Source organism: Thorsellia anophelis DSM 18579, assembly GCF_900111395.1.
GTDB classification, from domain to species: domain Bacteria; phylum Pseudomonadota; class Gammaproteobacteria; order Enterobacterales; family Thorselliaceae; genus Thorsellia; species Thorsellia anophelis.
On sequence record NZ_FOHV01000011.1, the window covers coordinates 1 to 57,671 of the forward strand.

General features: G+C 34.2%; 53 protein-coding genes, 2 pseudogenes and 1 riboswitch. Of the genes and pseudogenes, 29 read left to right on the plus strand and 26 right to left on the minus strand.

Features of this window, described 5'->3' with window-relative positions; genetic code table 11:
• On the plus strand, positions 1-342 hold a 342-nt coding region (locus tag BMW37_RS08050; RefSeq protein WP_143047617.1), incomplete at its 5' end, for an integrase core domain-containing protein.
• Positions 343-647: 305 nt separating this feature from the next.
• Positions 648-1,370, plus strand: a complete 723-nt coding sequence (locus BMW37_RS08055; RefSeq protein WP_093319486.1) for a hypothetical protein — start codon at positions 648-650, stop codon at positions 1,368-1,370.
• Positions 1,371-2,160: 790 nt separating this feature from the next.
• On the opposite strand, the gene BMW37_RS08060 is transcribed toward BMW37_RS08055, so the two are convergent.
• Positions 2,161-2,484: a hypothetical protein gene (locus BMW37_RS08060; protein WP_093319490.1), complete on the minus strand. Its 324-nt coding sequence runs from the start codon at positions 2,482-2,484 to the stop codon at positions 2,161-2,163.
• Positions 2,485-2,736: 252 nt separating this feature from the next.
• On the opposite strand from BMW37_RS08060, the gene udk reads away from it, so the two are divergent.
• On the plus strand, positions 2,737-3,402 hold the full coding sequence (gene udk / locus BMW37_RS08065) for a uridine kinase (protein ID WP_093319492.1): 666 nt from the start codon (positions 2,737-2,739) through the stop codon (positions 3,400-3,402).
• 69 nt (positions 3,403-3,471) lie between these two features.
• On the opposite strand, the gene recB is transcribed toward udk, so the two are convergent.
• Positions 3,472-7,293 carry an exodeoxyribonuclease V subunit beta gene (recB, locus tag BMW37_RS08070; RefSeq protein ID WP_093319495.1) on the minus strand — a complete coding sequence of 1,274 codons (3,822 nt, stop codon included), beginning with the start codon at positions 7,291-7,293 and terminating at the stop codon, positions 3,472-3,474.
• 332 nt (positions 7,294-7,625) lie between these two features.
• Here recB and nrdA point away from each other — a divergent pair, with 332 nt between their 5' ends.
• From nrdA to BMW37_RS08110, 8 genes are all read left to right on the plus strand, one after another.
• Positions 7,626-9,938, plus strand: coding sequence for a class 1a ribonucleoside-diphosphate reductase subunit alpha (nrdA, locus tag BMW37_RS08075; protein WP_093319498.1), 2,313 nt, complete (start codon positions 7,626-7,628; stop codon positions 9,936-9,938).
• Positions 9,939-10,030: 92 nt separating this feature from the next.
• Entirely contained in the window at positions 10,031-11,161 is a 1,131-nt protein-coding gene (nrdB, locus tag BMW37_RS08080) for a class Ia ribonucleoside-diphosphate reductase subunit beta (RefSeq protein ID WP_093319500.1), read from the plus strand.
• Positions 11,136-11,441, plus strand: coding sequence for a class I ribonucleotide reductase maintenance protein YfaE (gene yfaE, locus BMW37_RS08085; RefSeq protein WP_093319503.1), 306 nt, complete (start codon positions 11,136-11,138; stop codon positions 11,439-11,441). Before nrdB ends, yfaE begins: the two co-directional genes overlap by 26 nt.
• Positions 11,442-11,612: 171 nt before the next feature.
• Positions 11,613-12,113 carry a transcription/translation regulatory transformer protein RfaH gene (gene rfaH, locus BMW37_RS08090; RefSeq protein ID WP_093319505.1) on the plus strand — a complete coding sequence of 167 codons (501 nt, stop codon included), beginning with the start codon at positions 11,613-11,615 and terminating at the stop codon, positions 12,111-12,113.
• Between the two features lie 63 nt (positions 12,114-12,176).
• A complete protein-coding gene (locus BMW37_RS08095) occupies positions 12,177-13,424 on the plus strand; it encodes a cation:dicarboxylate symporter family transporter (RefSeq protein ID WP_093319506.1) in 1,248 nt (415 codons plus the stop codon).
• A gap of 47 nt (positions 13,425-13,471) precedes the next feature.
• Positions 13,472-14,752 (plus strand): arsenic transporter, encoded by a 1,281-nt coding sequence (locus BMW37_RS08100; protein WP_093319508.1) that lies wholly within the window; start codon positions 13,472-13,474, stop codon positions 14,750-14,752.
• Positions 14,753-14,816: 64 nt separating this feature from the next.
• Positions 14,817-15,713, plus strand: a complete 897-nt coding sequence (locus BMW37_RS08105; RefSeq protein WP_093319510.1) for a DMT family transporter — start codon at positions 14,817-14,819, stop codon at positions 15,711-15,713.
• A 168-nt stretch (positions 15,714-15,881) separates the two neighbouring features.
• Positions 15,882-16,295, plus strand: coding sequence for a PTS sugar transporter subunit IIA (locus BMW37_RS08110; RefSeq protein WP_093319512.1), 414 nt, complete (start codon positions 15,882-15,884; stop codon positions 16,293-16,295).
• A gap of 73 nt (positions 16,296-16,368) precedes the next feature.
• Here BMW37_RS08110 and BMW37_RS14925 read toward each other — a convergent pair whose 3' ends face one another.
• The 4 genes from BMW37_RS14925 to bcp are packed head-to-tail and all read right to left on the minus strand — an operon-like array spanning position 16,369 to position 18,652.
• A complete protein-coding gene (locus BMW37_RS14925; RefSeq protein ID WP_143047618.1) occupies positions 16,369-16,542 on the minus strand; it encodes a YpfN family protein in 174 nt (57 codons plus the stop codon).
• Between the two features lie 3 nt (positions 16,543-16,545).
• On the minus strand, positions 16,546-17,700 hold the full coding sequence (gene dapE / locus BMW37_RS08115) for a succinyl-diaminopimelate desuccinylase (RefSeq protein WP_093319514.1): 1,155 nt from the start codon (positions 17,698-17,700) through the stop codon (positions 16,546-16,548).
• Entirely contained in the window at positions 17,701-18,135 is a 435-nt protein-coding gene (locus BMW37_RS08120) for an ArsC family reductase (protein WP_093319516.1), read from the minus strand.
• A 31-nt stretch (positions 18,136-18,166) separates the two neighbouring features.
• Positions 18,167-18,652: a thioredoxin-dependent thiol peroxidase gene (gene bcp, locus BMW37_RS08125; RefSeq protein ID WP_093319519.1), complete on the minus strand. Its 486-nt coding sequence runs from the start codon at positions 18,650-18,652 to the stop codon at positions 18,167-18,169.
• A 561-nt stretch (positions 18,653-19,213) separates the two neighbouring features.
• Here bcp and dapA point away from each other — a divergent pair.
• From dapA to BMW37_RS15745, 8 genes are all read left to right on the plus strand, one after another.
• Positions 19,214-20,113 (plus strand): 4-hydroxy-tetrahydrodipicolinate synthase, encoded by a 900-nt coding sequence (gene dapA, locus BMW37_RS08130; protein ID WP_093319521.1) that lies wholly within the window; start codon positions 19,214-19,216, stop codon positions 20,111-20,113.
• A gap of 60 nt (positions 20,114-20,173) precedes the next feature.
• On the plus strand, positions 20,174-20,854 hold the full coding sequence (bamC, locus tag BMW37_RS08135) for an outer membrane protein assembly factor BamC (protein ID WP_093319522.1): 681 nt from the start codon (positions 20,174-20,176) through the stop codon (positions 20,852-20,854).
• A 92-nt stretch (positions 20,855-20,946) separates the two neighbouring features.
• Positions 20,947-21,657 carry a phosphoribosylaminoimidazolesuccinocarboxamide synthase gene (gene purC, locus BMW37_RS08140; RefSeq protein ID WP_093319524.1) on the plus strand — a complete coding sequence of 237 codons (711 nt, stop codon included), beginning with the start codon at positions 20,947-20,949 and terminating at the stop codon, positions 21,655-21,657.
• Between the two features lie 59 nt (positions 21,658-21,716).
• Positions 21,717-22,247 carry an isochorismatase family protein gene (locus BMW37_RS08145; RefSeq protein ID WP_093319525.1) on the plus strand — a complete coding sequence of 177 codons (531 nt, stop codon included), beginning with the start codon at positions 21,717-21,719 and terminating at the stop codon, positions 22,245-22,247.
• 625 nt (positions 22,248-22,872) lie between these two features.
• Complete coding sequence (locus tag BMW37_RS08150) at positions 22,873-23,208, plus strand: helix-turn-helix domain-containing protein (protein WP_093319528.1); 336 nt, start codon at positions 22,873-22,875, stop codon at positions 23,206-23,208.
• A complete protein-coding gene (locus tag BMW37_RS15545) occupies positions 23,195-23,782 on the plus strand; it encodes a hypothetical protein (protein ID WP_245711044.1) in 588 nt (195 codons plus the stop codon). Before BMW37_RS08150 ends, BMW37_RS15545 begins: the two co-directional genes overlap by 14 nt.
• 14 nt (positions 23,783-23,796) lie before the next feature.
• The gene (locus BMW37_RS15740; RefSeq protein WP_281241268.1) at positions 23,797-24,054 is read left to right on the plus strand and encodes a HipA domain-containing protein; all 258 of its coding nucleotides are present in this window, start codon (positions 23,797-23,799) and stop codon (positions 24,052-24,054) included.
• A gap of 8 nt (positions 24,055-24,062) precedes the next feature.
• The gene (locus tag BMW37_RS15745; protein WP_281241267.1) at positions 24,063-24,467 is read left to right on the plus strand and encodes a HipA domain-containing protein; all 405 of its coding nucleotides are present in this window, start codon (positions 24,063-24,065) and stop codon (positions 24,465-24,467) included.
• A 386-nt stretch (positions 24,468-24,853) separates the two neighbouring features.
• On the opposite strand, the gene sohB is transcribed toward BMW37_RS15745, so the two are convergent.
• From sohB to BMW37_RS08190, 8 genes and pseudogenes are all read right to left on the minus strand, one after another.
• A complete protein-coding gene (gene sohB / locus BMW37_RS08160; protein WP_093319530.1) occupies positions 24,854-26,071 on the minus strand; it encodes a protease SohB in 1,218 nt (405 codons plus the stop codon).
• A gap of 108 nt (positions 26,072-26,179) precedes the next feature.
• Entirely contained in the window at positions 26,180-26,662 is a 483-nt protein-coding gene (gene ribH, locus BMW37_RS08165; RefSeq protein WP_093319533.1) for a 6,7-dimethyl-8-ribityllumazine synthase, read from the minus strand.
• 103 nt (positions 26,663-26,765) lie between these two features.
• Complete coding sequence (gene ribA / locus BMW37_RS15555; protein ID WP_245711047.1) at positions 26,766-27,326, minus strand: GTP cyclohydrolase II; 561 nt, start codon at positions 27,324-27,326, stop codon at positions 26,766-26,768.
• 72 nt (positions 27,327-27,398) lie between these two features.
• Positions 27,399-28,040 (minus strand): annotated as a pseudogene (gene ribB / locus BMW37_RS15560) (3,4-dihydroxy-2-butanone-4-phosphate synthase); the annotation flags it as partial.
• Positions 28,030-28,692 carry a riboflavin synthase gene (gene ribE, locus BMW37_RS08175; protein WP_093319535.1) on the minus strand — a complete coding sequence of 221 codons (663 nt, stop codon included), beginning with the start codon at positions 28,690-28,692 and terminating at the stop codon, positions 28,030-28,032. The pseudogene ribB and the gene ribE, both read right to left, overlap by 11 nt.
• Positions 28,677-29,900: a bifunctional diaminohydroxyphosphoribosylaminopyrimidine deaminase/5-amino-6-(5-phosphoribosylamino)uracil reductase RibD gene (gene ribD, locus BMW37_RS08180; RefSeq protein ID WP_218139490.1), complete on the minus strand. Its 1,224-nt coding sequence runs from the start codon at positions 29,898-29,900 to the stop codon at positions 28,677-28,679. Before ribD ends, ribE begins: the two co-directional genes overlap by 16 nt.
• Before the next feature lie 402 nt (positions 29,901-30,302).
• Positions 30,303-30,451, minus strand: a riboswitch (FMN riboswitch).
• Positions 30,452-31,206: 755 nt separating this feature from the next.
• A complete protein-coding gene (locus BMW37_RS15565) occupies positions 31,207-31,458 on the minus strand; it encodes a PIN domain-containing protein (protein WP_245711045.1) in 252 nt (83 codons plus the stop codon).
• The gene (locus tag BMW37_RS08190; RefSeq protein WP_093319538.1) at positions 31,459-32,511 is read right to left on the minus strand and encodes a helix-turn-helix domain-containing protein; all 1,053 of its coding nucleotides are present in this window, start codon (positions 32,509-32,511) and stop codon (positions 31,459-31,461) included.
• A gap of 670 nt (positions 32,512-33,181) precedes the next feature.
• Between BMW37_RS08190 and BMW37_RS08195 the strand changes: the two genes are divergently transcribed.
• Together BMW37_RS08195 and BMW37_RS08200 are read left to right on the plus strand one after the other, a co-directional pair.
• Entirely contained in the window at positions 33,182-33,931 is a 750-nt protein-coding gene (locus tag BMW37_RS08195; RefSeq protein ID WP_093319541.1) for an SDR family NAD(P)-dependent oxidoreductase, read from the plus strand.
• An 81-nt stretch (positions 33,932-34,012) separates the two neighbouring features.
• Complete coding sequence (locus BMW37_RS08200) at positions 34,013-34,831, plus strand: pyridoxal phosphatase (protein ID WP_177168620.1); 819 nt, start codon at positions 34,013-34,015, stop codon at positions 34,829-34,831.
• A 115-nt stretch (positions 34,832-34,946) separates the two neighbouring features.
• Here the strand turns inward: BMW37_RS08200 and BMW37_RS08205 are convergent.
• A pseudogene (locus BMW37_RS08205) lies at positions 34,947-36,809 on the minus strand (DNA topoisomerase III); the annotation flags it as partial.
• Positions 36,810-37,191: 382 nt separating this feature from the next.
• Here BMW37_RS08205 and BMW37_RS08210 point away from each other — a divergent pair.
• Both BMW37_RS08210 and BMW37_RS08215 read left to right on the plus strand, forming a co-directional pair.
• Complete coding sequence (locus BMW37_RS08210) at positions 37,192-38,472, plus strand: extracellular solute-binding protein (protein WP_093319548.1); 1,281 nt, start codon at positions 37,192-37,194, stop codon at positions 38,470-38,472.
• A gap of 136 nt (positions 38,473-38,608) precedes the next feature.
• A complete protein-coding gene (locus BMW37_RS08215; RefSeq protein ID WP_093319551.1) occupies positions 38,609-39,721 on the plus strand; it encodes an extracellular solute-binding protein in 1,113 nt (370 codons plus the stop codon).
• A gap of 1,617 nt (positions 39,722-41,338) precedes the next feature.
• Here BMW37_RS08215 and yccX read toward each other — a convergent pair.
• The 6 genes from yccX to BMW37_RS08245 all read right to left on the minus strand — a co-directional run bounded on the left by yccX (position 41,339) and on the right by BMW37_RS08245 (position 46,391).
• Positions 41,339-41,611 carry an acylphosphatase gene (yccX, locus tag BMW37_RS08220; protein WP_093319553.1) on the minus strand — a complete coding sequence of 91 codons (273 nt, stop codon included), beginning with the start codon at positions 41,609-41,611 and terminating at the stop codon, positions 41,339-41,341.
• Positions 41,612-41,680: 69 nt separating this feature from the next.
• Positions 41,681-42,892 (minus strand): beta-ketoacyl-ACP synthase I, encoded by a 1,212-nt coding sequence (fabB, locus tag BMW37_RS08225; protein ID WP_093319556.1) that lies wholly within the window; start codon positions 42,890-42,892, stop codon positions 41,681-41,683.
• Between the two features lie 201 nt (positions 42,893-43,093).
• Positions 43,094-43,897 carry a zinc ABC transporter permease subunit ZnuB gene (znuB, locus tag BMW37_RS08230; protein WP_093319559.1) on the minus strand — a complete coding sequence of 268 codons (804 nt, stop codon included), beginning with the start codon at positions 43,895-43,897 and terminating at the stop codon, positions 43,094-43,096.
• A 17-nt stretch (positions 43,898-43,914) separates the two neighbouring features.
• Positions 43,915-44,673 carry a zinc ABC transporter ATP-binding protein ZnuC gene (gene znuC / locus BMW37_RS08235; RefSeq protein ID WP_093319561.1) on the minus strand — a complete coding sequence of 253 codons (759 nt, stop codon included), beginning with the start codon at positions 44,671-44,673 and terminating at the stop codon, positions 43,915-43,917.
• Positions 44,674-44,738: 65 nt separating this feature from the next.
• On the minus strand, positions 44,739-45,707 hold the full coding sequence (gene znuA, locus BMW37_RS08240; RefSeq protein ID WP_177168621.1) for a zinc ABC transporter substrate-binding protein ZnuA: 969 nt from the start codon (positions 45,705-45,707) through the stop codon (positions 44,739-44,741).
• 189 nt (positions 45,708-45,896) lie between these two features.
• Positions 45,897-46,391, minus strand: coding sequence for a PNPOx family protein (locus tag BMW37_RS08245; RefSeq protein WP_093319566.1), 495 nt, complete (start codon positions 46,389-46,391; stop codon positions 45,897-45,899).
• Between the two features lie 143 nt (positions 46,392-46,534).
• On the opposite strand from BMW37_RS08245, the gene BMW37_RS08250 reads away from it, so the two are divergent.
• Positions 46,535-47,626, plus strand: coding sequence for a tRNA/rRNA methyltransferase (locus BMW37_RS08250; RefSeq protein ID WP_093319569.1), 1,092 nt, complete (start codon positions 46,535-46,537; stop codon positions 47,624-47,626).
• A 149-nt stretch (positions 47,627-47,775) separates the two neighbouring features.
• Positions 47,776-47,982, plus strand: coding sequence for a YjfB family protein (locus BMW37_RS08255; protein ID WP_093319571.1), 207 nt, complete (start codon positions 47,776-47,778; stop codon positions 47,980-47,982).
• A 47-nt stretch (positions 47,983-48,029) separates the two neighbouring features.
• On the opposite strand, the gene yciH is transcribed toward BMW37_RS08255, so the two are convergent.
• From yciH to BMW37_RS08270, 3 genes are all read right to left on the minus strand, one after another.
• A complete protein-coding gene (gene yciH / locus BMW37_RS08260) occupies positions 48,030-48,359 on the minus strand; it encodes a stress response translation initiation inhibitor YciH (RefSeq protein ID WP_093319573.1) in 330 nt (109 codons plus the stop codon).
• 214 nt (positions 48,360-48,573) lie between these two features.
• Entirely contained in the window at positions 48,574-49,128 is a 555-nt protein-coding gene (smrB, locus tag BMW37_RS08265; protein ID WP_093319575.1) for an endonuclease SmrB, read from the minus strand.
• A gap of 116 nt (positions 49,129-49,244) precedes the next feature.
• Positions 49,245-49,919, minus strand: a complete 675-nt coding sequence (locus tag BMW37_RS08270) for an inner membrane-spanning protein YciB (protein ID WP_093319578.1) — start codon at positions 49,917-49,919, stop codon at positions 49,245-49,247.
• Between the two features lie 591 nt (positions 49,920-50,510).
• On the opposite strand from BMW37_RS08270, the gene BMW37_RS08275 reads away from it, so the two are divergent.
• From BMW37_RS08275 to BMW37_RS08290, 4 genes are all read left to right on the plus strand, one after another.
• Positions 50,511-52,373: a SulP family inorganic anion transporter gene (locus tag BMW37_RS08275; protein ID WP_245711046.1), complete on the plus strand. Its 1,863-nt coding sequence runs from the start codon at positions 50,511-50,513 to the stop codon at positions 52,371-52,373.
• Positions 52,374-53,219, plus strand: a complete 846-nt coding sequence (gene nfo, locus BMW37_RS08280) for a deoxyribonuclease IV (protein ID WP_093319580.1) — start codon at positions 52,374-52,376, stop codon at positions 53,217-53,219. It abuts the gene before it with no gap.
• A 699-nt stretch (positions 53,220-53,918) separates the two neighbouring features.
• On the plus strand, positions 53,919-54,221 hold the full coding sequence (locus BMW37_RS08285) for a transcriptional regulator (protein WP_093319582.1): 303 nt from the start codon (positions 53,919-53,921) through the stop codon (positions 54,219-54,221).
• The gene (locus BMW37_RS08290; RefSeq protein ID WP_093319585.1) at positions 54,221-55,471 is read left to right on the plus strand and encodes a type II toxin-antitoxin system HipA family toxin; all 1,251 of its coding nucleotides are present in this window, start codon (positions 54,221-54,223) and stop codon (positions 55,469-55,471) included. The genes BMW37_RS08285 and BMW37_RS08290 overlap by 1 nt, the downstream gene beginning before the upstream one ends.
• A 462-nt stretch (positions 55,472-55,933) precedes the next feature.
• Here BMW37_RS08290 and BMW37_RS08295 read toward each other — a convergent pair whose 3' ends face one another.
• The gene (locus BMW37_RS08295) at positions 55,934-56,257 is read right to left on the minus strand and encodes a hypothetical protein (protein ID WP_093319588.1); all 324 of its coding nucleotides are present in this window, start codon (positions 56,255-56,257) and stop codon (positions 55,934-55,936) included.
• Positions 56,258-56,920: 663 nt separating this feature from the next.
• Positions 56,921-57,337: a hypothetical protein gene (locus BMW37_RS08300; protein ID WP_093319591.1), complete on the minus strand. Its 417-nt coding sequence runs from the start codon at positions 57,335-57,337 to the stop codon at positions 56,921-56,923.
• Positions 57,338-57,671 lie beyond the last annotated feature (334 nt).

Here is a 57,671-nt window from a genome sequence, read left to right on the forward strand (position 1 = left end):
GAAAGTTTATTCGGTAGTATGAAAACACGTAAACAATACCCTCGACAAGGATTTAAAGATATAGAGGAAGCAAGAGAATGGGTACTCAGTTTTGTTTATTGGTACAACAATGAACATAGACACAGTGGCATTAAATACGTGACGCCTGCTCAGCGCCACCAAGGTATTGATGGTGACATACTGGCTAAACGAAAAGAAGTCTATAGGGTTGCTAAATTAACCTTTCCAGAGCGTTGGAACACTCGGGATACAAGAGACTGGGATTATGAAGACAAAATAGTATTTAACCCAGTCAAAGACAATGATGCAAATAGCAGTAAAAAAATCGGACAGGTCGCTTGACATTTATCGGCTAAAGAAAGATGTTCTGAGTAATCTAGATACTGTGTTCAAGGCAAAAATGAGAATATGATTTTTTATAAGGATGGAAATATAGTTGTAACTCATAGAAAAGGTGGAGCTTAAGGAAATATAATCACGTGTTACGGCCACAGCAGCCTGAGTGGAGAAAGTGGTTCAGCTATCTATGGTGAAAGTCCAAATTATCTAGGCTTACCAATCACACCAGAAATGAAAATGAATGGATAAATTCCAAGGCCTACTGGTGGTTTCATTCCGCCCGCTACAAAAATAGAAGGGTTATAATTTTGCAAATTACTACAGATATATTTATGCTTGAAACAATTACACCGCAATATGACGATTTTATATTAAGGTGGAATTTTGGTGGAAATTCATCATTGATTTCTTTAAACTCAAACAAAAAAAGAGAAATGTTAATATCATCTGAACATTGGTTTGCTGATATATCCGATTTGTTTTATTTTGACAATCATAAAAAACTTATGGGCATCAATATATCAATTCCTAATATAAATTGTCGTATTAAAATTACTTCTAATTTTGCAGGGTTTTGTTCATTGAATTTATTAAATGATAAGCTATTTAATGTTTCACCAATGAAATTCAGATTTTTTGATCCAATAAAAAAAATACTTTTTCTATTCAATGAGGAAAATATACAAGGTGAGGTATCATGTTATTCTCTATATAAGGATTTTTTCATAATGGCTCAAGACAACAAATTTATAGGATATATATTGAACAATCCCATCAAATATCTGACAGACAATGAGTTTGGTTTTATGGATGATGTAACTGAACCAAGCGCCGAAGAGTATTTTATTTTTGATTGTTTTTTTGAATATATATCGGATAATAAACTTGAAGAGTTTAATGATGACATGAGTAAATTGGTTTTTTACGTAAATGAAAATCTACAAAAAAAATTGAATAGTATAAAAAGTGATTATCGCAGGAATATTTTTTTTCAAGAGTTGAATTCGCTTTTTGAATATTATTGTGGATGACTTTAATATTTTTTTAATTTTGATTAAAAATTTGTATGATGACCTAAATTGCTTTTTAAAAATAAGCTAAATTAACCTATAAAAATATATTTTTATCCATACAAAGTAAATCCGCAAATCTAATTCTTATAAACGACTCTAACGTGGAGGCGTATTGAAACGACTATCATTTGTAGGTACTTAAGATTAAATTTTAAGTTACTATTCAGCAGGTTTATCTTATTGATTAAATTGGATATGTTTTCCAGCTAAATAGCTAGATAACCTTGGTTTAGTGTTTTTTTATATGATAAGTTTGCCTCAGATAACAGTCTTCAATATTTAAATAAATGATTTTATGGTGAAATTAAATTTAAAAAACCTGCTGAATAGTAACAATTTTAAACAATGCACCCATAATGCATTGTTTAAATTAAAACTTATTTGTTCACTTATAAACCTTGTTGAACAGAAATTGGCTATTTTAATGTATAATTTCGGGATAAAACCGCTAAAATATAACAATTTGGATTTATCAGGATAATATTTAAGATATAAATCAATTGGGTATGTGATTGATATTTATGATACTATTACTTAAGTACTAACAAATGAAACGACTATAGGATAGCTTGCTACGCAGTTTAATACTGAAAAATCGTGGGCAAGAAACAAATAGAGCTTAACGAATCGACTAGTTCGAAAATTACTTTCTCATAGCCTTGATGTTTTATTGAATCGCAAAGCGGAACAGGAACCCTTTACAGCTAGAGAAGGTGATTTAATAAAAAATCTTGCATTGCATTATATATTAGTCATTTAAAGTAAACCAAATTTTTTCTTTTATCATATTTAGTTCTTCGTTAAGTTTTTTTCGCGTATCAAAATCCTCTCTCCATACATAAAAATCAGAAAAACTCCCATACCCCCCTTCCATTAATCTATACATTGATGAGACTGATTGAAAAGCTTTATAAGGATCGAGTAATTCACCATAATTTGGCGGTGTCAATTGAGAAATTATATTATTAACTCCTAATGACCAATTAGTCTCATTTTCACTTTTTAAAATGATGCTTAATGAAGTAAAAAGAAATAATAACTTTTCACACTTCACTACAAATTGCTTATTCATTTTATCCCTCAACTATCCAACACAGTAACATTTTGAATGTTACATGGTTCTTGAATAAATATCTGATTCATATTTAGTTGTGATTTTAACCTTGTAATCTCATCATGCTCACGCAATTCCCTCTTAATGTGGGTATATTTTGATCATGACTCTATAGACTAGGCAGGCAATTTTTTATGCATGATTTGATAATTCTGATATAATCACCTTTTTATAATCCAAACTTCATTTGCCCTAATAGGTTATACTCATATGCCAGATACTAATACCCAATCGTCTAATATCCCCATCACAAATCCTTGTATCATTATCGGGATTGCAGGCGCATCTGCATCTGGTAAAACTCTTCTAGCAGACACGCTTTACAAGGAATTAAAAGCAGATGTTGGAGACAATTGGATTGATATTATACCAGAAGACAGCTATTACAAGTGCCAAGATCATTTAACCTATGAAGAACGAATTAAAACAAATTACGACCATCCTAATTCAATGGATCATGATTTATTAATCAGTCAACTCAAAGCGCTAAAAACAGGTCATTCAGTCGAAATACCTCTGTATGATTATGTTAATCATACACGAAAAAAAGAAACTCGCCATTTTACCAGCAAACGAGTTATCATTTTAGAAGGCATATTACTCCTCACAGACCCTCGCATTAGAGAAGAGCTCAATTTTTCTATTTTCGTTGATACTCCACTTGATATCTGTCTGATAAGAAGAATGCAGCGCGATATGAATGAACGTGGGCGCTCAATGGAATCTGTTATTGCACAGTATCGTGCAACAGTTCGGCCTATGTATCTACAATTTATTGATCCTTCTAAACAATTTGCTGATGTCATTATTCCTAAAGGTGGCAAAAATAGACGTGCAATTGAAATGTTGAAAGCTCAAATTAAAACCTTTTTTTAAATTAAATGTCAAAAACTTAATCATATTAACATCTATCTAACAGCCCGTTAATCTAGTAAAACGATATGACTAAAAAAGTTCATCTAACTCTAAAATCAACTTATAATCAGGCTTAGTGTAAAATACCCCTGGCTGTAAATCATTTAAATATTGGGTGTCAGCTCCCTCTTCTGGCACGTCCCCTGCTGCTCTGATAAACAAATAAAAAACTCCTCCCATATGCGTATCATAGGCATAATTAGGAAGTCTTTGTTTCAGATATCGATGTAAAGCTAAAGTATAGATTTGGTACTGAAGATCATAGCGATGTTCAATCATGGCTAACTGCATATTAGCTTGTGTATAAGCATCAAACGCATACCCTAAATGATTAGATTTATAATCAATAATATAATACTTATCATCATGCATAAATACGAGATCAATAAAACCTTGTAACATACCTTGCACGGTATCGAATGTTAATAAGTCTGCTTGAGCAGATAAACTATCATATTCTTGAATGGTTTTATTTAATTGATTTGCAGTAAGTGGATTAGGCATATTTAAATGAAAATGTAATTCTCTACTCTGCATCTCATAAGGTATATTTGATAATCGGACATTTGCAAAAGGGAGCTCATGATAATAGAGCCTATAAAGCCAATCTTCTAATACTTGTTGCCATTGCCCTAATTCATTATTATCATCTGATAATGGGTTAATGTTTAAATGAATTGAAAATCGTTCCAATGCAGTTCTCCAAGCATACTCTTTTTGTATTTTATCAGCGCTCAAGTATTGTTCTGGATGTTCTAGTATGCCATGTAAAAATATCCCTGCAAATGCACCTTTTGGAAAATGGTAAATGTCTTTGATAGCGTCACCATCAACATTTTGGATATTAGTTTTTAACATCTTTGTCTGTAATAACTCTTGGATTTTATCATCGCGCTTCGCTACTTGAGGCGTACTTAAAAGTTGCTTCTGCCTTGTGGATAAATGACTATAACTTGACATAGTCCAATTATCTAATACAGTGCGAGTAAATTTCTCTGCTTCAAAGGATTTTAATTGCTCATTATTATTCGTTTTAATTAGTGAATTGTCATAAGTATCATCGGTATCAGTTAACTTCTCAACACTGATAGAATTCAGTCCATCTTTTGTTTGATTAGCAATATTTGAAATCACATTGTAAAAGTCAATGTCATTTGCAAGTTCATCTTCTTTAACTAATAAACTTCCTACACTTGTTCTGTGCGTGATGGTTGATTTAGAGTTTGATTTTTCCCTAACCGGTGAAAATCCAATAACGCAATGATATACTGCCCTAGTTAAAGCAACATAGCTTAAGCGAATATCTTCTGATAACCTTGATTTTTCAGCTTGTAGTTTTATATCGTCTTTACGGATACCCGCAATATCAAGAACGCGTTCGTTTATAGTTTCATCCATAAAATCTAATTGTGCTTTAGGAGCTTGGTACATCAAAGCAAAAGGATGTAGCACGATAGGATATTCTAGTCCCTTTGATTTATGTATGGAGACAATTTTAATGACGTGCTTATCACTTTCAAGCCTTAACTGAGCTTCTTGCGATTCAACTGTAGGCATTTCAATCTGTTCACCAAACCATTTAATTAGCTCATGCTGGCTTTCAAATTCACTTTCTGCTTTTTGCAATAATTCAGACAGATGCATAAAGTCCATTAGCATCCGTTCGCCTTGGCCAGAACTATACCATTTTTCTGATAATCTATTTTCAATCAAAACATCACGTAAAAATGCCATCACACCATATTGCTGCCATTTTTGTTGATAAACTTGAAATTGATATAATTTGTTTTCCCACAGTTGCTCATTTTCTTGCAGTTCATAAAGCTCTAGGGCTGTCATTTGAAATAAAATAGTGCCTAGTGATTCACGAATTAAACGTTCATTTTGCGGCTCATAGGCCGCTTTTAGTAGGCGTAATAAATCCAAAGCAAGATCAGTGCTAAAGACTGATTCATTTGCAGAAAGATAAACACTGTTAATGTCATATAGTTTTAATGCATCTTGTATTAAAGCAGCTTCTGATTTACTTCTTACTATGACTGTAATATCTTCAACTTGAAGTGTTTTCTTTTCTGATTTCGTCTGAAAATAAGCCAAATTATTTTGTGCTAGCATCAGCCAGTTAGCTACTTTTTTAGCCAATGCTTGAGCCATAAAATGTTTGTATTCAACTAAGCTTAAAGTTCCATCTAATTCAGGGCGCATAATATTAAGCCCAGCTTCCTGTTTACCTTCCACAATAAAACCAAGTCCTTCATTAACTTTTGCTGCATTCACACGGTAAAAGGGGATTTGTTCATACATGAAAGGGTTTTCAGAATAATCAAATAACTGATTAATTGAGGATATAACGCTCACAGAAGAGCGATAGTTTGTATCAAGTGTATAATGGCGTTTGGCTTCAGATTTAGCACGCATATAAGTATGAATATCAGCACCACGAAACCCATAAATAGCTTGTTTAGGATCGCCAATTAACAGCAGCAATGATTCATGGAGTGAATGGTAATTTGTGCGATAAAGCGTAGAAAATATTCGATACTGCGCAGGATCTGTATCTTGAAACTCATCGATAAGTGCAACAGGGAATTCATGCTGTAGTGTTTTGACTAAATGATGGTTTTCATCTGTTTTAAAAGCGTCATCAAGTCTTGAGATCAGATCATTAAACGTCAGCACACCTTTTTTATTTTTATCTTGCTGCAGTAATGTTCTCATTTCAAAAATTGCTATTTTCAAAAAATTGCTTTTTATTATTTGAAAATCAACTTCTTCTTGCAGCTTATCTACCTCTTCAAATAAATCCATTGAAGGCGTTTTATTACCTTTAGTTGTTTTCGCCTTTAAATATGATTGACTAAACAAGCTGACTTCATCTAAAAAAGTCAAATCAGGTAAAGTGGATGTCGCCCATTGTGTAATTTTATTTACAATAGGTTCAATTTTAGTAGGTTTATAAACACCTTGATGTAAACAACTTAAATCTGATAGTAATCTTGTCAAGGCTGAATTCGAATCGTTCATTGCAGCAAGCCAATCAGTTTTAAATTTTGCAATTTTAATCTGCATTTGTTCACACAGTGCTATCAAATAAGATATTTTTTGTTCAACAGTGGTTAATTTATCTAATTCACTTAGCTTAATTATGTTTGTTCTGTTTGAAATTAAATCATCAGAAAAAACTGGCAAATCCCCTTCTAAATACTGAATTATTGCATTTTTTAAATCGTGAGGAGTGGCATAAAAACTTAATATTTTTTTATGTAAGTAAAGCGGCATTTGATAACAATATTTTCGCCAAAAATCAACACTTGCCTGCTCAAGCATATGATAATTATTTTCTTTTAATTCAAAATCAAATGGACTACCTGATTCAATGGCAAGGCCGCTTAGTGCTCTTTGACAAAATCCATGGATAGTATAGATTGCAGCTTTATCCATCTCTTGTTCTGCAAGCAATAACCTTTCAATCGCAGTATTGATTAATTTATGTTGGTCAAGTAACTCAATCAAGGGAAATAATCTTGAAAATTTTACTAATTCAGGATTAGCTAAAAATCGAATACACGTCACTCTGAGTTCATGAATGTTTAAACGAATACGCTCACGTAATTCTTCTGTAGCGGCTTTAGTAAAAGTCACAACCAATATCTGTTCTACCGTTAAGGGTTCTGAAAAAACATTTTCGTTTCTAATTCCAAGTAGCAGGCGTAAATATAATAAAGAGATAGTATAGGTTTTTCCGGTACCTGCTGACGCCTCAATTAAAATTGTTCCATCTAAAGGCATTTTAAACGGTTCTAACGTGAGCATCGTAATTTGTTTTTCATCTAATCCGCTAGATTTGGTCATGATTTCCCCTCAAATTTTTTCTTTAACCTATCATACACTAGAATAGTATTTTTTAATCCACATCGAATAGAAAATCCACATACAAAAAAAATTTTTTTTCACTTGACTTTCGTGAAAGTCAAACCGCATTTATCTACACAACGAGTGCAGAAAAAATCAAGTCTTTTTTGCAAATATTTCTTACTTGAATTATTCTTCAAAACACACTATCTTGTAAAAGATAAGAAGAAAAACACCATATATAGTGCTAGTGTAACATTTAGACATAACAGCTAAATTACTTAGCAATTAACTAAATCAAGTACATAATAGAGACAATCAAGGCTAATATCATGACTCAGAACATAATGGTCACAAAACGAGATGGACGTTTAGAAAAAATTAACTTAGATAAGATTCATCGTGTGATAAAATGGGCAACTGAAGATCTTAAAAATGTTTCAGCATCACAGATAGAATTAGGTGCTCGCATTCAATTCTATGAAGGAATACGCACATCTGATATTCATGAGACACTGATTAAAGCTGCAGCTGATCTTATCTCAACTGATTCTCCTGATTATCAATATGCAGCAGCTAGACTTGCGACCTATAATTTAAGAAAAAAAGCGTTCGGAGAATTCAGTCCCCCAACACTATTCGACCATGTGACAAAGTTAGTTAATCTAGGCAAATATGATAAACATATTCTTAATGATTATACTAAAGAAGAGCTCGATACGCTTGATACAATGATTGATCACGAAAGAGATATGAAATTTTCTTACGCAGCTGTAAAGCAACTTGAAGGAAAATATTTAGTACAAAATCGTGTGACTGGTGAAATTTATGAAAGTGCACAGTTCCTCTATATTCTTGTTGCAGCTTGTCTCTTCGCTCAATATGAGAAAACTACAAGATTAAGTTATATTCAACGCTTTTATGATGCAATTTCAACGTTTAAAATTTCACTGCCTACTCCAATTATGGCAGGCGTACGCACACCGACTAGACAATTTAGCTCATGTGTATTAATTGAATGTGGTGATAGCTTAGATTCAATTAATACCACAGCTAGTTCTATTGTAAAATATGTCTCTCAACGCGCAGGTATTGGGATCAATGCGGGTCGAATTCGTGCACTAGGCAGTTCAATTCGTGGTGGTGAAGCGTTTCACACCGGATGTATTCCATTTTATAAACACTTTCAAACAGCCGTTAAATCTTGTTCCCAAGGTGGGGTAAGAGGTGGCGCAGCTACCTTATTTTATCCTATATGGCACTTGGAAGTTGAAAGTTTATTAGTACTTAAAAATAACCGCGGTGTTGAGCAAAATCGTGTTCGCCATTTAGACTATGGTGTACAGATTAATAAACTTATGTACGAGCGCCTGATTAAAAATGAAGACATCACGCTATTTAGTCCATCAGACGTACCTGGCTTGTATGATGCATTTTTTGCAGACCAAGAGCAATTTGAATTGCTTTATAATCAATATGAAAAAGATATAACTATAAGAAAACAAAAAATAAAAGCTGTTGACTTATTTTCTTTAATGCTGCAAGAAAGAGCGTCTACTGGACGTATTTACATTCAAAATGTAGATCATTGCAATACGCATAGTCCTTTTGACCCTAAAGTGGCACCGGTAAGACAATCTAATCTTTGTCTAGAGATAGCTTTACCAACTAATCCTTCTTCTGACTTGCATGATCCTGAAGGTGAAATTGCACTATGTACATTATCTGCTTTTAATTTAGGGGAAATAAGTGATCTTTCTGAGCTTGAAAACTTAGCAGATCTTGCAGTGCGTGCACTTGATGCATTACTAGATTACCAGGATTATCCGCTATTTGCAGCTAGAAGAGGATCTGAAGGGCGTAGAACCTTAGGCGTAGGTGTGATTAACTTTGCTTACTATCTTGCTAAAAATGGTGTTCGCTATTCGGATGGGAGTGCAAATAACCTGACTCATAAAACATTTGAGGCGATACAGTACTATTTACTCAAAGCGTCTAATAATTTAGCAATAGAGCAAGGCCCTTGCCCATGGTTTGATCAAACTACTTATTCACAAGGTATTTTACCAATAGATACCTATAAAAAAGATGTTGATAGCTATTGCCAAGAGCCGTTGCATTTAGATTGGGAAGCATTGCGTGCTTCAATCCAAAAACATGGTTTAAGAAACTCAACGCTTTCTGCATTAATGCCATCAGAAACCTCATCCCAAATTTCAAATGCCACCAATGGGATTGAACCACCAAGAGGACATATTAGTATTAAGGCATCTAAAGATGGTATTTTAAAACAAGTCGTGCCTGATTACGAATTACTTAAAACTCAATATGAGTTACTTTGGGAAATGCCGAGTAATGAAGGTTATCTAAAATTAGTTGCGATTATGCAGAAATTTATTGACCAATCCATTTCGTCAAACACTAACTATGATCCTAAGCGTTTCCCTGGTGATAAGGTGCCTATGCGCCAATTAATCACTGATTTATTAACTGCTTATAAGTACGGTATTAAAACATTATATTACCATAACACACGTGACGGTGCAGACGATGTCCAAGGCGATATTCGTGATAATGATTTACCTACCTTAGTTGATATCAGTGAAGCGGGAGATGATGATTGTGAAGGCGGTTGTAAAATTTAATTATTCATAATAATCAAATTGGGTTCTTTACTCTTCTGAGTGAAGAGATTCTTAACAGTTAAAGACTATCTACTTTGTTACAGGAATTCAAAATGGGATACACTACATTTTCTAAGAAAAAGAATGATCAATTACGTGAACCAATGTTTTTTGGTCAACCTGTCAATGTTGCTCGGTATGATCAACAAAAATATGAGATATTTGAAAAACTGATTGAGAAGCAACTTTCATTTTTTTGGCGACCAGAAGAAGTTGATGTGTCCAAAGATCGAATTGATTACAATAACTTGCCAGATCATGAAAAACATATTTTTATCAGCAATCTAAAGTATCAAACTCTCTTAGACTCAATTCAAGGCAGAAGTCCTAATATTGCATTTTTGCCAATTATCTCTTTACCTGAATTAGAAACTTGGGTTGAAACATGGTCATTTTCTGAAACTATCCATTCAAGATCGTATACTCATATCATTCGTAATGTAATGAATGATCCAAGTATTGTATTCGATGATATCGTGACTAATAAAGAAATAGCAAAGCGTGCAGATGATATATCCCGTTACTATGATGAATTAATTCACCTAACCAATCTCTACCATCTTTTAGGGGAAGGACAACATTCGGTTGCAGGTAAAATAATTAGCGTTAACAAAAAGCAACTCAAAAAATTACTTTATCTATGCTTAATGAGCGTAAACGCACTTGAGGCTGTCCGTTTTTATGTCAGCTTTGCATGCTCATTTGCCTTTGCAGAACGCGAATTGATGGAAGGGAATGCTAAAATCATTAAGCTGATTGCAAGAGATGAAGCGCTTCATCTTACTGGTACACAACACATGCTTAATATACTTCGTTCAGGCCAAGATGACCCTGAAATGGCTGAAATTGCAAAAGAATGTGAAACGGAATGTTATGATCTTTTTGTGAGAGTTGCAGAGCAAGAGAAGCAATGGGCTGAATATCTATTTAAAGATGGCTCAATGATAGGTCTTAATAAAGATATTCTATGCCAATATGTCGATTATATTACTAATACAAGAATGCAAGCAGTTGGACTCGCTATGCCCTTTGCAACAAAAAGTAATCCTATTCCATGGATTAATGCTTGGCTTGTGTCTGATAATGTGCAAGTAGCACCTCAAGAAGTGGAAGTAAGTTCATATTTAGTCGGCCAGATTGATGCAGAGGTGGATGCGGATGACTTCAGTGACTTTAAACTCTAAACAACATTTCTCTAATGTTACGCTTCAGTGCAAAATTAAATTAGTGCATCAAAATAAATTAATTTATCGTAGCAAAGGAGAAGTTACACTGTTAGAGACACTGAAAAAAAATAATGTTAGGATCGATTTTCAGTGCAAAGAGGGCTACTGTGGTGCTTGTCGAACAAAGATCAAAAAAGGGTCGGTACAATATATCACTGACCCTTTAGCTTATCTTGAACCAAATGATATACTCCCATGCTGCTGTTTTCCCTTAACTGATCTTGAATTAGAATTATAAACACGATAGACTACAAGCTAATTTTATTAGTTAGCTATACAGCTAATTTTTTTCGGCTAGTATTTTCACATAATTTTTGATTAGCCAGTAGTCGATGATAAATTTATAAATACATTTATTTCTAGTTATGAGCACAAACAGCTAATGACTCTTTCTATATAAGATATTGACATGAAATCATGGTACCTAATATATTGTAAGCGTGGCCAAATAGAACGCGCTGCTACACATTTAGAACAACAATTAGTTAACTGTTTTTTTCCAACGTTTGAAACCGAAAAAATTATTAGAGGAAAACGGCAAGTAGTAAACGAACCACTTTTTCCAAACTACCTCTTTATTCAATTTAATCCTGAGGAAATTCACACCACCACTATATCAGGCACACGTGGTGTATCCTACTTTATCCGTAATGGATTAGATCCTGCTATTGTACCTGATTCATTGATAGAGGGACTTAAAATTCCAAAAGAGGTGTTTATAGAAAACAGTGATCTTCCAAAACAGGGAGAAACAGTGACTATAACAAGTGGTGTCTTTAAAGGTCTCGAGGCCATCTATCATGAACAAAACGGTGAAATGCGGTCTGTCTTATTAGTCAAAATGCTGGGTAAAGATGTCAGAAAAATAATAGATAATACCGATTTTGATAAAAAAAATGAGCTAAACTAGACGTATAATTCATCCAGTCTTTAATTACCTCTCAATTTAATAGAATCATTCAAGGAAGAAGATATGAAAAAAACAAAAGGAACCAGCCTTGCCTGGCAAATTTTTTATGGGCTAATACTTGGGATCATCGTGGGATGGATTTTTTATGTTAATCCTACTCTTCAATTAGTGCTTGAACCAATTGGCGATATTTTTTTACGGCTTATCAAAATGATCGTTATCCCAATTGTTATCACTAGTATTGTAGTCGCTATTGCTAGTAGTGGTGATGTAAAACAGCTTGGTAAGCTTGGTGGGAAGACCTTACTATATTTTGAAATTATTACAACCCTTGCCATTATTGTTGGTATTGTCTCTGCAAATCTTTTCAAACCTGGTGCAGGTGTTGATTTTAGTAGTTTAACCCAAGGGGATATCAGTAAATACGTTCATACAGCCAATAGTCAAAAAGATATGAGCTTAATTGATACTATTGTGCATATAGTACCGACTAATCCATTTGCTGCAATTGCCAATGGGGATATGTTAGCTATTATATTTTTCTCTGTCATTTTCGGATTAGGTCTTTCTGCAGTAGGTGAATCGGCAAAGCCGGTAACTAAAATGTTAAAAGGCGCTGCAGATACGATGTTTCACATCACTCATCAAATTATGCGATTTGCCCCAATAGGTGTATTTGCGTTAATAGGAATTACAGTAGCTAAATATGGTATCGCATCACTTATACCGCTAGGCAAACTTATACTAGTGATTTATGTTACCATGTTCTTTTTTGTGATTGTTATATTAGGTGCGGTTGCAAAAATATTTGGATATAGTATTTTCTCGCTCATTTCACTCATTAAAGATGAAATTATTTTAGCATTTTCAACTGCTAGCTCTGAAACGGTTCTACCAAGATTGATTGAAAAAGTTGAAAGCATTGGGGTACCTAAACATATTTCTTCATTTGTCATACCAACTGGCTACTCTTTTAATCTAGATGGCTCAACACTTTACCAAGCAATTGCAGCAATATTCATAGCTCAAATGTATAACATTGATTTTCCGATAGCAGAACAAATATCCCTTGTGCTTATTTTAATGGTTACCTCTAAAGGTATTGCAGGAGTACCTGGGGTATCGATTGTTGTTCTTGTTACCACGCTTGGTATAAAAGGATTACCAGTACAAGGTCTTGCCTATATAGTAGGAATTGATAGAATATTAGATATGGGTAGAACAGCTGTAAACGTAATTGGTAATGGTCTTGCAGCTGTCATCATTGCAAAATGGCAAGGTGAATTTGCACCTAAAAAAGTCGACCAATAAATCAATTGGTGAAACAAAACCGATAACAATAATCCTCCAGGAATCTTATGCTTGTTGCTGCCATTATTTTCATTATTACGCTCATTTTTGTCATATGGCAGCCAAGAGGATTAGGTATAGGATGGTCTGCCTGTACAGGGGCTTTTTTTGCTCTGTTATTCGGTGTAATTCATTTTAGTGATATTTTCATTGTGTGGGATATCATTTGGAACGCAACATTTACCTTTATTGCAATAATCATCATTTCCCTTATTTTAGATGAATCTGGTTTTTTCGAATGGGCTGCGAGCCATATATTAAAGCTCGGATTTGGGTTAGGTCGTATTTTATTTACCTGGATCATTTTGTTAGGTGCAGGAATCTCAGCTATTTTTACAAATGATGGTGCTGCACTGATATTGACCCCTATAGTGATAGCAATGACTCAAGCATTGCAATTTAACCTTAAAACAACCCTAGCACTTCTCATGTCTGCTGGCTTTATTGCCGATTCGGCAAGCTTACCCTTAATCGTTTCTAATCTTGTAAATATTGTCACAGCTGACTTTTTTGATATTTCTTTTACCGAATATGCCAGAATCATGATCCCTGTTAACTTCGTTTCGATTGGCGCATCTTTGATAATATTACATCTGTTTTTCTATAATGATATTCCTAATTTATATCAAGAGCCAAATAGTAATCGCCCAAAAGACGCAATAAAAGATATAGTTACTTTTTACGCTGGATTTATTATCCTTACCATATTACTTATTGCCTTCTTTATTCTAGAACCGCTTGGTATCCCTGTAAGTTTCATCGCCGCAATAGCAGCACTTGCCCTGATGGTTGTGGCAGTAACCCAAAGAAAAATCAACACGCTAAAAGTAATAAAACAAGCACCTTGGCAAATTGTGATTTTTTCTTTAGGAATGTATTTAGTGGTATACGGACTTCGTAATGCAGGACTGACTGATTTTTTATCACTACAACTTAGTTTACTTGCAAAAGAAGGCATACTGGTTGCAACAATTGGTACTGGTTTATTGAGTGCATTGTTAAGTTCAATAATGAATAATCTACCTACTGTCTTGATAGGTGCCATTTCTATTGATAACAGCGATAGTAATGGATTAATCAAAGATGCAATGATCTACGCCCATATTATTGGTAGTGATTTAGGCCCTAAAATGACTCCTATAGGTAGCCTAGCCACCCTACTCTGGCTCCATGTCTTAGCCAAGAAAAATATCTATATCTCTTGGGGATATTATTTTAAAATAGGCATTACCCTCACATTACCTGTTTTATTAATTACGCTGTTTGCGCTTGTTTGGATTATCCGTTAATATAACCAGTAACTTCACAATACTGACGTTTAAAACGTTTAATTTCTCTATTTTCAAGGTATCTATGAATACAGAATCAATCGCAAGACTTAAAATTCATTTCTGTGTTTTACTTTGGGGATTTACCGGAATTCTAGGTGTATATATCACCTTACCCGCTTTAGATCTCGTCTGGTGGCGAATGCTTTTAGTTGCCGGTATTCTTTTTTTAATTCCTACTGTTTGGCGTTCAATCCGAAAGATCCCGCTGAAGCTAATTGGCATTTATTGTGTAATTGGCCTTTTTGTTGGATTACACTGGTATACCTTCTATGACTCAATTAAGCACTCAAATGCATCAATTGCCGCAACTTGTATGGCTTTTGCACCCTTGTTTATTTCTTTAATTGAACCTATTGTCTTTCGAAGGGGGTTTTCTTATAAAGAATTACTTTTAAGTTTACTTGTCATACCTGCAATCATATTGGTGGTAGGTGGTGTCTCCATTGAAATGTACAAGGGTATTGTATTAGGTGCTATCTCTGCTTTTTTTGTTGCTGCATTTAGTATTATGAACAAAAAATGGTCTTCCCTAGCCCCACCTCTAGCAGTTACTGCAATTGAAATGCTATCTGGAACATTGCTATTGAGTGCAATCATTCTTCTAAAATCAGATTCAAATGCAATTTTTATTATACCTAATCTACAAGATTTTATTTTACTTGTAGTTCTAAGTTTATTTTGCACTTTACTCCCGTTTGCTTTATCACTTGTCGCACTTCGTCAACTTAGCGCCTATAGTGTTCAACTTATTATCAATTTAGAGCCTGTTTATACGATTATTTTAGCGATTATTTTACTTGGCGAACAAAAAGATTTAAGTCTTGCGTTTTATATTGGGGTCATTTTGTTAATCTCAACGGTCATGTTACACCCTAAAATTCAGAACTTTAAGCTTAAGCAATCTTATGATTCAGCTTAATGAACTCTGTGACCTAGTTCAAACATTTAGAATTTTACTCACAGGTTTAGGTTAAGATCGTGAAATTATGAACCAAATAAGCTATGCTAAGTTACCAAAGAAAAAACTATCTAATTTTAAGTAGCACTCCTATTTTCAAGTTTATTATTTTAACTAAGGATACAGATTATGAAACCACATCTCATATTAGTTAGCCATGGCGATTTAGCCGAAGAGTTGGTCCGTGTTGCATCAATGATACTTGATGAGATGCCTCAAGTTACCGTTTTAACTATGCAAGAATTTCAAAATACGGCTACCTTAGAAAAAGAACTCAAAGCTGCCTTAAAGACAATTGGTCCAGGCCCTGTTCTTGTCATGGCTGATATTCTTGGGGGTACACCTTCTAATGCGACTATCCAAGTTATGACACAAAGAGATGATTTAGTTCTATTAAGTGGAGTAAACTTACCTATGATACTCGAATTTGCACTGAGCAGCATAACGGACTTAAGAGAACTCTCAACACATCTTAGAATGGTTGGCGCTCAAGGCGTAAGAATGGTTACTATTGATCCGCGAGATATAGATCAAGTTGGCTAATTTGTATGACCAGTAAATAAAAAAGGTGGCTAAAGCCACCTTTTTTTGCATAAACAACTATATTCAAAATAAATTACCATATGTCATCTTTTTTATTTTTTCTCTCATCAGAACTATCGTCTGTATCTTTATTTCTATGTTTCAGATATTGCTTATGATCCATCTTATTTAAATCAACTAGATGATTCACTAAAACCCCTACTAAGAAAATAATAATCACCCACCAATAGTCCTGCAAGATTTGCATATATTATCCTAAGATACTTTTCATAATGGAATTATAGATCTTATTTAATGTAACCAAATCATTAAGCGAAACATGTTCATCTACTTTATGTATCATTTCATTGATAGGTCCAATTTCAACCACTTGCGTCCCCAAAGTTGCAATAAATCGACCATCTGAAGTACCACCGGTTGTTTCAAGCATAGGAGTCAAACCAATAAATTCAGTAACTGAATTTGATACTGCTTCAACTAAATGACCATCAGCAGTCAAAAATGGTAATCCAGATAACCACCAGTCTAAATCATAATCAAATTTATATTTATCTAAGATTTCTGTTACTCTAAACTTAATCAAATCAACTGTCAATTCAGTACCAAACCGAAAATTAAATTGCACCAGCATTTCACCAGGAATAACATTAGGACTCCCAGTACCAGCATTAACATTTGCGATTTGAAATGATGTTGCTGGAAAAAAAGCATTACCATCATCCCACACTTCATGAGTTAACTCATCTAATGCGGCAAGCGCAAGATGAACAGGATTTTTGGCAAGATGTGGATAAGCAACATGTCCCTGAACACCATTCACTTTTAAATTTCCAGTCAGGGATCCTCTTCGACCATTTTTAACGACATCCCCTAGCATATCACGGCTAGAAGGTTCTCCTACTACGCAGTAATCGACTTGTTCATTTCGGCTGCGCAATACTTCAACAACCTTTTGAGTGCCATCAATCGCTTTGTCTTCTTCATCGGATGTAATTAAAAAAGCAAGCCTACCTCGTTTAAAATGACTAGACTTAGTAAAAGTGTCAGCAGCCAACATCATTGCAGCAATAGAGCCTTTCATATCAGCTGTGCCACGCCCATAAATCAGATCGCCAACGACTGTGGGTGTAAAAGGTGGATATGTCCAATCTGCTTCATTACCAGTAGGAACAACATCAGTGTGCCCAGAAAAAACTAATGTAGGACCCGGATTTTTAGTTTCTAATACGGCCCAAAAATTACTTACTTCACCAAAAGGCATTCTTTCAATAACAAAGCCTAATTTTTCTAAATGATTAATCAAAATCTCTTGGCATCCACAATCATTTGGGCTAACTGATGGTTTTTCGATAAGTTGACTTAACAGTTGAGTAATAAATTGCTTAGATTGAATATTATTTGGCATCTATGCAATTCCCTTTTTCATATTCATTGAGTGCGATGGAGATGTTTTGGTAAATAATTCATTGAAAAAATTTAAATACTGTTTGGCACTGAAACCAAGAAGTTTGATAGTTGGTTCATCAGCAATTGGATTGGCAATCAATAATGGTCTTTTTATCAATGCTGGGTATGTTTTAAGCAAATTAACAGCATGATCAATATTATCTAAATTCGATTTATCTGTCTCAGATAAATTACGCCATGTAGTACCACGCTTATTAATTAAGCTGTCTACGCCAATTTTTTCAATTTGGCGTTGTAAAAACTCGTCTGAAATACCATCTTTGCGGTAATCTACAAAAGTATAACCAATGTCTTGCAGTTCTAACCATGTTTTAGCTTTTTTAATTTTATCGCAATTTTTAATACCATAAATGGTAATTTTAAACTTATTCATTACTCAACTCCTCCGTGAGGTTATACTCAAATCAAGCATTTTGACTATTCTGCTCTGCCAAAAAATCTAAAATAACTTGATGGTGATTGTTCGTTTTGAAATTATCAAAAACATGCATGATATGTCCATTTTCATCGATGAGAAAACTTATTCGATGAATTCCGTCATACACTTTACCCATGAATTTTTTCTCGCCCCAGACGCCATATAATTCAGCTATAGCATGGTCTTCATCTGACAGTAAGGTGAAATTGAGTTCATCACGTTCAATAAATTTAGCAAGTCGTTTGGGGGGATCTATACTAATTCCTAAAATTTCGACATCCTGCTTTTTAAAATCCTCTATAGTATCTCTAAGAGAACAAGCTTGAACAGTACAGCCTGGCGTCATTGCTTTTGGGTAAAAATAGACTAAAACCTTACGACCTAAAAAATCCGATAAATTCACGATTTCTTCTTTTTGATTTTTCAGAGCAAAACTAGGCGCTTTATCACCTACTTCAAGCAATTTTGTCATTTTCTCACCTTATGATTAGATATTTTTATTCACTGGATGTTTTTGTGATTCAACATTAATTGGCTTATTTATTAATCAACTTAACTGATAAACAAATCTAAAACTGTAAATCACTATATTTAGGATATCTGTAAAAGTGAATTTATTTCACGAAAATTAGGTTTAATAAGCTTTAACTAAGCCGCCCCTATATAATTCAACTACTAAATTGTAACATATATGGCAAAGCCCACGCAAACTCAGCAAGCATAAAGCGAATCACAAAAAAGAAATATCCGGTAAAAAAACTCATATAAATGTAAAAATAATTTCAAAAAATAAAATTATCCCTCTATTTTGTGAATTAATTATTTTTCAAATGCTGTTTATTCATTAAAAAATGAGTTACTGCTAATATTTTTTACACACTTGTATTGTTATAAAACACAATGAGTGGGATAATCAGAAAACTGTGGTTTACTGTTTATGTAATCATGTTTAATCAATTATTTTCACTGTAACTATCTTATTTTTTTAAATTTAACCAAATCGGCAGGTCTAGATTAGATTTTTGGAGGTCATATGTCTAACATTAAAAAGCGCTTTACTGGTAGTATCGTTGCATTAATCACCCCTATGAATGAGAAAGGTGAAATCGATCATAAGTGCCTTAAAAATTTAATTGAATATCATATTAATAGTGGTACATCTGGGATTGTAGTAGGTGGTACAACAGGTGAATCAGCTACTCTTAACCACAAAGAGAATATTGATATTGTATTAGAAGCAATTGATCTTGCAAATGGCAGGATAGATATCATTGCAGGAACAGGCTCTAATTCTACTGCTGAAGCCATATCACTGACAGCTGGATTAAAAAACAGTTCTGTTGCAGGATGTTTAACTGTCACCCCTTATTATAACAAACCTCCTCAAGAGGGCTTGTATCAACACTTTAAAGCTATTGCAGAATCTACAGATATTCCTCAAATTTTATATAATGTACCAGGTAGAACTGCTTGTGATATGTCTGCTGAAACGGTCGCAAGACTTTCAAAAATACCAAACATTGTATCACTTAAAGATGCAACGGGAAATCTATCGCGCTTAACAGAAATGACCCATATGATAGATCGTCCTGATTTCTCCTTTCTTTCAGGCGATGATGCATCAGGTGTAGATTTTATTCGTTTAGGGGGTGATGGTACAATCTCGGTCACTGCTAATATCGCAGCTGCGCAAATGAGTAAAATGTATGCATTAGCACTAGAGGGTAAGTTTGATGAAGCGTATCAAATTAATGAAATTCTGCTTCCTTTGCATAAGAATCTCTTCGCAGAATCTAATCCTATTCCTGTAAAATGGGCAGCTAAAAAGCTTAATCTAATTGCAAATGATTTTTTAAGGTTACCACTTGTTCAATTATCAGATAAAGCTCAGTTGATCGTTCATCAAGCACTTGTAAATGCTAAATTAATATAAATTGTTCAAACATATCACACTATAAATAAATTTTGCCTTTTAATCATAAGAGTTAAAAACATGAATAAAGCGTCATTAAAAATATTATCAATAGCAGCAAGTGTATTAGTTATCACTGGCTGTTCAAAAGATACCAGTTTCACAAAAGAAGTAAGAGGGCCTGATGATTATTTATATGTTACATCGCCTAAAGAATTAAACATACCGCCATCAATCGCATTACCGCCTCAAAATGGTGATTTTGAAATTGCTTTGCCTGCTAAAGATGGTAATCTTGGACGTGATATTGACATTACTCCTCCTAATGTCGGTTTAACATCAGTTGAAGATCAAGAACAAACCAAATTTGCCCAAGATGAACTATCAAGTGGCCTATATCAAGAATCAATTACAGTATCAAGTGGAACTGATGAAACTAGCCTCCCGATAGTTTTGCTCAATACCAATTTTTCACAAGCATGGGGCATTTTGACAACAAACCTCAGTCAGCTTGGATTTGAAATATTAGAACAAAATCAGACAAATGGTTCTATGAAAGTTGAATATAAAGGCCTATCTTCTTCTGAATTACAATCCTTAGGTGCAGTTGAGTTTTTATTACCTGAAGGAGTCTATTTAATACAGGTTGGTGATTTAAATACTCAAACTTCGATACAACTAAGAAATGAGAAAAATACCTATCTGACACAATCTCAAAATGATGCTTTATCTGAATTGTTGCAAAAAATCGTCAATAACTAATATTGATGTATTATCTAATTGACACCTATTTCACATGTATAGATACCTAAATCTATATGCATATTTAACGAGTCTATAGTAAGAGTTTTAAGATGAAAAAAATCAATGAATTATATCGAGGAAAAGCTAAAACTGTTCATACAACTGAAGATCCTAATTTGCTCATTTTAGAATTTAGAAATGACACTTCAGCGCTCGATGGAGAAAGAATTGAGCAATTTGATCGTAAGGGAATGATAAATAATAAGTTTAATCATTTCATTATGACTAAATTAAGTGAAGCGGGCATAAAAACACAACTAGTCAGCATGATAAGTGATACTGAAAGCTTAGTAAAAAAACTAGATATGGTACCTGTTGAATGTGTCATACGTAATCGTGCAGCCGGTTCACTTGTTAGAAGATTAGGTGTTGAAGAAGGAATAGCACTTTCACCGCCTCTTTTTGATTTATTCTTGAAAAATGATGCTTTACATGATCCAATGGTTAACGAGTCTTACTGCGAAACATTTGGTTGGGTCAATCAAGAGAATCTAGCTCAAATGAAAACCATTTCATACAAGGTTAATGAAATCTTAAGTGAGCTTTTTAAACAAGCTGGGCTAATTTTGGTTGATTTTAAACTTGAATTTGGACTTTTTGATGGAGAAGTTGTGCTTGGAGATGAGTTTTCACCTGATGGATGCCGTCTTTGGGATGTAGAAACATTAGAAAAAATGGATAAAGACCGTTTTAGGCAACATCTTGGAGGTGTTATTGAAGCCTATGAAGCAGTAGCTAAGCGCTTAGGCGTAGAACTTTAATCCAAAAAAATTAACTGGAACATTTTTAATACTTTTGTACTGTATGTAGGAGTCTTGAATTGAAAAAAACAGCTTTTATCTTAATTGATTTGCAAAATGACTATTTAGAAGGCGGGCTTTTTCCTCTTTATAATACTAAAGCAGTGATCGAACAGAACCTAAAGGTTATTGATTTTGCTAAACAAACTCAAAATGAAGTTGTTCACATTCAGCATGTTGCTGATCCAGCTATGGGAATTGCGCCTTTTTTTAATGAAGGAAGTGAAGGCGTGAAAATTACCAATGATATTTTATCCGCAGCACCTGATAGTAAAATAATCATTAAACATTTTGCTGATAGCTTTGAACAAACCGAATTAGATAATTGGTTAAAAGAAAACAAAATCGAACGTATAGTATTGTCTGGTATGATGACGCAAAATTGCGTTACTCATACAGCATTGTCAAAACATGCGGAAAAATATGAAATTGTGGTTTTATCTGATGCATGTACGACTGTTAGTGAAATACTTCACTTAATAGCCCTACACGCTATCTCACCTAGAGTAAAAATAGAAACACTTGACTCTTTTATTGCCCAAGAATCTTGATGTTTTTAGATTAAATTATTATCCAATCAATATTTAAGCGGCCTCTATTTGAGGTCGTTTTGTTATTTATGCTGTAAAACTTTGCCTCAATTAATGCCATGTGACTGACAGTGGCTATGCACTTATTATACGAATCCACGATAAAAACTTACTTCCTTACAATTTATGACCCATGCTAGAGTTATTGGCGCGCTTTGCTAATAATCATGTTCAGTAATATATGGGCTGTCATGACGAAGTTATCAACCCACTAGCCATAAGACTATTCAGTAAGCTAGGTATCGATAAATTTAGCAAGTTATTCTTCTATGAAGGAGCACGTTGACTGTTTAGAGTGTTTCCTCATATACATAGACATAGACATAGGCATTAGCAATAATGATGAATTAAATTCACATCTCCTCTACCCTAAAATACTAGGTTTCCGAACCCCTAATTTTTATCCACATGCATATATCATTCACTAACTTAAAAGTAAATTAAAATTAACTTTAATACAATTAAGGTTAATTTTAATTTACTTTGACTGATTTAATCTTTAAAATATTAAGAATAAATGAAGTGAAAATTAATTTAAGTAAAATATTATTTACCTTAACCTAATTTAAGTAAAGGATAATTTACCATGAAAAATAATAACCATAAAATTAGCCTCATCCCAGCTGCTGCATTACAACACTTTGCAACATTACTCAATATCGCTAGAAAAGAGAAAAATTTCACAATCGAAGATCTATGTTCACGAGTTAACACATCGAAACCAACGATGATAAAAATTCTTAAAGGAGACTCGACTGTTAAAATAGGTAATTATTTTGAGACAGCATGGATTTTAGATGTTCCCTTGTTTGAACCAGAACCAGGAAGATTTGCTGAAAAAAAACGCATAATGGAAAAAATTGATGCTCTTTTGCCTGCTAGAATTTTGCCCAAAAAGGAGATCATTGATGACAATTTCTAATCAAAACTGCTATGTATGGAAATGGTTGAGTAATCAATCTAGCCCAGTCATTTGTGGTAGGCTTGATATAGATGCTTTAGGGAATCAATCTTTTACTTATGGTTCATCTTATTTGCATAGGGAAGATGCTGAGTCAATATACATTGATGAACTTCCTCTTAGACAAGGAATACAATACCCAATCAAAGGAATGAGAATATTTTCATGCTTGCGAGATGCTGCACCAGACGCCTGGGGCAGACGTGTTATTAATAGCCAGTTAATGGGCCGGCAGTTTAATGGTTATCTTGATGAAATTGCATATTTTTTACATTCCGCATCTGATAGGATAGGTGTATTAGATTTTCAGTCTTCAGCAACACAATACATTCCAAGAAAAGCCGATTCAGCCACACTAGAAGAATTACTTAATGCAGCAGATATTATTTCTGAAGGTAAACCCATTTCATCAGATTTAGACAATGCTTTAATGCATGGCACATCTCTTGGAGGTTCTAGACCTAAAGCAATGATAACAGATGGCAATAAAAATACATCGCTAAATTTTCGGCATCTAACGATAGTTACGAAATAGTAAAATCTGAATATATTGCAATGCGACTTGCTTCTATTGCTGGTATATCAGTTGCTGAAATCAAATATATTAAAACCTTAGGTAAAGATGTTTTACTGGTTGAGCGCTTTGATAGATTACATCACGAAAGCGCGTGGTATCGTCGCCCTGTTGTATCTGGATTGACTGTTCTTAACTTAGATGAAAATTGGGCTAGGGAAGCTTCCTATTTGGCTCTTATTGCGCAAATAAAAAAAAATGGAGTAAACTTTCAATTCGATAGTATTGAATAATTAAACGTATGGTCTTTAATGTATTAATAGGCAATACAGACGATCATGCAAGAAATCACGCATTTTTTATTCTAAATGACAAGATTTCCCTAACGCCAGCCTATGATATTTGTCCTCAAAATAGGATAGGTGGAGAGGCAAGCCATGGTATGATGCTCAGTATGAATAATAATCTATCCTTAATAACTTTATGCTTATCTTCTTCTGAGTATTTCAATATTTCTAAATCACAAGCTGAAAAAATCATCATAGATTTGATAGACGTTATAATTAAAAATTTTGATGCTATATGTGACGAAATCAATACCTCAGAAGTGACACGGAAATTACTTTTTCAACGCGTTATATTAAATAACTATATATTTAATGGTTGTGAATGGATAGGCCAACATTTTAAATTAATCAATAAGTAAGGAACTAGTTGTTTAATGATTTGTAATAGCGATAGTGTGATCTTTGTAGGATATCGTCGTTAGCATTTAACTAAAAAATCACGCTAAGCAGAAAATACCCAAAGAATTAATAGCATATGTATTTACAAAAAGGTTTATCTAGAAATTAAAGCCCGCCTACAGCTTGTGAAAAATGGGGTATATCAATACAAATTGGAAGCAAGCAACGTGTCAATTTATAGTAATGTTTAGTATTCGTTTTGGTAATTTACCTTTAAATGAAAATAGCAAATACACAGAATTATTTACAGGGTCAATTATTTTCTGAATAATAAGATGGTCTACATTTTAGACCATCTTATTAATTTAATAACTACAGTTAATTCTATTGTGATTAATGCTGCGCATTAGATCTGAGGACGTTGATTATTCTGCCAGATTGTCAAAAAAGAGTTTATCAACGACTGGCTAGCACTTTTTGTTACTCTTTCAGTTACGCTCTTTTTTGTAACATACTTAACATTTAGTACTTTATTAGTTTTATATAACGATTTTAAATAATCATCACTGGTAGAAATTTCATCAACTAGTCCTTTTTCTTTAGCAACACTACCATACCAATGCTCGCCTGTTGCAACACTTTCAATATCTAAACTTGGGCGTTGTTCTGCTACAAATTGCTTAAATAAATCGTGTGTTTCATTAAGCTCTTGCCTAAATTTTTCTCTACCCTCTTCGGTGTTTTCACCAAATAGCGTTAGCGTCCTTTTAAAAGCACCCGCTGTATGAAGTTCAACATCTATTTCGTTCTTTTTAAGTAATCGATGAAAATTAGGAACCTGAGCAACGACTCCAATCGATCCTATGATAGCAAAAGGCGCAGCAACAATTTTATCAGCAACACACGCCATCATATATCCACCTGAAGCTGCAACCTTATCAACAATAGCAATAAGAGGTATGTTTGCCTGCTTAATTCGAGCTAGTTGAGATGCAGCTAAACCATAGCCATGCACCACTCCTCCTGGGCTCGTTAACCTGATAACAATCTGATCTTTTTCAGATGCAATACTAAGTACAGCAGTGATCTCTTCTCGTAATGCTTTCACTTCTTTAGCGTCCATCCCACCATCAAAATCTAAAACAAAAACACATGATTTTTCTTGTGAATGACTAGCCGATTTCTCTTGATTTGTTTCAGTATTATCTTCACTCATCTCAATTTGAGGTTCGTTAGTCGAATTTTCAAGTTTATCGGTTGATTCATGTTCTTGGGTAAGTGCGATTTCTGAACGTTCAAGCAGATCTGATGAATCATTTTTTTTATTTTGCTTAGCTAGTTTTTTTTGTTCTTTAGCTAAATTTTTTTCATTCTTACGTTTTTCTTTCTCTTCTTGCTTAAGCTTTTTTTCCCAGATTTTTTGTTCAGAAGGATTCATTAGGATTGACTGCATCATCTTAGCAGTATCATCATACTGTTCACTCAAATCAGTAACTTGAATCTGTCCTTTCGCTGTATTATTTTTTTGTCTTAACCCAACAATCAAAGTTAAAATTACTGCAATCGCAGCCACAACTGTTAATGTTTGAGCCAAAAATAGTCCAAAATGTGCTAAATATTCCATATTACCTCTAGTGTTCTAACAAAAAAATAAAGCGTTATGCTAATAACGCTTTATTAAATGATTAACTGCAATTGATGCATGATCATACATCAAAAAAAGAGCATTTGTTTATAATTTCTTAAATATATTTGCCATTTCAATTGCAGTAACGGCTGCTTCCCAACCTTTATTACCAGCTTTTGTGCCAGCTCTTTCAATCGCTTGCTCAATAGAATCTGTTGTTAATACACCAAAAATAATTGGCACTTCAGTTTGCATGCTCGCTTGAGCGACTCCTTTTGCTGCTTCATTGCAGACATAATCAAAATGAGGTGTAGATCCTCTTATCACCGCCCCAAGTGTAATCACTGCATCATATTTTTTGGAAGCTGCTAATTTTTTAGCTACGAGCGGTATTTCAAAAGCGCCCGGAACAAAACTGATTGTCACATCACTTGCAAGTACACCATGACGGACCAATCCATCTTTAGCACCATCTAATAAGCGCATTGTAATAAAATCATTAAATCGACCGACAACAATTGCTATTTTTAATCCAGTTGCAATTAAATCACCTTCAATATAATTAAATGTATTTGTATTAGTACTCATAAAAACTCCTTAGTGAAAATTAAAATTTACCCATTGTTCGTAGCGTTAAGATCATGCTTCAAATTAATTTAATACTTTTATTCAAAAACCAAAATGTTGAATATTAATCAAGATGCGCCATTTTACTTTTTTTGATATGACGATACTGTTCATTTTCTGGCTCAAAACCAACAGCAATCGGTACTCTTTCGATGACTTCTATGCCAAATTTAGCTAATGCGTTAATCTTATCAGGATTATTGGTTAATAACTTAATCTGCCTAATTCCCATATCGCGTAACATAGCAGCACAAAGTTCGTAACTGCGTTCATCTGCTTTAAATCCAAGTTGATGATTAGCCTCAACGGTATCTACACCCTTTTCTTGCAATTCATATGCTTTGAGCTTATTGATCAAACCAATTCCTCGACCTTCTTGCCGCATATATAAAATAATCCCTCCATCTTTTGCTATCATCGATTGAGCATACTGAAGTTGAGGGCCACAATCACATCGGCAGGAACCAAAAACATCACCAGTCAAGCATTCAGAATGAATTCTCACTAATGGTGTTGAGAGTTCTTCTAATTCACCTGCAACCAAAGCAACATGCTCAGCTTGGTCTATTGAATTTTGATAGCCTAGCATTTGAAAATCAACAGTTTCAAGCCCTTCATTCATCATTACCTTGGCAGGTAATTTTACTTTAGCAGCTCTCACAACAAGTTTTTCATCGGTTAACTGCCGGTATAGAACTAACTCTTCAATCGAAATCATAACTAAATTATGTAGCTTCGCTATGTTAAGCAGTTCATCTCGCCTTGCCATTTCACCATCAGGCTTTAATATTTCACAAATGACAGCTGCACTATTAACGCCTGAAAGTTTAGCTAAATCCACTGCCGCTTCTGTGTGACCCCGCCTTTCTATCACACCACCATCTTTCGCGATTAGCGGAAAAATATGCCCTGGTCGTCGAAATTCTGCTGAGCTTGAGTTTGGGTCCGCAACCTTATTAACGGTCAACGCTCGCTCTGCAGCCGAAATACCTGTTGTCGTTAACTCATGGTCAATGCTAACAGTAAAAGCAGTGCCATGAGGATCCTCATTATTGAATACCATCGGGGGCAAATCTAATCTTTTGGCAATTGCTTCGCTGATTGCAACGCACACTAACCCCCTTGCCTCAGTCACGAGAAAATTCATAGACTGTTTTGTAACTTTTTCTGCCAATAATATAAAGTCACCTTCATTTTCTCTGTCATCATCATCAGTGACTATGATAGGCTTACCTTTTTGCAAGGCTAACACGGCTTGCTCAATTTTATGAATGATTTCGCTTGGTACTTTAGTTTCTGTATTAGTCATAATTTGTATAGTCCTTTTATCAAAATCCATATTGTTTAAGCATATCTAGCGTGACACCGCTTGAAGGAGTGGCATTATGCGGGGTATTTACTAAACGACTGGTAAGTAGTTTTTCAGTATATTTTGCTAAAATATCAAATTCCAAATTAACCTCATCCCCCACTTTTTTACTTGCCAAGGTTGTCATTGATGCAGAGTGAGGAATTAATGAAATCGTGAAACTATCAGAAGATACAGAAAAAACAGTCAAACTGATACCATCTATAGTTACTGACCCTTTCTCAACAAGATATCTTGTATACGCTGATGGAAATGAAATCACAATTTTTATGGCATTTTCATTGCGGCTCATTTGACTTATCTGCCCTATCGTATCAACATGCCCAGTTACAAAATGACCACCTAAACGACTATCAGCCCTTAACGCTCTTTCTAAATTAACTTTATCCCCAATTTTTAAAGTTTTAATACTACTTGCTTGCACGGTTTGGGGCATAACATCAACTGTAAAATAAGAGTCTGTAAAGTGTGTGACAGTTAAGCAAATTCCATTAACTGCAATACTATCTCCTAACGTAACATCTCTTAAAATAGAGTTCGCATAAATAGAAATTTTCAAATGATTATGGCCTCTATCTATAGATTTTATTGTGCCAATTTGTTCGATTAGTCCTGTAAACATGTATTATCCTCCGTAACACCCTTTCTATTTTGGCGCATTAATATTTTAATATCCTGACCAATTAACTCGGTATTGACTATTTCAAAGCGTTTAATCTCATCAAGGGGACTAGGCTTAATATTTTGATAGATAGATTGATTCCCACCAAAAACTCTAGGTGATTGATATAAAACCCACTCATCAACTAAATCATCATCAAGTAAGGCAGTGACAAGTCTTGGCCCAGCTTCAATTAATACCCTCATAAGCCCCTGCTTTAACGTCCAACTGAAAATTGTCTTAAGTGAATCATAGGGTTCAACTTCGCATCCTAGATTTATTAACTTTGCTTTTTTTTCTGCAGAATATTGCCCCAATAGTATCGTTCTAAATTGATGAGCTGTTTGAACAATTTTAGTTTCAATCTCAATTTCACCTTGTCTGTCGATTACTATTCTTGCTGGTTGTTTTTGATTTCCATCAAGTCGTACATTTAGCATCGGATTATCAACTTTGACTGTCCCTATTCCTGTTAATATTGCATCCACGCTAGCTCTTAAGTGATGTACATCAATCCTTGCTTGCTCATTGGTAATCCACTGACTTTCCAAATTATCTAAGGCGAGTTTTCCATCTAAACTACACGCTGTTTTTAAAATAACATAAGAACGTTTTGTAATTTGTGATACGAAAAATTCATGATGAATAGATTGGGCTACATGGTGACAAATACCCACGACTACTTCTATCCCTGCTTCTTTTAGCGATAAAATACCCTTACCTTCTACATTAGGATTTTTATCTACTAAGGCAACAACAACTTTAGTAATACCCGCTGCAATTAATGCTTCGGTACAAGGCCCTGTTAGTCCAGTATGGCAACAAGGCTCTAATGTCACGTAAATAGTCGCACCTCTCGCATTATCACCTGCCATATTGAGTGCATGGATTTCTGCATGTGCAGTACCTTGTTTAAGGTGAGCCCCCATGCCGACAAGTTTATTATTTTTAACAATAACCGCGCCAACAGAAGGATTAGATCCTGTTTGCCCATTTGCGTAGTAAGCAAGAGAAAGGGCAAGTCGCATCCAATCTTCATCTGATTTTATTGGTGAATTTGACAATGAATACGGGTTTAATTTTGTCGTAAAATTATGATTATTATCAATGCGCTTATCGGTCGTCTTCAACGGTATTGGAGAAGAAATAGTATAAGATTGATTGTTCAAATTGACTCCTCAAATTAATAAACCAATAGCTAAAATTGCTATCTGATCAGATTTGAGGGAGATAAAGGGAGGTGCAGCCAATACATACTGACCTAAGAAATTTTAAAATATATAAAACTTATAGTTAGATTAATCCAAACTTGTGGTGTTTACTTGCACTGAGTGCAAAGCACAATAACTAACATCTTAATTTTTTTGCTGCATTATCAACAAAACTAGAATATGAGGTTAGCATATAGTAGCTTACTATAAAACCAAACTAACAAAACAGTTCTACAGAAGATTAAAATAATCTCATCTTAGAAACTGAATTGATAGATAAGCCAGTCACTACTCAGCAGTATTCATCTATAAGTTTTACTAAATTATTAAATTTTCTCAATAATATGGATTGTCATACCTTTCTTCTTTCTCCCATCCAGACTTTAACTGTCGGTGCTAGAATCACACTAGCTCCACCGCTTAGCAGTAAAACTACTAAGGCGGGTCACGGACTTAAGGCTATCGCCCTTACCGCCGGTAGGGAATTTCACCCTGCCCCGAAAGAATACTTTGCTCATAAAACAAAGCCCTTATAATTTACGCACAACACAACAAATTGTAAAGCCTTTATTGTTGTTTTCTTACACTATTATTTGAGAAAACCATTGTTAGTATTTTTGCTTATTGACTTAAAACAATTTTAAACCACCCAAGTAATTGATTTTATAAATATTCACTTGACAGGGTTTGAGTGTAGGCTATTGGATGATTAGTATTCTTTTTAAACGTTTAATAACTAGGCTTGATAGGTCAACAATAATTCATTTACATCAAAAAACTAACGACTAAAACATCAAGAGATTGTGAAATTCAAAAGGTTGTGTTAACGCAATTTAGCTAAATGCATTTCCTTTCTCCTAAAATTATTTAATAGAATGCTCGTAGCAAGATGCTTTGTATTGCATGCATATCATACTATGAACTATTCATTACAATATTTATAATATTAATTTTTTAGATGCAAATGAAATGTAATTACTCGTTGCTAGAGTATTAAGAAGTATGGGCTATAAAACTCAAGTTGATCCTAACACTGGCTCTGAAACTTTCTTAACCGTTGTTTCGCAATTTCCCACGGTAACCTACGCCCTGCTTGCTCCATTTTGCTGTAAGAGTTTAATGCACCATCAACCGTAAGGATTCCGTGTAACGAGCTGTTCAACAACCCATAACGTTCCCTGTACCAAAATGGCTTCCTTTTCCGCTGTTTATCGTAAAGCCATATCACCCGTTAAGAAGGGGCATTGTTCCTGCCTTGCTAATGCTAGCGCAAAAAGTCATTTGCACTCGGCCCTACATACTTTTGCATAAGCCCATACGAATACAGCATGGAATCTGATGTGAGTTCGCCTAACAGTAACCCCAGCTCAATTAGATGACGATGATGTTCACTTAGTTCTTCATGAAATAGCGCATCGGGTGCTTTAAATTGGTAAGGCAGGCGGAAGAAATCCTCAAGAATCTGCCCTTCTTCCAGATCAATCAGAATATTCGCATCACTTATCAATAAATACATCTACACCACCTCAGCCAACATTTGACGCTGTTTATGAAGCGTCATTACTGATATTTGCAATAATTCAGCGGCTTTGGATTCACTCAATATCCCTTCGGCTAACGCTCGGAAAACTAACTGTTCAAATAGTTGAGTTTGCTCTTGAGGATAAGGTTGACCTGGCTCCTGTTTACGCCATCCATTTTTTGAAAACTGAATATAGATTTGACGTGCTTTTTCCTTTGAAATAATCCCTAAATCAGCACTGCGATATACGCAAGCCGCCATACTTAACCCAAACTCATGTTTCATAAAATAGAGCTCTTTTGGGTCTATATTAGCGCGTTGCTCACCTAAGTGTTGATGGATGCCGATATCAGGCAATAAAAAGGCAGATGCAAAACGATTACACACAGTTTCTTCATCAAGTGATTCATCTAACACATTATGTAGGACCAAATGCCCTAGTTCGCGCGCCAGTGTAAAACGTTGACGACAACCAGACCAATGTGAAGAGACCACAATAATCGGTTGACCTGAAATATTCGCTTGTAAACCATCGAATTTATCTGCTTGAGTAACATGGCTGATGATCACCAAGATACCTTTTGATTCTAACAAATCAATTAAATTAGGAAGAGGATTCATTCCAAGTTGCCAATCATTGCGGAGTTTAATTGCCGCTTTCTCAACATCATCCAATGTGTTCAGCTTGGGTATGCCAATTTGATAGTCAAAAAGCTTTATTGGAAAATTTGGCCAGATATTTTTGAGTGCCAACCAACGCTCAGCCTGTTCGATAACATCTGACTCTATTTTTTTTAATAAGCCTTTTGATGCAGAGGCTTTCTTACGATATTCAACCTGCCCTAGTGTGACTTGAGTAGGACGGAAGAAATATTCTGTCCGTACAGACAATGCAGTAGCAAGTTTTAATAACACTCCAGAAGAAGGCATGCTTGCGTTATGCTCATATTTTTTAATCATATTCGCACTGATACTCACCTGACCAGCTAATGCTTGCATAGATAAACCAGCAGCGGCACGTGCGCGTTTTAAACGTTCTCCAATCATAATGCTTCCAGTTTATAAAAATTTAAAATATTTAAATAATATAAACCAATATAGTGATTATGTCGACACCTAGCCTATTAGATAGCGTTACAATCCTAATTGACATCATACGATGTAAAAAAATTTTTAGATACGTTCACAGAGTTGAATAGATTTAGCGAAAATCTCTAACCATCTGTATTAAAATAACTTTTAAAGCAGTTAGAAGCGTTATAGGACAAAAGCTGAGTATTTACTATAGGTTAAAGTGTAGTTTTCATCCCATAGATAAAAAAATTCATTATAAATCAGTGCGAAAACATTGATACATCATTTAAAGCTTTAGAATTCAGATTTTAATTCTATACTAATCGAGCGCCCTATACGCTATTTTAACAATATAAGGCTTAATTCTGCTATAGGCTACAAAACACGATTGAACAAAAGCAAAGAATGTACCTACTCATGAAATGTTTAAATTACTATTTTTCTCTTAAAAAATTATTTGTTAGCATAACAATCCCATCACATCAAATTTTTCCTTCTAACATACTAGTCTATTAGAATAATTATCCTTCATAGAGAAGCTAAAAGATTAGTCCGATACAAGCTCAATATTTCATGCTAGAATCAATGAAATTTTATATTAACTGTCAATTTCTATATCAATCGAACATGATGGGGGTTTCATATGAATGTTTTTATTACTGGTGTCAGTTCAGGATTTGGCAAAGCGATTGCAGAAAAATTTATCGCCGAGGGCCATACAGTAGTTGGTACAGCTAGACGAGTTCAGCGTCTCAATGAATTAAAAGCATCACTGGGTGATCGTTTTATCCCATATGAATTAGATGTGATAGATGAAGCTAATACAAAACGTGTGATAATTGACGTAATGAATACACTTGGCAATATAGATGTCGTTATCAATAATGCAGGCATTTCAATGGGGACTGAAAAAGCTCAAGATGCCATTTTATCTGAATGGCATACTGCGATTGATACAAATATTAAAGGAGTAGTTAATGTCACTCATTCAATTTTGCCTTATCTAATCGAACAAGGCTTTGGATTGATCATCAATATGGGATCCACAGCGGGTAATTATGCCTATGCTGGCGGAAATGTATATGGTGGATCGAAAGCATTTTTAAAACAGTTTAGTATTAATTTACGCGTTGATTTGCATGGAACTGGAGTTAGGGTGACGAATATTGAACCAGGTTTAGTCGGCGGAACTGAGTTTTCAGTCATTCGCTATAAAGGCGATGCTGAAAAAGCAAATTCATTATATGCGACCACCGATCCTTTAATGCCTGATGATATCAGTGAGACGGTTTATTGGATTGCGACACTGCCAAAGCATGTTAATATTAACTCTATAGAAATGATGCCAGTTACTCAGTCCCCTGCTGGCTTACAAGTACACAGTATTTCTTAAATTACAATCAAATTTATTTTTGTTACTTTTAACTTGCCTTTTCAATTAGAAAATTGAACTATATAAATGGAATGTTTATCTATGCCCTTAAATGTAATCGCTTTAGATCTAGATGGTACTTTATTAAATGATAATAAGATGATCCCTCAAGCTTCATTAGATGCAATTTTTGATGCAAAAGCAAAAGGAATCGATGTGATTATCGCTACAGGTAGACATCATATTGCAATAACTGAGTATTATCACTTGCTTGAATTATCCACCCCTGCAGTCTGCTGTAATGGTGTGTACTTATATGATATTCATAATGACTCAGTACTATCAAGAACTCCCGTAACACACAACCATGTTGAAAAAATGGTTGCTCTCGGAAATGAACACGGCATCCCATTTTATCTCTATGTAGATAAAGTTATGCTTTACAGTGATGTTGAATCGCATAAAGCGCGTATTTCAGGTTGGGATGAAGCACATCAAGCACACTTAGATCGTGTTTTTAAACATTTCCCTGATTACCTAGACGCTACTAATCATTTTAACGATTTATGGAAATTTTCTTGTGCATGGCATGACATCCCGGCTCTAAAGAAATTTGCTGATGCAATAGAGCAAAAAGCAGGTCTTCAATGCCTTTGGTCTTGGGATAATCAGGTCGATATAGCTATACCTGGCACGGGTAAAGGTCATAGACTAAAAGAATACGTAGAATCAATTGGTAAAACAATGGATAATGTGATTTCATTTGGCGATAATTTTAATGATGTCTCAATGCTAGAAATGGCAGGTATGGGTGTTGCTATGGGTAACCATGCAAAGGGAGTTGAACTACATGCAGATATCGTAATTGGTGATAACAATAGCGATGCAATAGCTAAAGCAATTCGTCAGTATGTGCTTTAATAGACTGTAAATTCAAGTTCTAAATCATATCGGTTGTTTAAATAACCAGCCGATATGGCTAACTTTATGCTCTAACTATTTGAATTCGCCATACACACTTAGCTTACCTATAATTTTTAACCTGAAAAATTAACTGGTTGAGTGTCTCGATTAGTGGGGCCATAAAATCTTTATATTGTTGTTTTTTTTCGCTTATTCTAGATAATTCAGACTCCCAATGAGCAGTCATATCTGGCCTAACCGCAATATCCGGTAACGCGTTAATTAACATCTTACCTTTATCAGTAGAATTAATGCTTCTTCCTTTTTTGACCAAGTAACCACGTTTAAATAGCAATTCAATAATACCGGCTCGAGTTGCTTCGGTACCTAGCCCATCTGTTTCTCGCAAAATCTTTTTCAGATTTTTATCTTGTACAAATCTCGCAATATTCGTCATAGCAGATAACAGCGTCGCATCAGTAAAAGGTCTTGGTGGCTGTGTTTGTTTGGATAATAACTCACCATGATCGCAAAAAATAACTTCTCCAACCTTAAGTTCGGGTAAAAAGATGGCCTCATTTTCACCTTCTTTATTTTGAGTATCATTTTGTTCCTTAACATCAAGCAAAGCACGCCAACCTAATTCATGCAAAAATCTTGACCTAGATAAAAACTTTCCACCATGAATTGCCAGTTCGATTTGACACTGTCTATATTGTGCCGCTGGCATAAATTGCATCAAATAATAGCGAGCAATTAAATCATAAATATTTTGCTCCATCACATTAAAATGCAATTTTGATGCTTTTGCAGTTGGAATAATCGCATGATGTGCATCAACCTTTTTATCATCCCATGCTCGATTTTTGACGTCGGGATTAAAACCATTTGGTAAGGCTTTATGAGAACTATGTTGTAATACTGCGTTAATAACAGACTGTCTATCATTAAAGTGCTCATTTGGTAAATAACGGCTATCTGAACGTGGATAAGTAATAGCCTTGTGCATTTCATACAGCTTTTGACAAGTATCAAGCACTTGCTGGGCACTATAACCAAATTTTTTGGCCGCTTCAATTTGTAATGTTGATAGCGAAAACGGTAGTGGCGAAATTTCTTTTTCTACTTTGTTACTATATTGTTTGACGACTGCTGGTTGATTATGAATACTTTTAATGACATGTTCAGCTAAATTTTTATTGAGCAGTCTCCCCTCTTCATCTTGATAGGGTTCACAAGCTTCACTAGGTTGCCATAGCGCTGTAAATGTATAAGATGGACTAGGTTTCTTTGATTCAATTTCATCAGCAAATAGAACCGCTTTAACTTCAAAAAAATCTTTAGCAACAAAATGATTAATATCTTTATCTCGTTGAACAACTAATCCTAGCACTGGTGTTTGAACGCGACCAACTGACAAAACTCCTTCATGCCCCATTCGTTGGCCTAATAGTGTATAAGCTCGTGTCATATTAAGCCCATAAAGCCAGTCCGCTCGCGCTCTAGCCAATGCAGATGTTGATAGGGGGATAAATTCGCTATTTTGGCGCATTTTATCTATCGCTTTTTTCACTGCCTGAGGATTAAGATCATTGATAAGACATCTTTGTATGGCTCGTTTGCGCTCTTTATCCAGTTCTAAAAAATCAAATACCTCGTCGACTAATAACTGGCCTTCCCTATCAGGATCGCCTGCATGAATAATCGATGTTGCTTTTGCTAATAGATTTTTGATTACCATCAACTGTTTTTTTACATCCGCTCTTGGGATTAATTGCCATTTTTGTGGGATAATCGGCAAGTCATTTAAATTCCATTTTTTATATTTTGGGTCATAAGCCTCTGGCTCTGCTTGCGAAAGTAGATGTCCTACGCACCAAGTCACTACATCACCATTTGCAGCTCTTATCGCCCCATCCTCTCTTTTAGTGGGTCCTGGTAGAACTTCAGCAATGGCTCTTGCTAAACTTGGTTTTTCTGCAATAAATAAACGCATTAGGATGATACTCTCAACTTTTTCAGCAACAGATGAACTTTAATATTCCATTAAAATGATGAGAATATCGACTTTTATATTCCCATCGCTCCTAACAGAGTTAATTTTTTAATCTGCTATTTTATCACTTTTAAATAAATTTTTAGGGATAAAAGACAAAAAACACTTTAACTTTTTTTTAACTTGTCCATAATAGTCTAGCAGTTTTACGCAAGGATTAAAGTATGTCATTAGCTTGGTCCACTGCAAAATTGAGTTGATGCTGGTAATAACAACTTAATGAGCGAAATAAAACAAACTAATCGATATAGGTGATACTTTAAAAACTGTATACGGCTTCATCAGAAGCATATTTTAATCATTTTTTTGGGGGTTACAGGTCATGCTGCAATCATTCCGTTTTGTTCTCAAAACTACATCGTTAACACGTTCTTTTTCACGTTTGAATACTCAAACGCTTCTATCTAATTCTTATCATACCTTAGATGGCTTTAATATACTTAATAAAGTCAATAAATCAAAGTCTCTAAAGTGCATTAGAATTAAACACCGTTTTTCAACTTCAATTATATCAGTCGCTCTATTAGCTGCTTTGGGAATATCTCATTCTGCTTTTGCTGAAGATGCCAACAAAGAACAAAGAGTGCTGAATATTTATAATTGGTCTGATTACATTGCACCAAATACCATCTCTGATTTTGAAGCTAAAACAGGTATTAAAGTGGTTTATGATGTATTCGACTCTAATGAATTATTAGAAAGTAAACTAATGGCAGGAAATACTGGTTTTGACCTGGTTGTGCCAACCTCTAATTTTCTAGCCAAACAAATCGAAATAGGTGTGTATCAACCTATAGACAAATCAAAGTTAATACAATATGAAAATTTAGACCCTAAAATGCTGGAATTGCTTGCTAAAGATGACCCGGATAATACCTATTCATTTCCCTATATGTGGGCAACGTCTGGCTTAGGTTTTAATAAAGCAAAAATGACTGAAATTTTTGGGGACAAATTACCTACTGATAGCTGGGCATTAATCTTTGATGAAGAAAATGCCAAGAAGCTCCAATCCTGTGGTATTACGTGGCTAAATGACCCTACCGAAATGTTTTCAGTTGCCCTAAACTATTTAGGTTTAGACCCAAATAGTACAAACCCAGATGATTATAAAAAGGCATCAGAACTCCTTGCGAAAGTCAGACCATATGTGCGTTATTTACATTCATCAAGTTATATCAGTGATCTAGCCAATGGGGATGTTTGTGTCTCTGTTGGATATGGTGGCGATATTTATCAATCGGCTGCGAGAGCACAAGAAGCGAATAATGGTGTATCAATTGGATACTCAGTACCCAAAGAGGGTACAGTTGCATCTTTTGATGTATTTGCAATTCCTAAAGATGCAAAAAACATTGATGAGGCTTATGAGTTCTTAAATTACTTGCTTGAACCGAAAGTAATTGCCGATATTAGTAATTATGTTTTCTATGCTAATGCAAATCTTAAAGCAACTGAGTTTATGGATACCGCTTTAACTGAAGACAAAAATATTTACCCGCCTGATGAAGTTAAAGCGAAAATATTTTCACTAACAGTTAAAGACCCTAAAGTCGAGCGTGCCATCACTCGCGCTTGGACTGATGTATTAACCACTAAATAAATACTAAAAGAGTATTATCAGTACAACAAAATGAGTGCCAGTAGTTTTTGTAACTGCTGGCACTTTACTTAAAAAATCTTTCTAATAATAAATTGAATCACATTTTAGTCTTAAAATTTTAAGGAGCTTTTAGAAAATGACTTTCAAAACCCAATTTAAATTTGTCCTCATTGCGTCTTTGTTTTCCACGAGTTTCATATCCACATCAATGTTTGCAAACGAACAACGCGTTTTGAATATTTATAATTGGTCTGATTTTATCGCACCTAATACAATAGCTGATTTTGAAAAACAAAGTGGCATAAAAGTCACTTATGATAGATTTGATTCAAATGAGGTACTTGAAAGCAAGCTAATGGCAGGCAATACAGGTTTTGATCTTGTGATACCAAGCTCTAATTTTCTTGCAAGACAACTCGAAATGGGCATCTATCAACCCTTAGACAAATCACAAATTCCCAATTGGGATAATTTTGATCCACAATTATTATCATTAGTCAGCCAACATGATCCAGACAACAAGTATGCTTTTCCATACCTTTGGTCAACAACCGGTATAGGCTATAATGTAGAGCAAGTCAAAACTGTTCTTGGAGAAGATGCACCATTAAATAGCTGGGATATGGTTTTTAATATTGATAATGCTAAAAAATTAAGTGAATGTGGAATGGTATGGGTGAATGACCCAACTGAAATCATCGCTTCAGCGCTCCACTACCTTGGTCATGACCCTAATACAACAGATATTAAAGCTTATGAAGAAGCGAAAAACTTATTAATTTCACTACGTCCTTATGTACGTTATATTCATTCATCTACTTTCATTAATGACCTTGCAAATGGCGATATTTGTGCGGTTATAGGCTGGGGAGGAGATGTTTTACAGGCAGGTAGACGAGCAAAAGAAGCAAATAATAATGTTGAAATAAACTACTTTGTTCCTAAGGAAGGTGCCGTTGCTTTTTTTGACGTATTTGCGATCCCTAAAGATGCTAAAAATGTCAAAGAAGCGCACGAGTTTTTGAATTATATTGCAGATCCTGAGGTAATTGCCAATATTGCAAATTTTGTGTATTACGCAAATCCAAACCTTAATGCTACTCCTTATTTGTCTGATTCACTTAAAACTCATCAAGGCATTAATCTATCTGATGAAGTCAGAGCAAACTTATTTACTCTTAATGTTCAACCACCAAAAGTAGAACGCGCCATTACACGAATGTGGACTGAAATCGTCACGTCGAAATAAGATTGATATCATCTGTAAAGCTAGTTTTTTTTATTATGCATTATGCTATTTCTAGGATAATGCATAATAAATAGAATATTCTAGCTGAGCACGACCATATATAAACTTTTAGTTAAAATTTAATTTGAATAAACTTATAGCAAGTAGAAAGAGCCATGACTAGGCTCCGATAATAAACAAGTCTGAACCTGCCAAAAAAGTTTTCATATTTCCACGTACACGTGCAATCATTTTTAGGATATTTTTAAGGCCTCTCATAGAAACCCATTGGAGGTTTAATTTCAAGCATAACCATGCCAATATTACATTCAAGTGCTTAAGTATTATTGCTACAAACTTAGCTGCCATAGTGACAAAAAAATGTAATGAAATAGAAAGTACTTGTTAAATACTCACCAATAGCAGCGAGCTTTACTTTTTATACAAAACCACCATTTATTCTAAGGATAGCCTTACTAAGATGCATTTATGAGCCTTGTATTATTTATTAAAATAGGGCTAAAGCTAGCTGACAGATTATCATCCATTAAATCTGATTTTTCTATAGTTTAGTGAGCAAAATACAGTCAATCCTTGTCAAGGAATTTATTTCATTTTATTTTGCTCTCTTTAGTTGCATTTTTTAAGTTTACCTAAAACCAATGAGATAGTTATCCCCAATCCAACTTTATTTAGAGTACATAACTTTTAAAACTTGGCAAACTCCTGACTGCCTGAGAATGTCACTTGATAAACCCAACAGGTTAATTATAAGAAATTGATTTTAAATTAATTAAAACAAAACCAAAAGTAAAGCTCACTAATTAGACAACAAAAACAATCTATCGCTGATTACTAATATTACTAGCTTTGCAATAGTTACTAAAGATTCCTCCACAGAGTTATCCACAGATTTTGTGTATAATAATCAATTGAAGAAAATTCAATAGTTTTCTTATAAGCTGAAAACAAAAAGCATAATTTCAAAATTAAAATCATGTCCGTTATTTTTAAAAATCCCTCTAATTGCCGATTTTAAACTCGATTGGTTAATTAAGCATCTTTTAACAAAAAGCTTAACACAACAAACGTTAAGCAAGATATCAAAGCGTCATTCACAGAGTTACCCACAGTGTATGTGCATAACTCAATCCTACCCGCAAATGCTTGTTATCTTCATTTTTCACATAAAATATTACATCACTTTGCAATTGCAAAATTTTAATACCACTGCATGTAAAAAAGATTTATATCAGCGTCTTAACCTTTCTTGCTTTTGTTCATGGCATCTCCATGAGCATTAATGAAGCCTAAACTTAGCAGACATGATAATAATACTCGAGCAATACCAATACATCACGCCCTATATTCCTGCCCCTAAGGACGGAGTTTTATGGCAAAATGGATAAAAGACAGTTATTGATACTGGCGAATTCAAAACATCTTCAAATACATTAATATCTTGCTGTATAAGAAGATAAATGAATATACAAAGGCATTAATTAGCCAAAATCTATTAATCCTTGATAGGTCTTGTTTTATGATAGTTATACAAAAAAATGAACAAGGTTATACACAGTTTATGTGAATAACTATCATTGATTAAAAAGTATTAATTAAGTTCATCAGTGAGGTGATTTATAAAATGGCAAATTGATTAAATTCTTTTAATCGAGCAGGCTCAATTAGTACTTTATCTACTCTAGCAAACTGTGGGCCAATATTTTTGATCCAATCAAATAAACTCTGGATATTTTGTTCCTCACCCGTTACACAAACTTCAACTGAGCCATCTTCTAAATTCATAGCATACCCTACTAAATTTAATGATATTGCATGAGTTTTGGTTTGATATCTAAATCCCACACCTTGAACCTTTCCAGTTACAAAAGCACGTTGTGTCACCTTCATGATGCCTCCACGGTTAAAAAAAAAGGCATGGGATAACCCATACCTTTATTTAATTAGCTATGTAAAAAATTACTTGTATTTACGCATAACCAATGTTGCATTTGTTCCACCAAATCCAAAACTATTAGACATGACGGTATTTAATTCACGCTCAGTATATTCAGTAATGATATTATAAGGTTTAGCTAATTCATCCATTTCTTCAATGTTAATGCTCGGCGCTATGAAATTGTTTTCTAGCATTAAAATACTATAGATTGCCTCTTGTGCACCTGTACCACCGAGTGAATGACCTGTCATTGATTTTGTTGATGAAACTGGTGGCATTTTATCGCCAAAGACAGTTTTAATGGCATCTAATTCAATGATATCACCCACAGGTGTTGATGTACCGTGTGTATTCAAGTAATCAATTGGGGTATCAACATTTTGCATAGCAAGCTGCATTGAACGAACTGCGCCCTCACCTGAAGGTGATACCATTTCTGCACCATCTGATGTTGCACCATAACCAACGATTTCAGCATATATTTTTGCACCGCGAGCCAGAGCATGTTCTAGCTCTTCGATAATAAGAATCGCACTACCCGCTGCAATCACAAAACCATCTCTATTCGTATCATACGCTCTTGAGGCTACGGAAGGATTGTCATTATATTTAGTAGACATGGCTCCCATACCATCAAATTCACAGGCCATTTCCCAGCATAACTCTTCAGCGCCACCTGCAATAACAATATCTTGCTTACCAAATTGAATTAGCTCTACTGCATTTCCAATACAATGGGCAGATGTCGTACAAGCAGAAGAAATTGAATAATTTACACCTTTAATTTTAAATGGAGTAGCAAGGCAAGCGGATACACCAGAAGACATCGCCTTAGTCACAGCATATGGGCCTACGCCTTTTACGCCTCTTTTTCTCATACCCTCAGCCGCTTCTACAATACTGCGAGCAGAACCACCACCTGAACCCACTACAAGACCTGTGCGTTCATTTGAGACCATTTCAGGGGGAAGACCTGCATCTTTAATCGCTTCTTCCATTGCAATGTAAGCATATACAGCAGCATCACTCATAAAACGTCTAACTTTTCTGTCAATAAGACCAGTTGTATCAAGTTTAATATTACCCCAAACTTGGCTACGCATTCCAATTTCTTTAAATTCTTCAGAAAATGTGATACCAGATTTACCTGCCTTAAGGGATTGAAGGACTTCTTGGCAATTATTACCAATGCTTGATAAAATTCCTAATCCTGTTACTACTGCTCTTTTCATCGAGTTAACTCCAACATGATGTATTGACATTAAAATAATTTATGAATTTACTGCACTGCATTTGATAGCTTACACGTGTAAGCTCAATGCCTACTTTAGCGCACAGTTGTACGCTGAACAAGTTAAATTTTATATTTTTTTGAAAAAAAATATAACTTAAAAATCAAGTTATTGATTTAAATTTAAAAATCGAACCTACTCTTAAGCATCTATTTTTTTACTTTTTATATGATGTATCACTAAACTGAAGGTGAATAAAAAAGCAGAAGCAACAACAACAGATGGCCCTGCAGGTGTATCTTTAATGGCTGATAGTATCAATCCTAAAGTCACAGAAAGCACACTAAAACCAATCGCCATCAATGCCATTTGCTCAGGTGATTTAGAAAAAAGACGAGAAGTCGATGCGGGAATAATTAATAACGAAGTAATTAATAAGGCGCCAACAAATTTCATGGCCAAACCAATAACCAAAGCGGTAAGCAATATAAGTAATAATTTTGCCTGGCCTATCTTATAACCTTCTACATGAGCGATGTCACTATCAACTGTCATAGCAATTAAAGTGCGCCATTGCCAAAAAAGTAATGTACAGCCAAGCACGACCCCTATAGATACAATGATAAGGTCATCCCAAGTTACAGCCAATAAATCACCAAAAAGATAATTCATTAAATCAACCCTAACACCAGGCATAATACTCACAATCACAAGACCTAGAGATAAAGCACTATGAGCAAAAATACCAAGTAAGGTATCTATGGATAAGAAAGGACTTTTTTGTAGCTTATATAATAAAATTGCAATAATTAACGTTGTTGCTAACACTGCATAAAACGCATTTATTTGTAAAAATAACCCAAGAGCAACCCCCAATAAAGATGCATGGGCTAGTGTGTCACCAAAATAAGCCATTTTTCTCCAAACAACAAAAGAACCTAGTGGGCCGGTTAAAAATGACAGTAAGCAGCCTGCTATCCAAGCTGGTAGTATAATTTCAAACATAATTAGTTGATTTCATATTAGTGATTATGAGGCAGTGTATCATGGTGATGAATGTGTCCATCAAGTTCATGACAATGATCATGAGAATGTTTATAGATCGCTAAGTGATCAACAGACTGAATACCAAACATTGATAAATATTCAGGATGAGCAGAAACGACCTCAGGCGTACCATGACAACAAATATGCTGATTTAAGCACAAAACATAGTCTGTTTGTGCCATCACTAAATGTAAATCATGTGATACGAGCAATATCGCGCAATTAAGTTCAATCCTTAAGACTTTAAGAAGAGAATACAATTCAGCTTGTCCAGTTACATCAACCCCTTGCATTGGTTCATCTAAAACAAGTAGATCAGGTGAATTTAATAATGCCCTGACTAATAAAACACGTTGCATTTCGCCGCCAGATAATTTATGCAAATCTTGTTCAGCTAAATAACTAATTCCTATTTTAGTCAAGAGCAAATTAATTTTCTCAGAAGAGGCGCCTGGAGATAACTTTAAAAAACCTTTTACTTTTATCGGTAATGATTTATTTGGATTTATTTTTTGTGGCACAAAACCAATACGAACTTTACCATTGAATTTTATTTTACCAGAGGACGGTTGTAATAGACCAAGCACAAGTTTGACTAATGTTGATTTACCAGCCCCATTAGGCCCAAGTAAAGTCAATATTTTTTTTCTCTCAAGCGATAATGAAATGTTTTTTAAAATTAATTTATCATTAGTTTGATAAGAGACTTTATCAAGAACCAGCAAGCTTTCCATTTATGCATCCTGTATAAGAAATATGCTGTAAGCGAATTTTACTCACTCTTACAGCTTATAATTCCCTATTCTAAGCAAGATAGATAACTATCTGCAAGGGATTTTAAGTATTCTTGATAAGAATTTTTTGAAAGCTGTATATTGGCACCCACAGGATCAAGCTCTCCGATTTTAACGCCAGTACCTTGCACCACTGCATTCACTACCGCTGGTGTAAATTGAGGCTCCTTAAATATACATACTACCCCATCTTTTTTAATCGTCTCTTTAATTTTAGCTAGTTGCTGAACGCCTGGGGTAATAGTAGGATTAATTGTAAACTCACCAACACGATTAAGATTAAATCTTGATTCGAAGTAGCCATAAGCATCATGAAAAACAAAATAAGGTTTTTGACTGACAGAGGATAATTTATCTGCTAATTCAACTTCAGTTTTATCTAAGTCAGTTAAAAACTGAGCTAAATTATCATTTACAATATTTGATTGATTTGGATGAAGTTCAGTGAGTCTTTGAGCAATTGCTTTTGCGGCAATACGACTAATTTCAGGTGACATCCATATGTGTAAATCCCTATCATGGTTATGACCTGCATGCTCATTTACATCATGCTTTTCATGTTCATGTTCATGTTCATGTTCAACAATAGTGTTTTCGCTTAGAGCTACTTTGTCATCAATGATTGTTTTAATTTCTGGAATTTCACTTAAATTTAACTGTTTAGTCGATTCAATATTGGAAATAGGCTTAGCCATAAAAACTTCCAAGTCTTCTCCGACCCAAATGATTAATTCAGCTTCTTTTAAGGCTTTAGCATCACTAGGACGCATCGTATAATCGTGTGGTGATGCTGTTACTGGTGCTAAAATTGAATGTTCGGTTACATTCTGAGTTAATGCTTCTGTAATGAATCCGATAGGATGAATAGAGGAAATAACTTCACTAGACGCTAAATGTGATGCAAATAATGTCCCACAGAAGATTACACTTTTAGATAAGTGTTTCGCCTTGATTTTAAATTTTGTTTTGTACACTTTAGATACCCTCATTAAAATTGCCCAATTAAGTACATAAAAATGTTATGTTATAACATTTCATAAAACATCACAATAGGTATTTAAACTTACCTGAATATCTAATTTAAGTGTGATAATACAGAAAATACGTTATTTGAAGATTAATACTTTCGATAAAACAGACCTAAAATAAATCGTACTTATGAGCTATTTATCCCTACTCCATATGATTTTTGAACCAAATACAGGACTATTTCTGGTATGCTTAATTTTTTCAAATCTCAATGTCCATAATGGTTGAGTGATTTTTTTTGCAATTTCAAAACGATTTTGATAAAGGCTTAAAGCTTGATTATAATTAGCATCCTGTTCAAGCAACCTTACAACGTTTGCTTGAAACTGAATTCCTTGAATTTCACTGATAACCAATGTCTGCACTGCAATCGTTCCAGCAACATTTGGGAACATACTGATATTGACTGAATGGAGTGAATGATCTGCACTCATAAAATATAAATCTGGCATCTGCGTTATTTCCATACTAGGAACGTAAAAACAGTTAGCGCACCATAGACCTTTACCTAGACCTAGCTCTGTATGTGAATCGTCTCGTAAAGATTGGGTGCATATAGTCATGACATGGTTATTGTTGATAAAATCAATAATTATTCTATCTGTAATGTGATCTTTATTTTCTGACATCATGAAATCCTGATTTTTAATATGAAGTGATTTTAATTATTACATCATCATTTTATTTTTTAAGCAAAAATGTATTAGCACAATCTAGGCCTCTGATGTAATATCACAATATTGTAGTCAATTAAAATTTTATAGGAAATATTATGTTTGATGAATCAGAAGCAACAGGCCGTAAAGGCAAAATCAAAGTTATGTATGTTAAGAGTGAAGGTGAGCAAACAAATTCGCATAGAAAAAAAGAAGACAAGCGCTCTGGCTTTTCAGATAAAGTAAAATCAACTTCTTCTAATTCTAAGGGAAAGCAAACCAAAAATTTTTCTAGCCACGAACAAAATAAACCCACTACTGTTTATAAAAAAAACAAAAAACGTCCACAGCTAAGCGAGCAATCTCAAGCTTGGCTGAATTCATTTAGCGATAATAATGATAATGAACGCGAAAGTCACTATTCGCCTGACACTAATGAACAAGAATATGCTATTAGTTCTGAACAATTACGGCAACAACGCAAAGAAGAAATTAAAGTTTATGGTGAAAATGCATGCCAAGCTTTATTTAAGCACAGGCCAGATGCAATTGTAAAAGCATGGTTTATTGAATCAATTACGCCTAGATTTAGAAACACTTTGAGTTATTTAGCCTCTATTAAAAAAGGATATAATGTTGTCACAAAAGAAGAACTTACAAAAATTAGTGGTACAGAACACCATGGCGGTGTCTGTTTTGCAGTCAAAAAACGTACACGACTTAACTTAACAGATTATTTAAATGAGGCCGGGAAAACTGATTGTATCCTAGCCTTAGAAGGCGTAGCTAACCCACATAATATTGGCGCAATTGTAAGATCTGCAGCTCATTATGGCGTTAAGGCCATTATTCACCAAGACCCAAATGTACTCGATTCTGGTGCAGCAGTTAGAACAGCTGAAGGTGGTGCTGAGTACATCCAGCCAATTGATGTAGAAGATTTTTTTGATGCACTAGCGATTTTACAACGTGCTGGATATACTCTTATCAGTACTTCTAGTCATCAAGGAAAACCATTATCTAAAACGAAGCTTCCGGCTAAATCAGTTATACTGATTGGGCAAGAAAACGATGGACTAACAGACAGCACTTGGGAAAAGGGAAATCTTAGAATATCGATTGATGGAACAGGTAATGTAGAAAGTCTTAACGTTTCAGTTGCAACAGCAATTATTCTATCTAATTGGTGGCAACATAATAAAAATTAAATTCACTAAATATTACAATCTGTCAAAAAGAGTAAAAAAATTCCATTCTTCAGAGTTTCACTGTATGATAGAGATGTAAGAGAAAGTAGTTTTCATAATCAGCAAATTGCGTTGATTACAGATTTATAAATTAACATAAGGAGTTTAAAATGGACATAGGTTCAGTTAATTCAATCGTTTCTACAGCTACTGAATTAAGCCAAATTTCAGTTCAATCTGAAGTGGGTACCGCTGTTATGCGTAAAACATTAGATGTGAATGAAAGTCAAGCTGCATCTTTAATTGCAATGATTGACAAATCACCTTCACTTGCAACAAGTGGCAGCGTTGGTACTAGAATTAACACAACAGCTTAATTCTCACTTAAAGCGCAAACTAATTGATTAGATTGCGCTTTAAAATATTAACCACCAGCTAATTTGACTTTAAATCCTTTAGTTTCTAAAAAAGACTTTATTAACTCTCGCTTATCGCCTTGAATTTCAATATCATTATCTTTTACAGCACCACCACAACCTAATTTTTTCTTTAATTCAGCTGCTAGTTTATTTAATTCTTCCCCTATTAAACCTGTTCCAGTGATAATACACACACCCTTGCCTTTTCTTCCACTAGTCTGTTTTAATATCCTAACAAAACCATCTCCTTTGGGAATAGCTTTAATTACAGGTTCTTCCTTAATTCTACCTTGTTCAGTAGAGTAAACTAGTCGGCTATTTTGATCATTGGCCATATACACTCCTTAATTCTCTTTTAGCTTGTATTTTTTAAATTCATCAGAATATGGCTTAAACATTATCAATGCTCGTAAAAAGTTACTGCTATAACAACGTTATTAAGCAATCATTTTGGTAAAGGTAATATCGAAAACCTTCTTTAAATTAAGCTAGGATCAATAAAATATTAAGCTGTTTTGTTTAACAATAATTTCATAAATATGCATTAAGTTAACGGCGAATTTCACGGGTTGAATCCGTCGATAGTAAAACTAGCAAAGCTGCCTCACCACCCCACTCCTTATTTGCTTGATGAAATGCAAGTACATCAGGATGCTGTGCTAGCCAATAAGGAATATTTTGCTTTAAAATATTTTTACCATGTCCATGCATAATGCAAGCGCATAGTACATTTTCGCGTTTGCATGCTTCAATTAGCGCACTAATTTCCCTTTTAGCTTGAATTTGAGTTAATCCATGAACATCTAAAAATAATTCAGGAACGTAATCTCCACGTCTAAGTTTTTTAAGCTCAAAACTTTCCACATTAGGCTGAATAAAGCGCATAGGCCCTTCAGTAGGCAGATTAGGTTGATACATATCAGAAAATTGGAAATAATGCTCATCTTTTATTTTGGAATCAATCTCATCAAACTTTTTAAGTTTTTGCATTTTTTTTAGGGAAGTTGCATGCACTACAACATCTTGTTTTATTTTCTTTGCGCCTTTAACTGCATTTTTAAAAAGATCGCAGTCTTCTTGGTATCCCTCTTGGTTTTTATTCATTCCACCACCTAATTGCTAGCCATTCAATACCATGCAGTATACTCGTTAGCGGCGCCTAAATACGCGAATTACTACAATTGAATTGAATAAAATTATTTAATTAAAACTTAATTACCTTACTTTTCGTTTTTTATCGAATTATCTGCAGCATTTTGATTCAGTTCAATTAATTTTTCATTTGATTCCAGATCTTGGTTGTTTACATCAGAACCTTTTATATCACGTTGAATCTCATCAGAAACAGAGTTTTCAGTCTCCTTTTCAATCATAGTGGCATTTTTAAACAGGTAGATGGATTGACCTATAAAAAATAATATCAGCAGTACAGGCATACCAAACATTTTAAAATTGAACCAAAAATCAAATTCGAAAGACCAACCGACATATAAATTCAAGCCACTACAAATTACCAAAAAAAGAATCATCCCGATATTAATATTACGCCAGACATGTGCTGGAGCTGTTAATTCATCCTTAAGCGCTACTTGCATTGCACTTTTTTTAGTCACGAAAGTAGTAATGATCAATCCTGTTGCTATAAGCATATAGATAATAGAAACTTTCCAAATCAAAAATTGTTCATCTTGAAATTTAATTGTTAATAATCCGAATACAATTAATAGCCCATTACTAAGAAGCATCATTTTATCGACTTGCTTATAGACTAAATAATAGCCAACTACTGATACGATAGACAATCCTATCAGTACTTTCGTTGCTAAAAAAATATCATAATACTTATAGATAACGAAAAAAATGACTAATGGTAAAAATTTAAATAACGATTTCATTTACTATATCTCTTCTAATAAGTAAGTGCGATTCCCTAGTATTAGCATTAGGTTACGCATTAGGTAATTACAAATAATTAAATTCTAAACTTTTAATTTATAACCACTGAAAATGTACAATCTTGTTAGTATATCAAAATCTAGATTACTCTGACTAATGTTCTTACGAAAACTTAATCATAGGTAAGAATACAGCCTAATCTATAACCGATAAACACAACTTAGAATATCTTTTGAAATCTTTTAACTTAATCCACACCACAAGAAAGCATTATCGAAATAGCATCTTTATAGGTATGTACAGGACTCTCTACTGTTGCAGTCTAACATCGGTTGTTATACCATGCTATTAAATTAAATAAACCCACATGGTTAATACGGATTAATTTAAACTCAATGGGTTATAGTGCATACTAATAAAAAGTAACGTTCAAACAGAATAAATTTCAATCTCTCCAAGTGATTAACTCGAACAATATTTTATAAGCCAATTAAGAAAGCGATGAGTAATATTATGGAGTGTATTAAAATATGGTTTACGGGTTTTTAGATGATTTAGCACGGTTTTTGTGATTTTAAAATGGAATGATTATGGCAATACTGAATAAGCAATACCTTTTTCACCTTATGCCTGGATTGGCAAATCTGCTTAAATACCAACGTGGTTGGTTTAGTTATGACCTTAGGGCTGGGCTCTCGGTTGCTGCGGTCGCATTACCCGTTGCTATTGCCTACGCTGAGCTAACGGGGGTTAGCCCCATTGTCGGGCTATACGCGTGTATATTACCGATGATAGCTTACGCTATTTTTGGCTCATCAAGGCAGCTTATTATTGGGCCAGATGCTGCAACTTGTGCAATCATTGCTGCGGTTGTTGCACCTTTAGCGAAAGGTAACCCGCATATTTATCTGCAGCTAGTGATTATGATGACCATCATGACGGGGATCTGGTGTTTAATTGCCAGCAAACTCCATTTAGGGGCATTAGCCGATCTTCTATCCAGGCCAATTTTGACAGGACTATTAAATGGTGTTGCAATTACTATCATAACTGGGCAATTAAGCAAAGTAGTTGGATATGAAAGCTCTGCAAACCAACTCATAGAAAGAATCATTGAATTGCCTAGTGATATCTTAACAACCCATTGGCCAACACTCGCTACATCTATAGTCACGTTGCTACTGCTACTTTTATTTAAACGATTGACACCTAAGCTCCCTGCCACTTTGATTGTGATGATTATTATGACAACACTTGCTGCATTTTTTGCAGAGAGAGTCGGTATTGAAGTCACTGGCAGATTTACTGATAAAGTAGAAGACATTGATATTAAAAATTTTCAACCTGGGTTATTACGTGATCTATTGGTTCCTTCGCTCAATCTTGCTTTAGTAAGTTTCGTAAGTTTAATGTTAACAGCAAGAAGTTTTGCAAGTAAAAACCGCTATGAAATTGATGCGAATGCTGAATTTAGAGCATTAGGGATTGCTAATATTGTATCAGGTTTATCTCAAGGATTTGCAGTAAGTGGCGCTAGCTCTAGAACTGCAGTTAATGATAGTATAGGTGGAAAAACTCAGTTGGTTTCAATTATAGCGGCCCTATGTATTGCGTTTGTTCTTTTCTTTTTAACATCACCACTTCAATACATCCCCATCCCATCACTTGGAGTCGTCTTAATTTTTGCTACATGGTCGTTAATTGATTTTAAATCAATCCGTAAACTCAGACGTCGAAACAAGGAAGCATTCATGCTTGCTGTTTTTACTGTTGTTATGGTTTTGCTTGTTGGCGTTATTGCCGGTATTGGTCTTGCTGTATTAGTGGGGCTAATGCAATTTTTAAGAATTATTTTCCGTCCAACAGAAAGTTTACTTGGTGCAGATGCTGACGGCCGTATCCATACATTAAGCAGAAGTGGTGTTGTAGAACCAATAAAAGATACAATTATCTATCGATTCAATTCTCCTTTAACTTATTTTAATGTTGCCTATTTTAAACGTCGAATTTTGCATTTAGTAGAAAATGAAAACACTGAAAACCAAGATTCTGTTAAATGGGTTGTAGTTGATGCGGTCTCAGCATTAACTCATCCAGATGTAAGTGTAATAGCAAGTCTAAAGGAATTGAAACAAGAACTTGCTGATGAAAACATCAGTATCTTACTTGCTGGCAGAAAAACTGAACTCACTAAATGGTTAAGAATAGAAGAGAAAAAAAATAGTGACTGGTTACTTTTTCCTGATCTTTATTTAGCTGTAAGATATATTCAAAGTATTGAACAAAGTACGGAAAATGAAATTAATCGTAAAGATGAAGGTGAAGTAAATGAACCTAGTACACTTGATCGTGCGATTGAAAATAGTAATGTCAATTTGCAACTTGACCAAGATGATGAAATCACACATCCTTCTATTAATGAAGATTCAAATAATATCCCAAAAGAGGTATAAATGAAATTTATAGGTGCACATGTTAGTGCTGCAGGCGGGGTACAAAACGCGATTGAGAGAGCATTTCAAATTGGGGCAAATGCACTTGCTCTTTTTACAAAAAACCAAAGACAGTGGCATGCTCCTAATCTATCACAACAAACTATTGATGAATTTACAAAAGCCTGTTTAAAATTCAATATTGATAAGCGATTTATCTTGCCGCATGATAGTTATTTAATTAATTTAGGCCATCCTGATTCTGATGCTTTAGCGAAATCAAGAGATGCTTTTATTGATGAAATGCAAAGAGCAGAACAATTAGGTCTGTCATTGCTAAATTTTCATCCAGGCAGCCATTTAAATAAAATTACACCTGATGAATCGTTAAAAAAAATATCGGATTCAATCAATATCGCTCTTGAAGCAACACAATCTGTAACCGCTGTAATTGAGAACACCGCAGGTCAAGGAACAAACCTTGGTTATCAATTTGAACATCTCGCTCAAATAATTGATGGTGTCGAAGATAAAAGTCGTGTTGGTGTTTGCATTGATACTTGTCACGCATTTGCTGGTGGCTATGATCTTAGAACAATCTCTGATTGCGAAAAAACTTTTTCCGCATTTGATAAAATTGTCGGTTTTGAATATTTAAAAGGTATGCATCTGAATGATGCAAAAAGTGAATTTGCAAGCAGAGTTGATAGACATCATAGCCTAGGTCAAGGTAACATCGGGGAAGTTCCTTTTATTTATATCATGAAAGATAAACGATTTGACAACATTCCTTTAATTTTAGAAACCATCGACCCGGATATTTGGAAAGAAGAAATCTTATGGCTAAGATCACATATCCCAGCCTAAACTTTGAACTCTCAGCGCGATGATAACGATCGTACTGAGCCATAATTAAGCCATTAACTCTAAATGCCAGAGCTATGATGGCAAGTTTTAAATTATCTTTCCGCGAAGCATTGCATTAACAAGTACTAATTTATAACGACATATGCATAAAATTAACTTTACTAGTTCTTAGGCGAAAATAATTATCTTTAAAAGAACGATTGATTCTAAAAAAACATAATCGTTATTCAAATTACTTAAAAATTAGAGTTACAATATATTGAAGTTATTTCAAATTGCAGGAGCAGATATTACTACGCTTGCCATTCAGTAGGCGTCAAGTAATGCTAAAACCTGCATCTTGATTTCCATTGAGTATAGTATAAGAAGTGAGCTGTTCAGAGTGTTAACACTAGGGCATTTTAGCCCCCTCTTTTAGCTATGTTAAACAAACTTATATGGTAATCGCATTAATGTAAACATTAATTTCGTTCGTTCATTAATATATTGTTTCCTAATTTGACTATTTATCATACCGAATAGGGGGTATTAAAAAGTATACTTCATTCAAGTTGTGCTCACTTACCCAATTTTCTTAGACTCTAAATCGACTCATATTGAAAGTTAAAATAGGAATATATTCCCACTTTAAGTGCATTAATGGTATTATAGCCCCTATATATTTAAATTTGCTATTTTTAAATAAATTAGGAAAAGGATATGACAAAACGTAATCTTCACTCTGTTTTATTTCCCAAACAAAGGCAGATATTGGCACAATTTGGAGAAGACTTATTATTAGCAACAAAACGACGCAAATTGACCAAGAAACTGATTGCACAAAGAACTGGATTTGATGTCAAAACCATAAATAAAGTTTTTGCAGGTGACCCTGGCGTAGCTATTGGGACATATTTAAAGGTTATGTCTATTCTAGGTATGGATGCAAATTTTCAAGAACTTGCAGCTAAAGATGAGGTTGGCATAAAACTACAAAATATTATGTTGTTGGGTGAAAAATAATGAGCTCACAAATTATTGAAGTTTATGCCGATTGGATAGTTAACAGCCCACCTATTTTAATAGGTGAACTGAAATATAGCCACTCAAACCGAGGTGGAATATTTAGCTTCAGATATGATAGCGAATTTCTGAAATCGCCTCATTGCTTACAAATAGACCCAATGTTAGATTTATATGCGGGCGATTTGTACAATGACTCAACAGATAGAAACTTTCGTGTATTTTTAGATTCATGCCCAGATAGATGGGGAAGAATACTTATGCAACGAAGGGCTGCCATCGAATATAAATCTGGTAGAAGGCAGACAAGTATACTCACAGAGCTAGATTATTTATTAGGTGTGCACGATTCTTACCGGATGGGAGGTATCCGCTTTAAATTAAAACAAGGGGATAGTTTTCTTGATAATAGCACAGATTTTTCTGCACCTCCAATCGCATCATTGCGCGAACTTGAGTATGCAGCTTTACAACTTGAAGCTGATAGTAATATTGATCGACCCGAATATTATCAATGGTTAAGTATGTTAATTTCTCCAGGGTCTTCACTAGGAGGCGCTAGACCAAAGGCATGTGTGAGGGATACGGATAATCATTTATGGATTGCAAAATTTCCAAATTTAAATGATACCGTTGATATGGGAGCTTGGGAGATGCTCGCTTACCAATTAGCAATTATGGCAAAAATTGAAATGTACCCATCCAGATTGCAAAAATTATCATCTATACATCATACATTTTTAACCAAGCGATTTGATAGAATAGGCAGTAACCGCATTCATTTTTCATCTGCAATGACACAACTCAAATATTATGACGGGAATCATTCACATAAAGCAAGTTATTTGGAAATAGCAGAATTCCTTACGCGTTATGGAACAAGAACATCAGAGGATTTATCACAACTTTGGCGAAGGGTAGTCTTTAATATCGCTATTTCAAATACGGATGATCATTTACGTAATCATGGTTTTTTACTTAATAACAAGGGATGGAAACTTTCACCTGCATTTGATTTGAATCCATCAATAGAAAAGCAAGGATTGCATCTCAATGTTACGGACAACGATAATTCATTAGATTACGACTTAGCATTTGATACAATTGATTTTTATCATTTAAGTCTAGCTGAAGCTAATAAAATATATGATGAGGTTTTAGAATCAGTCAAAAATTGGCAGAAGATAGCAAATCAAATAGGAATTAGCCGAGCTGAACAATTAATTAAACAGGAGGCGTTCCGAATTTAAACAATAGGAATATATTCCTATTATTTGAATTAAAATGGTATTAATATCCCTATTTTAAGCTTGTGACTGTAAAATATATATGTAGGATACATACTAAAACACCTTTTATATTATATTTCCAGATGAAACTTCAACGTTTTAAAGTTTTAATCTGACGCCATCTATTAATCTGATTCTTGCAGCGAATTTTTGTGTTCAGTCACTAATTTAACCCACCAATCGGGAATTTAACATTAAAACACGACTTTTTCTTTGGTCAGAGTATCACCATCAGTATTTAAAGATACTCACTCTACAACATCCAAATGATTGCCTGTATTTAGTTGCACACAATATTTTAATTAACTAACCCTACCATTGAGCTTTAAAATCCATTAAGTGAATTTGTAAATTTATGTGACGTTTTTTTCGATATCACCCTGCATTTTCGTACAAAAAGAAGCAAGCGGTAGCAAGAAAATATCACTGTTCTCGGTCATAGTTTTGTTTGCACCATGTATTAAAATTTTGTTTATCAAAATTAATGCAGTTATTATTTTTCTTTATAAACATATAGGTATTTTCAGCATCATTTAAAAAATAATAGTAATTAGCATTGTCTTCACCATATATCCAATATCCTCCAGAGCCTTCATCTATAACAGTAGGTTCAAAAAATAATATGTTGCTACGTTCAGGAATAAAATTCCCATCAATTATTAAAAGCAAACAAATAATCTGCATCACCTGATAAAAAATAAAAATGAGGGCAGCATAGATTAAATACTTTATATATTTACTTTTCATAAAAATATAATTCCGTTAGATGTCAATACAGTTGTCACAAAATTTCATGCATTATGCTTTTATTTTTTCATTATACAAATGTAAAATCTTCCCATTCATAGGGGGATATATAAGAGAGATTAAGATTAAACAGGCCTGATCTAGTTCTAAATGTATATATTCACATACTAAGTCTTCCCGCAAAGTACGATTGCTGTCAAACAAATTTTCTGTTTTTTGACCTAAATTTTCATTTTCTACATCTGTTTTTTGTCAATTTTTGTTAGATTAAGGATAACTGAATCAACTAACTTCTAATTGCGTTCTTTCTGTCTTTCAAATGATCAGCAAGGTTTATTTTCTCCATTTGATATACTTGTTTTCTACAACACTGAAATACCGCTGTATCTTCCATCCTATAACACTAGGCAAGTGAGACATATCTTATGCTTTTATGTCTATTTTCTTCATTTTGCCAACCAATAAAGTCTTCGAATATTAGCTGACTACTCAAAGCCCATTTCCTTGTTGATACTATGCAAGGAATGTGATGATATAATATCTTGTATGTTCTGATTCTAACTAAACTTATAGTCTTAATTAAATTAATTATAAGTTTACTAGAGTTTTACGATAGTGTTATTATTTCAATTGCAAGAATTAATTTAATGCAAAACTGCCTATTTATTCATTGAAATTAACATGCATAATTTTGATTTTAAAAGATTCTTCTTTAACTAAATATTCCTCAAAATTATCTTTTTTATATTTCAAACTACCATCAAACTGCTCGTACTTTTCAAATCTATTTAATAAGAAAAAATCATCTATTTGCTTTAATGTTTCTTCGTTTTTTGTAAAAGTAATTTTTGTGAATTCATCTAAAGAAGTACCATCTTGATATTTAGCTGAAATTTCGACATTTTTATAACTTACATGATTAACTAAGTCAATAACTTCTCCTGGTACATTAATGTAATAACACAAACTGCATTGATTATAATTTACCCACTCCCCTGTAAAAAATTTTATTACACAAAAAAAAGTGCTTATCGCGAACGAAACGGATACTAAGACAATTAAAAATATTAACTTACGCATTAATTTCTACTACCCCTAGGACTGAAAAAATATTTAAGGTTAAGTTGAAGTGATGTAATGGACTCATCCCCTCTAACTCAACATTGTGGCAAAATATATACTCTATTAATAATTTCAGGTGAATACCTGAAAAAATACAGATGCATTGGTATTGATATGGCTAAAAATATTATACAAGTATGCGCTATAGTTCATAATGAAAAACGTTTTCTTAATAAAGACTTAAGTCGTGCAGAGGTCATTAAATTTTTTAATGGATGTGAACCTTACTTAATTGGATAGCGACTTATATTTTAATATTCTATCCTCATCTTAATACCTATCTCTACTATAC

Bases quoted from the DNA above. Each gene is read 5' to 3' on its own strand.
- BMW37_RS08190 (WP_093319538.1), bottom strand. From the start codon at position 32,511: ATGATTGGAGAACGTTTAAAACGCGCACGTGCCGCTGCTGGTTTATCT.
- sohB (WP_093319530.1), bottom strand. From the start codon at position 26,071: ATGGAATATTTAGCACATTTTGGACTATTTTTGGCTCAAACATTAACA.
- BMW37_RS08245 (WP_093319566.1), bottom strand. From the start codon at position 46,391: ATGTCAGAAAATAAAGATCACATTACAGATAGAATAATTATTGATTTT.
- BMW37_RS08255 (WP_093319571.1), top strand. From the start codon at position 47,776: ATGGACATAGGTTCAGTTAATTCAATCGTTTCTACAGCTACTGAATTA.
- BMW37_RS08295 (WP_093319588.1), bottom strand. From the start codon at position 56,257: ATGAAAAGTAAATATATAAAGTATTTAATCTATGCTGCCCTCATTTTT.
- BMW37_RS08275 (WP_245711046.1), top strand. From the start codon at position 50,511: ATGGCAATACTGAATAAGCAATACCTTTTTCACCTTATGCCTGGATTG.
- ribH (WP_093319533.1), bottom strand. From the start codon at position 26,662: ATGAGTACTAATACAAATACATTTAATTATATTGAAGGTGATTTAATT.
- yciH (WP_093319573.1), bottom strand. From the start codon at position 48,359: ATGGCCAATGATCAAAATAGCCGACTAGTTTACTCTACTGAACAAGGT.
- BMW37_RS08105 (WP_093319510.1), top strand. From the start codon at position 14,817: ATGAATACAGAATCAATCGCAAGACTTAAAATTCATTTCTGTGTTTTA.
- BMW37_RS08200 (WP_177168620.1), top strand. From the start codon at position 34,013: ATGCCCTTAAATGTAATCGCTTTAGATCTAGATGGTACTTTATTAAAT.
- recB (WP_093319495.1), bottom strand. From the start codon at position 7,293: ATGACCAAATCTAGCGGATTAGATGAAAAACAAATTACGATGCTCACG.
- ribE (WP_093319535.1), bottom strand. From the start codon at position 28,692: ATGTTTACAGGACTAATCGAACAAATTGGCACAATAAAATCTATAGAT.
- bamC (WP_093319522.1), top strand. From the start codon at position 20,174: ATGAATAAAGCGTCATTAAAAATATTATCAATAGCAGCAAGTGTATTA.
- nfo (WP_093319580.1), top strand. From the start codon at position 52,374: ATGAAATTTATAGGTGCACATGTTAGTGCTGCAGGCGGGGTACAAAAC.
- bcp (WP_093319519.1), bottom strand. From the start codon at position 18,652: ATGACAAAATTGCTTGAAGTAGGTGATAAAGCGCCTAGTTTTGCTCTG.
- yfaE (WP_093319503.1), top strand. From the start codon at position 11,136: ATGACTTCAGTGACTTTAAACTCTAAACAACATTTCTCTAATGTTACG.
- smrB (WP_093319575.1), bottom strand. From the start codon at position 49,128: ATGAATAAAAACCAAGAGGGATACCAAGAAGACTGCGATCTTTTTAAA.
- BMW37_RS08060 (WP_093319490.1), bottom strand. From the start codon at position 2,484: ATGAATAAGCAATTTGTAGTGAAGTGTGAAAAGTTATTATTTCTTTTT.
- dapE (WP_093319514.1), bottom strand. From the start codon at position 17,700: ATGCCAAATAATATTCAATCTAAGCAATTTATTACTCAACTGTTAAGT.
- BMW37_RS08300 (WP_093319591.1), bottom strand. From the start codon at position 57,337: ATGCGTAAGTTAATATTTTTAATTGTCTTAGTATCCGTTTCGTTCGCG.
- BMW37_RS08150 (WP_093319528.1), top strand. From the start codon at position 22,873: ATGAAAAATAATAACCATAAAATTAGCCTCATCCCAGCTGCTGCATTA.
- znuC (WP_093319561.1), bottom strand. From the start codon at position 44,673: ATGGAAAGCTTGCTGGTTCTTGATAAAGTCTCTTATCAAACTAATGAT.
- BMW37_RS08095 (WP_093319506.1), top strand. From the start codon at position 12,177: ATGAAAAAAACAAAAGGAACCAGCCTTGCCTGGCAAATTTTTTATGGG.
- BMW37_RS08100 (WP_093319508.1), top strand. From the start codon at position 13,472: ATGCTTGTTGCTGCCATTATTTTCATTATTACGCTCATTTTTGTCATA.
- nrdA (WP_093319498.1), top strand. From the start codon at position 7,626: ATGACTCAGAACATAATGGTCACAAAACGAGATGGACGTTTAGAAAAA.
- BMW37_RS08195 (WP_093319541.1), top strand. From the start codon at position 33,182: ATGAATGTTTTTATTACTGGTGTCAGTTCAGGATTTGGCAAAGCGATT.
- znuB (WP_093319559.1), bottom strand. From the start codon at position 43,897: ATGTTTGAAATTATACTACCAGCTTGGATAGCAGGCTGCTTACTGTCA.
- nrdB (WP_093319500.1), top strand. From the start codon at position 10,031: ATGGGATACACTACATTTTCTAAGAAAAAGAATGATCAATTACGTGAA.
- BMW37_RS08110 (WP_093319512.1), top strand. From the start codon at position 15,882: ATGAAACCACATCTCATATTAGTTAGCCATGGCGATTTAGCCGAAGAG.
- BMW37_RS15565 (WP_245711045.1), bottom strand. From the start codon at position 31,458: ATGTATTTATTGATAAGTGATGCGAATATTCTGATTGATCTGGAAGAA.
- BMW37_RS15545 (WP_245711044.1), top strand. From the start codon at position 23,195: ATGACAATTTCTAATCAAAACTGCTATGTATGGAAATGGTTGAGTAAT.
- BMW37_RS08270 (WP_093319578.1), bottom strand. From the start codon at position 49,919: ATGAAATCGTTATTTAAATTTTTACCATTAGTCATTTTTTTCGTTATC.
- BMW37_RS08210 (WP_093319548.1), top strand. From the start codon at position 37,192: ATGCTGCAATCATTCCGTTTTGTTCTCAAAACTACATCGTTAACACGT.
- udk (WP_093319492.1), top strand. From the start codon at position 2,737: ATGCCAGATACTAATACCCAATCGTCTAATATCCCCATCACAAATCCT.
- BMW37_RS08290 (WP_093319585.1), top strand. From the start codon at position 54,221: ATGAGCTCACAAATTATTGAAGTTTATGCCGATTGGATAGTTAACAGC.
- BMW37_RS14925 (WP_143047618.1), bottom strand. From the start codon at position 16,542: ATGCAAATCTTGCAGGACTATTGGTGGGTGATTATTATTTTCTTAGTA.
- BMW37_RS15745 (WP_281241267.1), top strand. From the start codon at position 24,063: ATGGTCTTTAATGTATTAATAGGCAATACAGACGATCATGCAAGAAAT.
- ribA (WP_245711047.1), bottom strand. From the start codon at position 27,326: ATGATGAATGAAGGGCTTGAAACTGTTGATTTTCAAATGCTAGGCTAT.
- purC (WP_093319524.1), top strand. From the start codon at position 20,947: ATGAAAAAAATCAATGAATTATATCGAGGAAAAGCTAAAACTGTTCAT.
- BMW37_RS08215 (WP_093319551.1), top strand. From the start codon at position 38,609: ATGACTTTCAAAACCCAATTTAAATTTGTCCTCATTGCGTCTTTGTTT.
- BMW37_RS08250 (WP_093319569.1), top strand. From the start codon at position 46,535: ATGTTTGATGAATCAGAAGCAACAGGCCGTAAAGGCAAAATCAAAGTT.
- BMW37_RS08285 (WP_093319582.1), top strand. From the start codon at position 53,919: ATGACAAAACGTAATCTTCACTCTGTTTTATTTCCCAAACAAAGGCAG.
- yccX (WP_093319553.1), bottom strand. From the start codon at position 41,611: ATGAAGGTGACACAACGTGCTTTTGTAACTGGAAAGGTTCAAGGTGTG.
- BMW37_RS08120 (WP_093319516.1), bottom strand. From the start codon at position 18,135: ATGAATAAGTTTAAAATTACCATTTATGGTATTAAAAATTGCGATAAA.
- fabB (WP_093319556.1), bottom strand. From the start codon at position 42,892: ATGAAAAGAGCAGTAGTAACAGGATTAGGAATTTTATCAAGCATTGGT.
- rfaH (WP_093319505.1), top strand. From the start codon at position 11,613: ATGAAATCATGGTACCTAATATATTGTAAGCGTGGCCAAATAGAACGC.
- dapA (WP_093319521.1), top strand. From the start codon at position 19,214: ATGTCTAACATTAAAAAGCGCTTTACTGGTAGTATCGTTGCATTAATC.